Below are 57,178 nucleotides of genomic sequence, written 5' to 3' on the forward strand. Positions count from 1 at the left end.
CCAGCCCATCGTCCTGCTGACGACCGGCGCGCCGTTTGTCATTGAACGGCCGCACTGGATGGGCCACCGCGTCGGCGAATTGCGGCTGCTCACATGGACCGACAACGGCACGCGCTACGTACTGGCCGGGCGCGCCGACGCGCATGGCCTGATGAAAGCGGCCGACGCGGCGACCTTCCATTGAACCCACGCAGCGCGGCGCATGCCGTCGCGCTCGCGACGGTGGCAGCCCCGGCACAGCCCGCGCCCGGCGACATTTACGAAAGTTACATCGTGGCGGAATAAAATCGCGGCAGTATTGTTCGCAGTGTTAGATACCGTCGTGCGCCGGGATGGTGCGCGGCCCCGCGATACCTGACGGGTATAGAGAATGGACATCCGTGATGAACTGATGGAACACGTGCCGCGGCTGCGCCGCTACGCACGTGCGCTGGTCAACAACCGCGACTTATCGGACGACCTCGTGCAGGACACGCTCGAACGGGCGCTGTCGCGTACCGAGAAGTTCAAGGTGGGTAGCGATCTTCGTGCATGGCTCTTCACGATCATGCACAACGTGTTTATCAATCAGGTTCGCAAGGCGTCGACACGGGCGGTGCATGTGTCGGTCGACGACGAAAGCGTCTTTGAAAGCGAGTTCGCGGTGTCGGCGAACCAGATGCAATCGCTCGAAGTGCGCGACCTCGACTATGCACTGCAACGATTGCCGGCGGACCAGCGTGAAGTCGTGCTGCTGGTGGGCCTGGAGGAAATGAGTTATACGGAGGTCGCGCTTGCGCTGGACATTCCGGTCGGCACCGTGATGTCGCGTCTGTCGCGCGGTCGCGAGCGGCTCAGGGCATTGATGGCGGGTGCGCAACCCGGCGCGAAACTACAGGTGGTGCGATGAGCGAACAACAATCCCCGATCAGCGAAGAGGATCTCCACGCGTACGTGGACGGTGCGCTGTCCGAAGAGCGCCGCGAGCAGGTGGAGCGCGCGCTCGAACAGAATCCGGCGCTCGCGACGAAGGTGAGCGACTACTTCTCGCTCAACAGCATGTTCCACGATCGCTACGACCGCGTGCTCAGCGAGCCGGTGCCGGCGCGTTTGCGCCCGCGCAAGACGCGCAACTGGCGTGAAGCAATGAACTGGCCGCAGTTCGCGGGCATGGCGGCGGCGCTGGTGCTGGGCATTGGCATCGGCGTCGGCACGAATATGGGCAAGAGCGTGCCTGGCGGCACCTGGATCGGCGCGTCGTCGTCGGACACGCGGCCGGTCAGCGCGGACAGCACGGAAATGTTCGCGCGCAAGGCGGCGTTTGCGCATGTCGTGTACATGGCGGCCGTGACGCGGCCGCCGGAGCTGGGCAAAGGTCACGAAGAAGAGTTCGTTCAGTTGCTCGCCAACAAGCTCGGCACCGACGTGCATCCGCCGATGCTGACGAAGAGCGGCTTCATGCTTGACGGCGGCCGGATGCTGCCCGGCAAGGATGGGCCGATGGCGCAGTTCATGTACCGCAACGCGGAGGGCGAGCGGCTGACGCTCGTGATCTCGCATCGGAACACCAGCGCGAACACGACGGCGTTCCGTCTGTATCAGGATGGACCGGTCAATGTGTTTTACTGGGTCGACGGCAATTATGGCTATGCGGTGTCCGGTGGCATGGACCGCAATGTGATGCTGCAGCTTGCGCATGACGTATATGCGCAATTGACTGGATCGACTGCGGGTTGAATATCGATTCGCTTTAGCGCTGAAAGGCCGGATTCCGGGTGATGTTCTGGAATCCGGCCTTTTGTCTTTATCGAAGGACTTCGCAAAGTTCCGCGATGATAATGCAGCGCCGGCGCCGGCTCCGGCTCCGGCGCTCAGCGGCAACCGTGCCTTTTTGTTCCGGGCTCCGCGCTGCCGAATGCCGTTTAAAAAGAAACTGTCGGCTGAATAGAATAATGGGGCGATTCGCGAATCGGGAAAATATTATTGCCAGAAAAAGAAAATATTCTCACGGTACACTCGCTCGCGTTCCGCTTTATTCAATTAACCAGAATCCCCGAACACGCTTACGGATTGCCCATGGAAACCACTCAGTTCTCTGAACTCTCATTGCAAAATAGCCGTGTCGTCGTTGCCGGCGGCACGTCGGGCATCGGCCTCGCGGTTGCGAGCGCGGCGGCCCGCGCCGGCGCCGAAGTGACGATCGCGTCGAGCAGCCTGCAACGCGTGCAGGACGCGCTCGAGCAATTGCCGAAGGGCACGCGCGGCGAAGCCGTCGACTTCACCGACGAAGCCCGCGTGAGCGCGTTCTTCGAGCGCGTGGGCGCGTTCGATCATTTCGTCTATACCGCAGGCGAGTCGCTGTTTTTGCAGACGCTCGCCGAGCTCAGCATTGCTGAAGCGCGCAAGGCGTTCGATGTACGCTACTGGGGCGCGGTGACCGCGGTCAAACACGCTGCGCCGCACCTGCGTCCGGGCGGATCGATTACGCTGACGAGCGGCGTCGCGTCGTCGCGGCCGATGCCGACCTGGACGATTCCGTCGAGCCTGCTCGGCGCGATGGAGTCGCTGACGCGCGCGCTTGCAGTCGAACTGGCGCCGCTGCGCGTCAATGCGGTGAAGCCGGGCGTGGTGCGCACGAACCTGTGGAGCAACATGACCGAAGAGGATCGCAATGGGCTCTACGAAGTGGTCGGGAACAAGTTGCCGGTGCAACGGGTCGGTGAAGCGAGCGAGGTTGCGAACGCTTACCTGTATCTGATGCAGCAGGGATATAGCACCGGACAGGTGATTGTTGTCGATGGCGGTCATATGCTGGTGTAGTTCACGTTGGCCGATCGGCCGGTGGACGTCCTGCATCAGACCTTAAGCGACTGATTTATGTCGGATTCAGTCTTGGACGGGCTTAACTCATCGCCCTACACTGCGTGTCACTCACTGACAACACTGATTGGAGCAAGCCATGAGTATCAAGGACAAACTGCCGGCCGGCACGAAGCTGGGTTTTGGTACGGCGCCGCTGGGGAACATGTTCCGCGCGATTCCTGAAGAGGAAGCCGCGGCAACGGTCGAGGCGGCGTGGCAGCACGGTATCCGGTACTTCGATACCGCGCCGTTTTATGGCGCGGGCCTCGCCGAAATCCGGCTCGGCGATATTCTCGCGAAGCACAAGCGCAGCGAGTATGTGCTGAGCTCGAAGGTCGGCCGCGTGATTCTCGACGAAGTCGAAGACGTGAGCGCGCGCGATCTCGGCGAGAAGGGCGGCGTGTTCGCGCATGGGCGTCCGAACAAGATCGTCAACGATTACACGGCCGATGGCACGATGCGTTCGATCGAAGACAGCCTGAAGCGGCTGAAGACGGACCACATCGAGATCGTCTATGTGCACGATGTGGCGCAGGATTTTTACGGCGACGAATGGCTGTCGGTTTTCGAAATCGCGCGCAAGGGTGCGTTTCGCACGTTGTCGAAGCTGCGCGACGAAGGAGTGATCAAGGCGTGGGGCATTGGCGTGAACCGCGTCGAGGCTTGCGAGCTGGCGCTCGATCTGAGCGACCCGGATGGGTTTCTGCTGGCGGGGCGTTATACGCTGCTCGATCACGAGCGTGCGTTGCAGCGTTTGATGCCGGCAGCGGCGGCGCGCAATGTGGAAATCGTGGTTGGCGGGCCGTATAGCTCGGGCATTCTCGCGGGAGGCGCGCACTTTGAATATCAGAAGGCGTCGCCGGAGATTATCGCGAAGGTCGACCGCATCAAGGCGATCGCGCAGCGTCATGGTGTCAGCGTGAAGGCGGCTGCGGTGCAGTTTGCGCTCGCTAATCCGGTGGTCGCCGCGGTGATTCCGGGGGCGAGCAAGCCGGAGCGGCTCGCGGAAGATCAGGCGGCGGTGGCGGAAGTTGTTCCGGCGGATTTCTGGCGCGAGATGCGGCGCGAGAAGCTGGTGGCGCAGAATGCGCCGTTGCCGATTGATAAGCAGGGTTGAGGCGTTTTCAGGTCGGTGAGGCCGCCTGGGGCCGGCGCAACGTGGGCCGGCCCGAACTTCGGATTGGCGAGCGCAGTCGCTGCCGCACGCTGCTGCGGCTGCGCGCAGCCGCATTAATCTCCGCCAGGTTCCATCGGCCTGTTTATTGATGGCCGCACGTCGTATCGCCTTCGTCGCAATTCAACTGGCTACTGAGCAGTTTCGTTTGCGCTTGCGTGAGGTCGTCGAGACACGACGCCTGGGCCAACGTGTGGATGCTGCCGCCGCTTGAGCCCAACGTGTTGAAGTCGCACTGCGCGTCGCGCCATGTAATCCACGCGCGTTGAGCTTTTTGCAGTTTGTCTTTGCCCGGCTTGCTGACCTTCGCCTGCAATGCGTGGAAGGTCTGGTTGAGTTTCGCGTCCGACGCCTTCAGGCTGCTGTTCGCGCATTGAGTCATCGTGGCCTGGTCGGTTGCGTTTGCGCAGTCGGGTTGGGCGGCGAGCACCGAATGCGACGCAAACAGGGCCGTCGTCACTGCACAAGCAATTAAAGCGCGCATCGTTGGAGTCCTTTGCTGTTCATTGCGGAAATCACTGCGGATGAACGTTACCTGCTTTTACAACAGCGCAGCGTGATCTCAAACGCAATTGAAACTCCGCTGCGCGACACAGCGCAGCGTGTGCTGCTTCGACGTGGCAGCGCGTGTGCGCGTGCGTTCCATTGCAGAGCGACGCTGGCGCATTTCCACACCGTTGAGTGATTCGAGACATGCCGTCGATTCGGAAATTTCCGATATTTCGGGAATGAGACGAACGATAGCATCGCGCCCTTATCGAGCAACGGTGAGGGGACAATGGTTCGACGCGGAAAGTATCGATATGGATCACGAAGCGTTATTGGAATAAGCGTCTCAGCGCTGTCCATCGTGCTGCTTGCCGGATGTGGCGGTGGCGGTGACAGCGGCACCGCCAGTACCGGCAGCAGTGGCAGTGGCAGCGGCACTGCCGGTACCGGCGGCAGCGGCAGCAATCCGGTTCCGGAAAAACGCGCCAGCGTGTCCGGCAAGGTGACCTACGACTACGTGCCGACCGCCTTCGGCACCACGGCCGAAGGCGTGCGCTCCGCTCGTCTCGATTACGCCAAGACGGAGAAACGCGCGGTGCGCCGTGCACGAGTCGAAGTGGTTTCAGAAGATGGCAAATCGGTGATCGGCACCGGCATGACCGATGACGCGGGCGCTTATGCGATCGATCTGCCGGCCGGCGTGCGTGTCTATATTCGCGTGATGTCGCAGGTTTCCGACGGGCCGGCCGACACGCCCGATTATCTGGTCCGCGTGCGGGACAACACGGCGCCTGAATTCAAAACGTCACCGGCTTCCGCTCCGCTTTACGCAATGCGCGGCAGTGTGATCCTGACGAAGGCCGGCGGCACGCAAATCGACATGAATGCCGGTTCCGGATGGACGGGCAGCGGCTACGGGGCCGTGCGCGCGGCCGCGCCTTTCGCGATCCTCGATCAGATTGTGACCGCGTCGCAAAAGCTGCATCGAGCCGCGCCGGCGGTGAAGCTGCCGGCTCTCGATGTGTTCTGGAGCCCGAGAAACCGGCCGGCTCAAGGGGACGTTGCGGATGGATTGATCCAAACGAGCCACTACATGCCTGATGCCGCGAAAAAAGGTATCTACCTCCTGGGCGCGCAAAACGTCGACACCGACGAGTACGACGCGAGCGTGATCGTTCACGAGTACGGCCATTATCTGGAAGCGAACGTGTCGCGCTCAGACAGCGTAGGCGGTTTGCACAGCATTGGGAACGCGCTCGATATGCGTGTTGCGTTCGGCGAGGCATGGGGCAATGCATTTTCGTCGATGGTTCGTGACACGCCCGACTATGCCGACACGCAAGGGCCGCTACAGGCCGGTGCAGGGCTTGTGATGAAACTCGACGAGCTTGAGAAAGGCGCGACGCCGGGCTGGTTCGACGAATCGGCGGTGGGGCGTTTCCTGTATTCGCTCTATGTGTCGCCCGATATCGGCTTCCACGCGATTTACCAGACCATGATTGACGGCCAAAAGCGCACACCCGCGCTGACCAGCGTGTTTTCGTTTGCGACGGCCCTGCGTGCCGGACTGAGCGATGCGGGTAAGGCGAAGCTCGACGCGCTCCTTGATGACATGCGCGTGCAAGCCGGCCCCCAACTGGATGCATGGGGCACACAAACTCGCTTCTATGATCCCGCTTTGATAAACCCCGCGATCTTTCCTGTTTATGTGCCGATCAAGCCGGGCGCAAGCGCCACGTCGTGTACGACAACGCAACTGGGCGTGGGAAACAAGCTTGGCAACTATGGCCATTTGCGGATCACGGTGCCGACCGCGGGCAAGTATGAGATTGCCGTGACGCCGCCACCTGGCGTCGATATGAGCGATGTGGGAACGCGGGTCTTCGCTTATGGCAACGAATTACCTGATCTGCTGGGCGCGAAAGGCCGGCGGGTCACGGAATTTCCCGCCGCGGGCGACTACGTTGCCGATGTCGCGCTGAGCGCAAATCTCGACGAAGCGGGTACGCCCGGCGCCGCACCTCAATGTGTCGGCGTGTCGATGCAGGCCGTCAGCCAGTGATAAGGAGCATTCGATGAAACGGATTACATTTATGCTGGGCATTGTGATGATGCTTTCTGTGCAACCGGCTTCGGCTGACGCGATGTCGAGTTCCGGCAAGGGCTACGCGGGTGTCGAGGTGCGGGTGGCGCCGTCCGTGCGGGGAGCGCCAGGCGCGCCGATCGACGTGCAGGTCGACTACATTGCATCGCCTTCGAGCGGTGCCGTCGAGGTCTCTTATACGACGGAGGACAGCCTGATGCTGAAGAGCCCGGCACGCAAGCAACTGGTTCCGGACAGCAACGGCTTTGTGCACGATACGGTCGTTGTGCAGGCAAACTCGATTGGCGCTTATTTCCTGAATGTATTCGTCAAGACGAGCCGCGGCAGCGACGCGCTATCGATTCCGGTGACGATCGGGTCCCCCGCGCAAAAGCCTCGGGCAGCGAGTAGCGTGCTGACGCCGGGCGGGCAGCGGGTGATCGAAATGCCTGCGCGGGAGACGGTGCGCTAGCCAGGAAGCAAAAAGCCCGGTCACAAGGACCGGGCTTTTCGCTTGAATTCACTGGTGGGGCGTGAGTGACTCGAACACTCGACCTACGGATTAAGAGTCCGCTGCTCTACCAACTGAGCTAACGCCCCAACGAAGACCAAAATTATGCAGGATTTTTCTGCCCTTGCCTAGCCCGATTTACGCGCCGACGCAAAAAAATCGCGAATCGCACCCTCTACGCCCCCAAACCCCGCCCAAAGCGGGCTCAGCCCTTAAAAACGCGCGCCCGGAATCGTCCCGGTATCATTTGCCACTCGCGCCGCGACACACGCAATGCATATCTCGAGTGCCCGAACAAGGACGAAAGATGGACGAAAGCGCAGTTCAGGACTTGCTCAACCGCGTGCTCGCGCCATGGGTGCGTTCACTCGGCCTCTCTCCGGTAAAGGCCGATGACGAAAGCGCGACGCTGCGCTTGCCGTTCTCCGGCGAATTGCGTCACAGCGGCGGCGTGATCTGCGGACAGGTTTTCATGGCGGCCGCCGATACCGCGATGGTCGTCGCCATTTCAGCCGCGCTCGGCGGCTTCAAGCCGATGACCACCGTGTCGCTCAACATCAGCTTCATGCGCGCCGTTCGCAAAGGCGATGTGCTGGTCACCGCGCGGGTGCTCAGGCTCGGTCGCAATCTCGCGTTCGGTGAAGTCGAACTCGTCGACGAAGACGGCAAAATAGCGGTCCACGCAACGACGACCTACGCGTTGCTCGATTGAAATCACGCACTCATCACCACGCACAATCAAACCGATGTTCGATCAAGTCGTATTCGCAGGCGGCGGCAACCGCTGTTGGTGGCAAGCCGGATTCTGGGACATCGTTCAACCTGAACTGAACCTTCGTCCGCGTGTGATCGCGGGCATTTCCGCAGGCGCGGCCACCGCGTGCATGCTGTACACGCGCGACGCCGAATGGGTAATGCGCTACTACGAGCACGCGCTGCGCAACAACACGAAAAACGCGTACTGGGGGAATCTGCTGCGTGGCGAGTCGGTGTTCCCTCACTACCGCATCTATCGGCAAGCGCTGCTCGACATCTATGGCGACCGGTTCGGCACACTCGCGCAAGCGCCTGAGATTCGCGTCGGCGTATCGCATCTGCCGCGCTGGCTCGGTGCGCGCAGCGCGGTCGCAGCCGGACTCATCGCGTACAACATCGAAAAATACCTGCGCAAGACCCTCCATCCGACGCTCGGTCAAACGCTCGGGTTTCATCCGGAGTTCGTGCGCGTGCAAGACTGCGCGACAGTCGAAGATCTGGCTGACCTGATTCTGCAATCGTCGTGCACGCCGCCGTTCACGCCGGTTTTGCGGCGCAATGGCCGTCCGGTGCTCGATGGCGGAATGGTCGACAACGTGCCGGTCGGCGCGCTCGATGCCACGCCCGGCGATGTGCTCGTGATGGTCACGCGTCTGTATCCGCGGCCGCAAATGTTCGTCGTGCCGCACGGCAACCAGCGACGCCTCTATGTGCAACCGTCGCGCAAGGTGCCGATTTCAAGCTGGGATTACACGAGCCCGTCGCAGATGCAGCACGCGTACAACCTCGGACGCGCGGATGGCGAGCAGTTTCTGCGACGCATGCCCGAATTGTTCGCAGCGGCAGCACACGATTGACTTTGTGCGCGCGATACGCAACGCCGCGCAAACACACGCATGCTTGCTCGCTCGCCTATCAGCTCGCGAGCGAGAGCGGCAATTGCGCGTATAGCGCGTGCTAATTCAGGCTTCGCGCGTCACTTACTTGCGCCGCACCAGCTGCAACGCTTCCGGATTCGCGACACTCGACGTGTCGCCCTGATCGAACGCCAGAATGTTCTTGAACGCCGCGCTGAAGTACAGCTCATAGCTTTCGCGCTCAACATAGCCGATGTGCGGCGAGCAGATCACGTTCTCCATCCGCAGCAGGCTATAGCCCTGCAGAATCGGCTCGCTTTCGTAGACGTCGATCGCGACCATCCCCGGCCTGTTGTGCGCAAGCGCGCCGACCAGCGCGTTTTCTTCGAGCAGTTCCGAGCGGCTCGTATTGACGAGCAGCGACGTCGGCTTCATTCGCATCAGATCTTCCTGCTTGACGATGCCGCGCGTGTCGTCATGCAGACGCAGATGCAGCGACAGCACATCGCTCTGCTCGAATAGCGCTTCGCGGCTTTCCGCGACGTTGTAGCCATCCGCCTTCGCTGCGTCGCGCGTATGCTCGCGGCCCCACACCAGCACGTTCATGCCGAACGCCTTGCCGTAACCGGCGACCAGCCGCCCGATTTTTCCGTAGCCCCAGATGCCGAGCGTCTGGCCGCGCAGCACTTGCCCTAAGCCAAAGTTCGGCGGCATCGCCGATGTCTTCAGGCCGGATTGCTGCCATGCACCCTGCTTCAGATTCGCGACGTACTGCGGAATGCGCCGCTGCGCAGCCATGATCAGCGCCCATGTCAGTTCGGCCGGCGCGATCGGCGAACCGACGCCCTCGAGCACCGCGATGCCACGCTCGGTACACGCATCGACGTCGATATGATTCGACACCTTGCCGGTCTGGCTGATCATGCGCAGATTCGGCAGCTTGTCGAGCAGCTGCGAATTGATGCGCGTGCGCTCACGAATCAGCACGAGCGCGTCGACTTCCGCGAGACGGCTCGCGAGCTGGCCGAGGCCACGCACCGTGTTGTTGAAGACCTTCACATCGTGGTCCGCGAGCAATTGGAAACATTCGAGTTTGCGGACAGCGTCCTGGTAATCGTCGAGGATGGCAATCTTCATGGCGTGAGTGTTTTGCGGCGCACCATCGGGGTGCGGAACGTAAACCGGGGCTTGCGTGTCCCACATGTGATGTAGAGAACACGCCGGGCTTGATAGATGCTTTACCGTACTGGTGCCGCCTTCGCCGGAACACACAGGGTTCGCCCGCATTGGCGCAGCACACGACGGAAAAACACAACTGACCTCGTTTTTAACAGTTTGTTGCATGTCCGCGCAAGCCGCTTTACACACCGTTTCACAGCGGCGTAGCAAGCGGCGATCAACGGTTGATCACGCGCGATGCAACAGGCTGACGGCCCTTTGCGACCTGCGAGTCGCATGTCGCGCGCGCGGCGCTCTCCCTGCGCTGCTTACGCGCCGATATTGCGCACGTGATCGGACACGGTGAAATGCGGTGTCGCTGGGCTTGTACCGTTTTCAATTACTTTTCTTAAAACGGAGACAGCTCGATGAATCATCCCGCGTTCAAGGCAGACCCGCTCACCGATATCGACGTGCAAGCGCCCGCGTGGGTCAAGAACCGAAAACTGATTGATTGGGTGCAGCGCATCGCTGCGTTGACGAAGCCCTCGCGCGTCGTGTGGTGCGATGGCTCGCAGCAGGAATACGACCGGCTGTGCGCGCAGATGGTCAAAGCGGGCATGCTGCGCAAGCTCGATGAATCGAAGCGGCCGAACTCGTATCTCGCCTGGTCCGATCCGTCGGATGTCGCGCGTGTCGAAGATCGCACATTCATCTGTTCGAAGCGTCGCGAAGACGCGGGCCCCACCAACAACTGGATCGAGCCCGCCGACATGCGCACGACGCTCGATGGCCTGTTCGATGGCGCGATGCGCGGCCGCACGATGTACGTGGTGCCGTTTTCGATGGGACCGCTCGGTTCGCCGATTGCGCACATCGGTGTCGAGCTGAGCGATAGCCCGTATGTGGTCACCAACATGCGCATCATGACGCGCATGGGACGCGAGGTGTACGACGTGCTCGGCACGGACGGCGAGTTCGTGCCGTGCGTGCACTCGGTCGGCAAGCCGCTCGCGCAAGGCGAACAGGATGTGCGCTGGCCTTGTAACGATACGAAGTACATCGTCCACTTCCCCGAAACGCGCGAGATCTGGAGCTACGGCTCCGGTTACGGCGGCAATGCATTGCTCGGCAAGAAATGTTTTGCATTGCGCATCGCATCGACGATGGGCCGCGACGAAGGCTGGCTCGCCGAACATATGCTGATTCTCGGCGTGACCTCGCCGCAAGGACGCAAGCACTATGTCGCGGCGGCGTTCCCGTCGGCGTGCGGCAAGACTAACTTCGCGATGCTGATCCCACCGGAAGGACTCGGTGGCTGGAAGATCTCCACCATCGGCGATGACATCGCATGGATCAAACCGGGCCGCGACGGGCGCCTGTATGCAATCAATCCGGAAGCCGGCTATTTCGGCGTCGCACCGGGCACCAGCGAGAAAACCAACTTCAACGCAATGGCGACGCTCAAGGAGAACGTCATTTTCACGAACGTTGCGCTGACCGACGACGGCGACGTCTGGTGGGAAGGGATGACCGACACGCCGCCCGCGCATCTGATCGACTGGCGGGGCAACGACTGGACGCCGGCCATCGCGAAGGAAACCGGCCGCAAGGCGGCACACCCGAATGCCCGATTCACCGCGCCGGCTGCGCAGTGCCCGTCGGTCGATGCGGATTGGGAGAATCCGGCCGGTGTGCCGATCGACGCGTTTGTCTTCGGCGGCCGTCGTTCGACGACGGTGCCGCTCGTCACGGAAGCCCGGGACTGGGTCGAGGGCGTCTACATGGCCGCGACGATGGGTTCCGAGACGACGGCGGCGGCAGCCGGACAGCAAGGCGTCGTGCGGCGCGATCCGTTCGCGATGCTGCCGTTCTGCGGCTACAACATGAGCGACTACTTCGGCCACTGGCTGAAGACCGGTGCGCGCCTCGCGAAGATGAATACGCCGATGCCGAAGATTTTCTGCGTGAACTGGTTCCGCAAGGGGCCGGACGGCAAATTCGTGTGGCCGGGCTTCGGGGAAAACATGCGCGTGCTGCAGTGGATGGTCGGGCGCATCGATGGAAGTGCCGATGGAGTCGAACATGCGTTCGGCGTGTCACCGCGATACGAGGATCTGGACTGGAGCGGGCTCGATTTCACCCGCGAACAGTTCGAACAGGTGATCTCGGTCGACGCCGACGCGTGGAAGGCCGAGCTCGCGCTGCACGCCGATCTGTTTGACACACTGCAACACGGCTTGCCCGCGGCGTTGAAGGACGCCCGCTCCGCGCTCGAACGCAAGCTCGCCGCCTAGCGTGCCGGCCTTCGATCCTTTCGAGTGCATGTCAGTCAATAAAGCCGCCTGCGGGCGGCTTCTCTTTTTGCGCGTACCGGCCTCGTTTGTTTTCTTTTTGCTTCCGTGGAACAAACTGGCCGCTGCCGCTGTTCACCTGTATACAGCAGGTTTGGCTGCATCGCAGCACATTGTTTCGGTTTGTGGAACAATTGACCACCCTGCATTCCGCTTACGAATAAGATGGTGCAAATTTTCATGAAAAATGCTCGAACTTGGGCAACTTCTGCACGTTTTCCCTAGTCGTAGGAGAATTCCAAATGTGCTTCCGGCCTCACCTTCGGATGGAAGCGGCAACACAGCAGGAGAGTCGTCAATGGATCATTTGCAGTCGATGAGAGTATTCGTCAGAGTGGCGGATCTCGGCAGTTTCGCCCGCGCGGCTAGCGCGATGGATATTTCGAACGCAGTCGCCACCCGTCACGTCGCGGATCTCGAAGGCCGTCTAGGCACCCGGTTGCTGAACCGCACGACCCGCAGCCTGTCGCTGACCGAGTCCGGCCAGGTCTATCTGGAGCGTGCGCGCCAGATTCTGGATGAGCTGGAAGACGTCGAGCAGATGGTCGTTGCGCGGAATCACGAGCCGGTTGGCACGCTACGCATTGTCGCGCCGGTCGTGTTCGGTCTGCACAATCTCGCGCCGGTGCTGCAATCCTATGCGGAACGCTACCCGAAAGTCATTCCGGATGTGACACTGGTCGACCGTCAGGTCGACCTGGTCGAAGAGGGTTTCGACGTCGGTGTCGTGATTGCGCGGAATCTGCGTAGTGCGAGCATCGTGACGCGGCGCCTGACCACCGGCTGCATGACGGTTTGCGCGACGCCTGCGTACCTGGAAAAGCACGGCATTCCGACGCGTCCGGAGCAACTGCTCGAGCATCCGTGTCTATCGCTGCCGTCCGAGTACTGGGGCGATGAGCGCGTGTTCACCGGCCCGGACGGCGAGGTGCGCGTGCGGCCGACTAACGTGATCGTCGCGAACAATACCGAAATGCTGCGCCAGTTCGCGCTGCTCGGTATGGGCATCGCGATTCTGCCGAGCTATCTGATTGGCCGCGATACGACGCGCGGCAAGCTCGTGCGGCTGCTCAGCGACTATCGGTTGCCGCAGGTCGAGATCAACATCGCTTATCCGAGCCGGCGTCACCTGCCGGCGAAGGTGCGGACGTTTATTGATCATCTCGTCGAGCACTTCAGCCAGACGCCGAACAGCCTGCTCGGCGAGCAGTGGATCAAGGACGGGCTGGAGCCGGTGCCGCTATCGTCGATGCATGACGCGGGAGCGACGGTCGTCCCCCCGGAGGCATTTGACGGTGCCGAGCCGCTGTCCGCTCTGCTCGATAGTGAGCTGGCGCCGAAGAAGCAGCCGCCGGGCGTGCATCATCGCCGAGGTCCGTTGCCGTCACGGCTGGTGCGATAAGGCCTGCTCGCCGCTGCAAAGCGAGGCGGCGGTGGGTGGTGCGACATGTTGTCGCACCCGGCGGGCATGGGTTTTGTAGGGAATTCGTAGGAAACAAAAAGCGCAGCCGGATTGCCGGCTGCGCTTTTTTGCGCGAGTGCAGAAGAATGTCTGCACGGTACGCGCCGCAAACACGCTCGCGCGTTCACGTGGACCGATCGCGTCGAGGGCACCACCGGTACCCGTCCCGCGGTGACCTCTGTGGCCGCGCTGTTACGATCCCGTCTTCCGCGCGGTCGATTTCGTTGCCGGCTTGGTCGCAGTTTTCTTCGCCGGGGCCTTTTTCGCCGCCGCTGCCTTGACCGCCGTACCCTTCGACGCCGTCTTTGCCGGCGGTTTTTCCGCAGTCAGCACATCGGTGTCCGCGGCCTCGTCGTTCGCGGCTTCGGCTGCACTGCCTCGCGCGGCGGCCGCCTTGCCGCCAGCCGATTTCGCGGCAGCCTTCGCCGAGGGTTCCTTCTTCTCAAACTCGAAGCCGATCTTGCCGTCGCTCTGTTTGACGAGGAACGCCTTGAAGTTCCGGCCGGTACGCGACGACTTGAAGTTGGTCAGCAGGTCGGTGCGGCCTGCTTCGAGCAGCTTCGCCATCTGCTCGCGCGCGATTTCCTGCTGCAGGATCACCTTGCCGGAACGGAAGTCGCAGGTTTTCGGATTCGCGACCGAGTTCTCGCACACATAGCTCATCCCGTGCTCGTACACGCGTGCGTGACACTTCGGACAGGCCCCAACCGGCTCCTGAGCCGAGAAGTCCGGTGCTTCGCCGTCTTCGCCGCCCTGGTCCTGACCGAAGTCGAACTCGAGCTTGTAGTTCTTGATCTCGTCATCGAACGAAAGCTTCAGAATGGCGGAGAACGGGCGGCCCATCTTGCTGCGGAATCCCGACAGCGGCCCGATTTCCTTCTTCTGTAGTAATTCTTCGACTTCCGGAATTTCGAATTGCCGGCCGCCGGGAATCTTCGAGATCGAAAATTCGCACTTCGTACAGGCAAAGCGCCGGTAGTTCTCTTTCACCTGACCGCCGCAATTCGGGCATGGCGTTTCGAGCGTCGCGTAGTCGCCCGGAATCGTGTCGGAGTCGTATTCCTTCGCGCGCTTGACGATGGTTTGCGTCATGCGGGCAATTTCCTGCATGAACGCGTCGCGGGGCAGATTGCCGCGTTCCATCTGCGACAGCTTGTATTCCCATTCGCCGGTCAGCTCGGGCGCGGTCAGTTCCTTCACATCGAGCCCGCGCAGCAGCGTCATCAACTGGAATGCCTTCGCGGTCGGAATCAGCTCGCGGCCTTCGCGGACCAGATACTTTTCGCCGAGCAGACCTTCGATGATCGCGGCTCGCGTAGCCGGCGTGCCCAAACCCTTCGCGGCCATTGCCTCGCGCAACTCGTCATCTTCGACGAGCTTGCCCGCGCCTTCCATCGCCGACAGCAGCGTCGCTTCGTTGTAACGAGCCGGCGGCTTCGTCACGAGTTGCTGCGCGGCGATCTTGTCGGTTTTTACCTTTTCGTCCTTCTGCACCGGGACAAGGTTCGCATCTTCGCCAGTCGATTCGCGGCCGTACACCTGCAACCAGCCCGGCTCAACCAGCACCTTGCCTTCGGTCTTGAAGTGATGGCCGACCACCTCGGTGATACGCGTCGTGACCTTGTATTCGGCGGCCGGGAAGAACACCGCGAGGAAGCGCTTGACGACGAGGTCGTACAACTTCTGCTCCGGTTCCGACAGCGACTTCGGCGCTTGCAGCGTCGGGATGATTGCGAAGTGATCGCTGATCTTCGAATTGTCGAAGATGCGCTTGTTCGGCTTCACCCAGCCCTTGTCGAGCACCTGCTTTGCGAACGGCAGATAGTTGTTGCTCTCCTTGAGCATGTCGAGCGTGCTCTTGACCGTCTCCAGATAGTCTTCGGGCAGCGCGCGCGCATCGGTACGCGGGTAGGTCAGCACCTTGTGTCGTTCGTACAGCGCCTGCGCGAGCCCGAGCGTGTTCTTCGCCGAAAAGCCGAAGCGGCCGTTGGCCTCGCGCTGCAGGCTGGTCAGGTCGAACAAGGCCGGCGAAAGCTGCGTCGACGGTTTCGATTCCTCACTGACGGTGCCGATTTGTCCGCGACACGCGGCGACGATCGTTTCCGCCGCCGGCAGACTCCACAGCCGCGAATCGCGCTTTTCCGGATCGAACTCGTCGCGCTTGAACTTCGGGTCGTACCAGCGGCCTTCATAGAAACCGGACGCGCAGACGAACTCCGCCTTCACTTCCCAGTAATCGCGCGGCACGAAGCGGCGAATTTTCTCTTCGCGCTCGACGACAATCGACAACGTCGGCGTTTGCACCCGGCCGACCGTGGTCAGGAAGAAGCCGCCGCCCTTGCTGTTGAACGCGGTCATCGCGCGCGTGCCGTTGATGCCGACCAGCCAGTCGGCTTCCGAGCGGCAGCGCGCGGCGTCGGCGAGCGGCTGCATGTCGTGGTCGCTGCGCAGATGCGCAAAGCCATCGCGGATCGCGGCGGGTGTCATCGATTGCAGCCACAGGCGCTGCACCGGCTGCTTCGCTTTCGCGTACTGCGTGATCAGGCGGAAAATCAGCTCGCCTTCGCGTCCCGCGTCACATGCGTTGATCAGCTGGTCGATGTCCTTGCGCTTGAGCAGTTTCGTCAGAACTTTGAGCCGCGACTCGCTTTTTGCGATCGGGTTGAGGTCGAAATGCGGCGGAATGACTGGCAGATTAGCGAAGCTCCATTTGCCCCGCTTCACTTCGAATTCCTCGGGTGCGGCGATTTCGACCAGATGGCCGACCGCCGACGAGACGACGTAGTCGTCACTCTCGAAATACTCGTCATGCTTGGTAAAGCCGCCCAAAGCGCGCGCGATGTCGTTCGCGACGGAAGGCTTTTCGGCGATGATCAGTGCTTTGGACATGACTTTTGTGAGTGGTGATTTCGGGTGTCACCGGCGCGGATCGCGTCCTTACCTGACGCTCGTTCGCTTTCCGGTTGCGCACCTGAGTGCTGTACCTGGGTTACGTACCTATTAACGACCGCTTTATAGCACATGCCGCCGTAGCGGCAACCGACGCGGAAAAGCGGCCCATCTTAATTGCGTGCCCGTGCATTCAGCAAGCGTGGCACAACCGGCTCCGGATTATTTCGCAATTCGCATGCCGGTCAACAGTGTCGGCGAACTCGCCGACACGTTGGATAAATGTCACACCGCTGCGAGCGCCGGCCTTAGTTTCGGCGCACCGGTCACGCCCGGCAGCGCAGTCAAATCGACCAGCATGCGTTCGACAATCCCCGGTTGCGGCAGCACGGTGCCGAAGAAGCGGGTTGTCACTGCATCTTCGATCAGAATGGTCGGGAAATTCTCCACGTCAAGGTCGTCGAAGCGATCCGCGTGCGTTTCGATGTCGATCCATGCAAAACAGATTTCCGGATGCCGGTCTGCGATTGCGTCGAATGCCTGCTGGTATTCCCGACAGGTTCCGCACCACTGTGCGCACAGACACGCAACGAATAGCGTGTCGCGATCGTTGACGCGCTCTGCAATTCGGTCCGGGTCGGTGTCGAGATTCAGCGCGGGCATGGAAATTCCTTGAGACTCGTTTTTCGTAAGCGATTTGGCGCGAATGTAGCACGGCGCGTCACCGGCGGTGACCGGCGCGGACGTAGCGACCCCCGTGCAGCGCGGTCAGGTGGCCCGATAGTTCGAGCTGCAGCAGCGCGCCCTGGAGCGCCGTTGTGTCCATTTCGGTGCGTGCGGCGAGGATTTCAAGCGTCGCGGGCGCATGGCCGAGCGCGTCGAGCAGCCGTTGGGCGTCGGGCGGCAATGCGCCAGGGGCTGCGTCGTTCTGCGACAACAGCGGTAGCTGGGTGCCGGCTATGACGGTTTTATCGGACGGCGGTAACGCCGGTGCGCCCAGCTCCTCGAGGACGTCCTCTGGCGTTTCGATAAGCTTTGCGCCCTGCTTGATCATGCGGTGGCACCCGCGCGACAGCGGGGCGTGAATCGAGCCGGGCAGCGCGAAGACATCCCGCCCCATTTCATTTGCCAGCCGCGCGGTGATCAGCGAACCGGACCGCATTGCCGCCTCGACGATCAGTACGCCATTGACCAGCCCCGCGATCAGGCGATTGCGCTGCGGGAAGTGCGCGGGACGCGCGGGCGTGCCAAGCGGCCATTCGGACAGAATCGCACCGGTCGCGGCAATGTCCCGCGCCAGTCCGTGGTGCGTAGACGGATAGACGATATCGGCGCCCGTTCCGACGACGGCGATCGTCCCGGCCCGGCCAGCCAGCGCGCCGCGATGCGCGGCCGCATCGATGCCGAGCGCGAGTCCTGAAACGACGACCACGCCCGCCTCGGAAAACACGCGGGAAAATCGCTGCGCGTCTTCCGCGCCTTGCGGCGTCGCGTTGCGGCTGCCGACCACCGCGACGCTGCACGCGTGCAGTGGCGCAAGGCATCCTTTTACATATAGCAACGGCGGCGGATCGGACATCGTCAGCAGCATTGGCGGATAAGCCGGGTCGTCGAGCGTGAGCAAGGTGTTGCCCGGCGTGTCGCGCCACGCGAGCACCGCGTCAAGCTGCATCGCGAAATCCGCGCCGGGCGTGCCGAGTATCGCGCGGGCGGATGCTTCGCCCGTCACGAGCGCAAGCGATTCGAACGGTTGATCGAGTACCGCGTCGGGCAGGCCAAAGTGATTGAGCAACATGCGCAGTGCGGCGGGTTTCAGGCCGGGCGCCATCGTCAGCCGCAGCCATGCGGCGACTTCCCGATCGGTTTTCGCTATGGATTGCATTGAAACGTCAAACCTCCAGCGCGGCACCCGCGAGCGGTCGCCATGCTAAAATTTTCATGATCCGAAATGAATGTCGACCTAAAACACACGGTGACGCTGCGGGTTCGCGCATGAACCCGTCGATTCGGGCCGCAATGCGTCCCTCTCGCGTGCCTCTCGTGCCCTTCGTACGTTGAATCGAAAGGCTTCTGTCGCTATCTATCCTGTGCGCATGCCGCCAGGCTGACAAGCTGGCCGAACGGCCAATTGCGCGACTTTCGCGTCCGTGGCGGCGCGCTTCACTGAACCTGATGACCATGGCTTTACTGAACATCCTCAATTACCCGGACAAGCGCTTGCACAAGGTTGCGAAGCCGGTCGCGGCGGTCGACGACCGCATCCGCAAGCTGGTCGCCGACATGGCCGAAACGATGTATGCGGCGCCCGGCGTTGGCCTCGCGGCCACGCAGGTCGACGTGCACGAGCGCGTGATCGTGATCGACGTGTCGGATACCCACGACGAACTGCGCGTGTTCATCAACCCGGAAATCATCTGGTCGAGCAACGAGAAGAAGGTCTCCGAGGAAGGCTGCCTGTCGGTGCCGGGTATCTACGACAACGTCGAGCGTGCCGAAAAAGTGCGCGTACGCGCGCTCAACGAAAAGGGCGAGACCTACGAGGTCGACTGCGAAGATCTGCTTGCTGTTTGCATCCAGCACGAGATGGATCACCTGATGGGGCGCGTGTTCGTCGAATATCTGTCGTCGCTGAAGCAAACACGCATCAAGAGCAAGATGAAGAAGCTCGCGCACGCGATGTGACGTGCTGGATGAGCGTTGTTAGTTTTGCCGTTGCTTCATCACGGTTTTTGTCGCTTCGCACTAGACGTTTCTGCTCATGAGTCATTCGTTGCGCGTTATTTTTGCCGGCACGCCCGAGTTCGCGGCGGCCGCACTGGCCGCGATTCATCAGGCGGGGTTTGCGGTGCCGCTCGTGCTGACGCAACCCGACCGGCCTGCCGGACGCGGCATGAAACTGCAGGCGAGCCCGGTCAAGCGGTACGCGCAGGAGCATGGCCTCGCGGTTGCGCAGCCGCCGTCGCTGCGCCGTAATGGCAAGTTCCCCGCTGAAGCCGCGGCGGCGATCGATCTGCTGCGCGCGACACCGCACGACGTGATGGTGGTTGCGGCCTACGGGCTGTTGTTGCCGCAGGAAGTGCTCGACATCCCGCCGCGCGGCTGCATCAATATTCACGCTTCGCTTTTGCCGCGCTGGCGCGGCGCCGCGCCGATCCACCGCGCAATCGAAGCCGGCGATACGGAAACCGGCATCACGCTGATGCAGATGGACGCGGGCCTCGACACGGGCCCGATGATCGTCGACACGCGCACGCCGATTCGCGAGGACGACACCACCGCGACCTTGCATGACCGGCTTGCCGCGGCAGGCGCGCACCTGATTGTCGACGCGCTGGCGACGCTCGAGCGCGATGGCAGGCTGCCTTCTACGCCACAGCCGGCAGACGCCACGACCTACGCGGAAAAGATCGGCAAGCAGGAAGCGGTACTCGATTGGCGGCGTGCAGCCGTCGAACTCGCGCGCCAGGTGCGCGCGTTCGATCCGTTCCCGGGTGGCGCGGCGACACTCGACGGCACGCAGCTGAAGATCTGGTCCGCAAGTGCGGTTCCGGCATCGCGCGCCGCGCAGCCTGGCACGATCATCGACGTCAGCGCGGATGGCGTGGTCGTCGCGTGCGGCGACGGTGCGCTGCGCGTGACGCAACTGCAAAAGCCAGGCGGCAAGCGCTTACCCGCGCCCGAATTTCTGGCCGGTTCGACGCTCGCGGTCGGCCAGCGCTTTGAGCAACCAGGCAAACAGCCAAGCCCAGCGCGGTGAATCCGGGCGAACCGCCAGGCACGTAGCGCGGCAAACAATAACAGCCGGCGAACGCGATTGCCATCGTCCGTTCGGCCGACTCCCTTGGTCGCTTTGCCGCGCGTTAGAATCGTCGATGCAAATGCATCCACTTTCGAGACCTTCATGTTCGGCATTACCCACTTCGGATTTTTTCTCGTCGCCGTCTTTCTGCTGAATGTCACGCCGGGTCCCGATACCGCGTACATCGTCGGTCGCAGCGTCGCGCAAGGGCGCTCCGCGGGGCTGATGTCCGCGCTGGGTATTTCCGCCGGCTGCTGCGTGCATTCGCTTGCGTGTGCATTTGGCCTGACCGCTGTGCTCGCCGCATCGGCCACCGCATTCACGGTGATCAAGTTCGTTGGCGCGATCTATCTGATTTACCTCGGTGTGCGGCTGGTCTTTACTAAAACTGAGCGCAACGCGTCCGACACTGCCAGCGCGCAGCAGCAGCGCATGCCGGGCGCGCAGAAGTCGATGCGGCAGCTGTTTCTGCAAGGGTTCTGGACCAACGTGCTGAACCCGAAGGTCGTGCTGTTCTTCGTGTCGTTTTTCCCGCAGTTCGTGAGCACCGGCACCGACCATAAAGCGTTGGCGTTTCTCGCACTCGGCGTCGTATTCGTGTTGATGAGCACCGTGTGGAACGGCTTCGTCGCATGGGTCGCCGGTAGCGTCACACGCCGCTTTTCCGGCAAGCCCGGCGTGAAAAAGTGGCTCGACCGCGTGGTTGGCGGCGCGTTCGTCGGGCTAGGCCTAAAGCTGGCGACTGCGGCGCGCTGATTGAATTTTTCCGGTATGCCCATATCTAACAATTAGCTTACAATCACTCGCCGTTCCTGACGGCGTGACACAGGGTTTCCGGGCAAGGAGTACTGGATATGTTCAACTGGGTTAAAACCGCGATGTTGATGGCCGCGATCACGGGCCTTTTCATCGTGATCGGCGGCATGATCGGCGGGCAACGCGGGATGATGATCGCGTTGCTGCTCGCGCTCGGCATGAACTTCTTTTCCTATTGGTTCTCGGACAAGATGGTTCTGCGCATGTACAACGCGCACGAGGTGGACGAAACCAGCGCGCCGCAGTTCTACCGGATGGTGCGTGACCTCGCGACGCGAGCGAATCTGCCGATGCCGCGCGTCTACCTGATCGACGAAGATCAGCCCAACGCGTTTGCGACCGGGCGGAACCCCGAGCACGCGGCGGTCGCCGCGACCACCGGCATTCTGCGCGTGCTTTCGGAGCGGGAAATGCGCGGCGTCATGGCGCATGAACTGGCGCACGTGAAGCACCGCGACATTCTGATCTCGACCATCTCAGCGACGATGGCCGGCGCGATTTCCGCGCTGGCGAACTTCGCGATGTTCTTTGGCGGCCGTGACGAAAATGGCCGGCCTGCGAATCCGATCGCGAGTATCGCGGTCGCGCTGCTTGCGCCTATTGCGGGCGCGATGATCCAGATGGCAATATCACGCGCCCGTGAATTCGAAGCGGACCGCGGAGGCGCGCAGATTTCCGGCGACCCGCAAGCGCTGGCGGTGGCGCTCGACAAGATCCATCGCTACGCGAGCGGCATTCCGTTCCCGACGGCGGAGGCGCATCCGTCCACCGCACAGATGATGATCATGAATCCATTGTCGGGTGGCGGTATCGCTAGCCTGTTTTCGACCCATCCATCCACCGAGGAGCGTATTGCGCGCCTGATGGAAATGTCGCGGACGGGGCGATTCGACTAAGCGCAAATCCGCGTAGTGCGGCGGCGCTGCGATGCGGGCGTGAAAAACGGGCGAGTCTGAGCGGACTCGCCCGTTTTGTGTTTTTGTATGGGACGCGCGCGTTATCGTCACCGGCAAGAGGCAAGCGGAAAGCAGTGAGTCAGCAAGCGGTAAGCTAGAATTCAACCACGCGCACGACCCGAAACCACCACCGGAACCCGCCCACAGCGGTCAACCGGCACTGTTGCTGATCATGCACACGCTCAGCGCCGCAGGTCTGCCCAATATCCGCGCCACGCTACAATGTGCCGTTTAGATTGCACGCACTTCCTGTGCCCGCCCTGTCCCTTTTCATGACCCGAAAGCCGTCCCCACGCGCCGCCGCACCGTCGACGCGCGCTCGCGAATCCCGCCTTGCCACGCCGCAACTTGCTCCGGAGTCGCTCGGCTTCGCGCTCGATTGCGCGGCCCAGGCGGTCGGCTCGGTGCGCCTTGGCGCCGCGTTGCCCGCGGCGCTCGCTACGGTATTCGCATCGCTGCCCGAAGGCAGCGCAGCCGCGGCACACGGCGCGGTGCAGGACATCGCGTACCGGACAATGCGGCGTCTTGGCCTGGCCGAGTGGCTAGTCGCGAAGCTGATCCACAAGGCGCCGCCGCCGCACGTCGCGCATCTGCTTGCGTGCGCGTTCGCGCTGCTGATCGATGACGAATCCGCCGCCGCCTACACGCCGTTCACCGTCGTCGACCAGGCCGTCGACGCGGTTGGCGCGCGCCGCGAATTTGCATTCGCGAAGGGCTTGACCAACGCGGTGCTGCGCAACTTCCTGCGCGAGCGCGATGCGCTGATCGCCGAGTCGCAGCGTGACGAAGTGGCGCGCTGGAACTACCCGCGCTGGTGGATCGAAGCGGTGCGCCAGGCATGGCCCGACGCATGGCAGCGCATTCTCGAAGCGGGCAACACGCAAGGCCCATTGACGCTGCGCGTGAATATCCGCCGGTCAAGCGTCGACGACTATCTGCAAACGTTGCGCGATCATCAGATTGCCGCGACCCAGGTCGGCTCGCAGGCCGTTCGCCTCGACGCGCCGATGCCCGTCGACCGCATTCCCGGCTTCCGCGATGGCGTCGTCTCCGTGCAGGACGCCGGCGCGCAACTCGCCGCGCAATCGCTTGCCGTGCGCAACGGCATGCGCGTGCTCGATGCGTGCGCGGCGCCCGGCGGCAAGACCGGTCACCTGCTCGAACTGGCGGATCTCGATCTCGTCGCGCTGGAAAGCGACCGCTCACGTGCGCAACGCATCGGTGAAAACCTGCGGCGCCTGGGTCTCGACGCGGATGTTCGTATCGGCGACGCGGGCAATCCATCCGCGTGGCACGACCCAGCCGAACCGCTGTTCGACCGCATCCTCGCCGATGTGCCGTGTTCCGCATCGGGCATCGTGCGTCGCCATCCGGACATTCGCTGGCTGCGTCGCGCGGCCGATATCCCCGCGCTCGTCGCCGAGCAGCGGCGCATCCTTGCCGCATTGTGGCCGCTCGTGAAACCAGGCGGCGAATTGCTGTACGTCACCTGCTCGATCCTGCCCGATGAAGGCGAGATGCAGGCACTGTGGTTTGAAAGCAACCATCAGGATGCGGTACGATTGGACGCGCCGGGGCAGCTGCTGCCCGCAGTCGCTCGCGCGCCCGCCGATACATCGGCCGGTTCTCGTGCCGGAGGGACCACCGGCTCGAACCCAGACCACGACGGATTTTTCTACGCGCGCTTTCAGAAACGGTGATCACCCAACGCCTTTTTCCGCTACGGCTCGCGGTCGCGCTCTGGCTGGCGCTGGTCCTTTGCTTGACCGCGGCCGGCCCGGCGCGCGCAGATTCGATCTCGGTTCAGCGCGCGTCGCTGCAGTCGGACGGCAATGGGTGGAGCCTCGACGCGCGGTTCGAGTTCGAACTGAACAGCAACCTCGAGGAAGCAGTCAATAAAGGCATTCCGCTTTACTTCACGACCGACTTCGAGCTGAGCCGCCCGCGCTGGTACTGGTTCGACGAGCAGCCGGTCAGTGTGTCGCAGAGCATTCGCCTGTCGTTCCAGCCGCTCACGCGCGAATACCGCGTATCGACAGGTGGCCTGCAACTCGGTTTCAGTTCGCTGAACGAGGCGCTTTCCGTGATCAAGCACGTGACGTCATGGCATGTGATCGACCGCAACCAGGTTCGTGTGGGGGAGACCTACACCGCATCGGTGCGTATGCAGCTCGATATCGCACTGATGCCCAAGCCATTCCAGATCGACGCGGTCAATAACCGCGACTGGAATCTTGCTTCCGACTGGAAGCGTTTTACCTTCACGGTGAGCGATCGTGCTAAATAGAGTGCGCCGCGCCACCAGTGTCAGCAGCATCGTCGTGCGTTTGCTGGTGTCGACGGTGGCGGTCACGGCCGTCCTGTTGCTCGTGCTGCTTGCAGCGGCGAGCGCAAATACGGAGTTCTTCGACCGCTATTACCAGTGGCTCTATACGGCCAATATCGCGGTCGCGCTGATCTTCATGGTGATCGTCGCGGTGCTGGTCGTCGTGATCATCTCGCGCTTGCGAAAGGGCAAGTTCGGCACGCGGCTGCTCGCGAAGCTGGCGTTCTTCTTCGCGCTGGTCGGCGTCGTGCCGGGCGGCATTATCTACATCGTGTCGTATCAGTTCGTGTCGCGCAGTATCGAATCGTGGTTCGATGTGAACGTCGAGACGGCGCTGACGTCGGGCCTCGCGCTAGGACGCGGGATGCTCGACGCGTCGCTGTCCGATCTGCAGACGAAGGGCCGGCTGATGGCCGAGCAGCTTGCGAATGCCGATTCGGCCGGCACCACGCTTACGCTGTTGCGCTTGCGCGATCAGTTCGGCGTGCAGGACGCGACCATCGTCGAGCCGGTGCGCAGCATGTCGGGCGCGTCGCCTGAAATGCACGTGGTTGCGCAGGCAACGGGTAACTACGCCTCGCTGGTGCCCAGCGATCTGCCGACGCCGCTGATGATCGAACAGGCGCGCGGCCGCGGTTTCGCGGCGATCGAAGGCGAAGTGGATGGCGACCCGCATGCGCAGGGCAGCAAGGGCGTTTTGCGTTTGCGCATCGTGCAACGTATTCCGGATGCCAATGCATCGCAGCTGCAACCGGCCGACCGCTTCCTGCAGCTCACGCAACCGGTGTCGGCGTCGCTCGCGCGCAATGCGGATGCGGTGCAGCGCGCGTACCGGGAGTATCAGGAGAAGGCGCTTGGGCGTACCGGTTTGCGCAAGATGTACATCGGCACGCTGACGCTCGCGCTGTTCCTCGCGACCTTCATCGCGATGATGCTTGCGCTCGCGCTCGGCAACCAGCTCGCGCGGCCGCTGTTCCTGCTTGCGCAGGGCACGAAGGAAGTGACCGAAGGTGACTACACGCCCAAGCGCGAGATCAAGTCGCGCGACGAACTCGGCTTCCTGACGCAGTCGTTCAACGCGATGACGCGGCAGCTGTCCGAAGCACGCGCGGCGGTCGAAAACAACCGGATCGCGCTCGAACATTCGAAGACGTACCTCGAAAGCATTCTGGCGAACCTGACCGCCGGCGTGTTCGTGTTCGACCGGCAGTTCAGGCTGACCACCGCCAACCGCGGCGCCGAGCGTATCTTCCGCCAGCCGTTCCAGATGGTGCTCGGTTCGCCACTTGACCGGATCTCCGTGCTGAGCGAATTCGGCGCGATGATTCGCAAGGCCTTCGCCGATCGCGAGGCGGCAGGCGGCGATGACCAGCACGATGACGGCCACTGGCAGCAGCAGTTCTCGATCCAGGTGCCGGGCGAATCCGACCCGTTGACCTTGCTCGTGCGCGGCGCGCGTTTGTTATCCGCGACGACGTCGGGGGGGGAAGCCAACGATCCGCAAACGTCCGGCTACGTGGTCGTGTTCGACGATATCTCCGACGTGATCTCCGCGCAGCGTTCGATCGCGTGGGGCGAAGTCGCGCGGCGTCTCGCGCACGAGATCAAGAACCCGCTGACGCCCATTCAGCTATCCGCCGAGCGACTGCAAATGAAACTCGCCGACAAGCTCACACCGCACGACGCAGACGTGTTGAAGCGCGGCGCGACGACCATCGTGAACCAGGTTGCGGCGATGAAGCAGATGGTCGACGATTTCCGCGATTACGCGCGCACGCCGCCCGCGGTGTTGTCCAATTTGCAGCTTAATGAACTCGTAAGCGAAGTGCTGACGCTGTACGGCATCGAGGAAGGCAAGAGCGCGATTAGCGTCGAAATGGCCGACTTGCCGGTGATCCGTGGCGATGCAACGCAGCTTCGCCAGGTGATCCACAACCTGCTGCAGAATGCGCAGGACGCGGTGTCGGAAGTCGAGCATCCGCGTGTAGCGCTCGAGACGCGGACAGTAGAATATGGCGACGCCGACGCGGACGGCAAAACCCGAATCGCGGTACGACTCACGATATCGGACAATGGCCCGGGCTTCCCCGCGCGCATCCTGACGCGCGCGTTCGAACCTTATGTGACGACCAAAGCCAAAGGTACTGGGCTGGGACTGGCGATGGTCAAGAAGATCGTCGACGAACACGGCGCGCGCATCGACATCCGCAATCGTCTAAGGGCAGGCGACGTGATCGAAGGCGCGCAGATCTCGATTCTTTTTCTTCAACTCGCAGACAATGCGGCGCCTGGTGATGGACCTCATGCAGGAGCATCGACCGGGTCGCAGACGGCGCGCCACGGCGCGTCGCAGGGAACGACAAAAGCAACAGTGCAGACAAGGGCAGCGTAAATGGCAACCATCCTGGTGGTAGATGATGAAATGGGCATCCGGGAACTGCTCTCGGAGATCCTCAGCGACGAAGGGCATCTGGTCGAAGTCGCGGAAAACGCGCAGGACGCGCGCGAATTCCGGCAGCGCGCGGCGCCCGATCTGGTGCTGCTCGACATCTGGATGCCTGACACCGATGGCGTCACATTGCTGAAAGAATGGGCGGCGCAAGGGCAACTGACGATGCCGGTCATCATGATGTCGGGCCATGCGACGATCGACACCGCTGTCGAAGCGACGAAGATCGGCGCACTGAACTTCCTCGAAAAGCCGATTGCATTGCAGAAGCTGCTGAAGGCCGTCGAACAAGGGCTCGCCCGCGGCAGTTCGACACCCGCGGCGGGCGGTGCAGCGGCAAAGCCGGCGTTGCCGGCGAATGCATCGACGGTCGCATCGGCTGCCGCATTGCCGATGCTTGCGGCCGATAACGTGGGCGTGGGCACATTGCCTGCGCAGACCACGTCGATTTCATTCGACATTCCGTTGCGCGACGCGCGCGATGCGTTCGAGCGCGCGTACTTCGAATATCACCTCGCGCGTGAGGGCGGCAGCATGACGCGGGTCGCTGAAAAGACCGGGCTCGAGCGCACGCACCTGTACCGCAAGCTCAAGCAGCTGGGTGTGGATCTCGGCAAGAACAAGAGCGAATGAGCGCTGTGTCGCCGCGGTTCACACGAGCGGATGTCTCGCCGTTTCTCACGCAGCACGTTACGCCACCCTCCGCGCACCGTACGTGGTCCGACAATTTTCACGGAGGGGCTTGAGGCAGGCGGCATGCTTTGCTATACTCTCGCTTCTTCGTTGGCCCGGTAGCTCAGTTGGTAGAGCAGCGGATTGAAAATCCGCGTGTCGGTGGTTCGATTCCGCCCCAGGCCACCAGGATTCGGCCCCAGGACATCGCAAGATTCCTGGGGCTTTTTCCTATCTTGCGGCCGAGTTGCAGCGCGATCGGGTCCGCGAGCCATGCAGGCGCCATCGGCAGAGCCCGGTACCGCATGATAAAATCTCAAGAATTCAAGGGCTTGCACTGTCCGGTCGCAAGCCCTTTTGTGTTTCGGGGCCGTGATTCCAGGTCGTGTTTCCGGGCTGCTGTATTTCGGGCCGCCGGTCAGCGGCATCGGTCACGCCCGCTTGGCGTCGCGACATGCATGCCTATACTGCATGAGCCGGTCATCAGCGCCGGCGCGATCATAACCCTATGAGTGACCCTTTGAGCCTTCACGGAGTATCACGGTGACTCGCAAAGATGCGAAGCGCAGCGCGCTGGTGCTGTTTTCCGGCGGCCAGGACTCGGCCACGTGTGTCGCATGGGCGCTCGATCGGTATGAAACGGTCGAAACGCTCGGCTTCGATTACGGGCAGCGGCACCGTGTCGAACTCGAGTGTCGCGGCAGCTTTCGCAGCGCAATTGCCGGTGCGTTTCCCGAATGGGCCGCGCGACTCGGTGAAGACCATCTGATCGATCTGTCGGTGCTCGGCTCGATTAGCGACACTGCGATGACGCGCGAAATCGAAATCGAGACCGCGGCGAGCGGTCTGCCGAACACGTTCGTGCCGGGCCGCAACCTGATGTTTATGACGATCGCCGCGGCGATCGCTTATCGGCGCGGTTTGCAGGTGCTGGTCGGCGGCATGTGTGAGACGGACTTCTCCGGCTATCCCGATTGCCGCGACGATACGTTGAAGGCGCTGCAGGTTGCATTGAATCTCGGCATGGATAGCCGCTTTGTCGTCGAAACACCGTTGATGTGGCTCGACAAGGCCGATACGTGGCGTCTTGCGCATCAGCTTGGTGGCGACGCGCTGGTCGATCTGGTGCGCGTCGAGACGCACACGTGCTACGTCGGCGAGCGTGCTGAACTGCACGACTGGGGCTACGGTTGCGGCGAATGTCCTGCGTGCCGTTTGCGCAAGCGCGGCTACGAAGCGTATCTGACCGGCGAGCAGGTCAGCGAGCCGGTGTAAGACCGCGACGAGTCGCCGACTCGCGCGGCAACAGACCGGGCTAAGCGGCGCCCGCGGCAAGCAAACCGGCCGGCATGTCGGCCACTACGGTCAACCAGGCATCACGCGAAAACATCGTTCATCACAGTGCATCGGGCAGAACCAGCATGACGTACGCGGTCAAGGAAATCTTCTATACGCTGCAAGGCGAAGGCGCGAACGCCGGACGCCCGGCCGTGTTTTGCCGGTTTGCCGGCTGCAACCTGTGGTCCGGCCGTGAAGAAGACCGCGCGGACGCGGTCTGCCGTTTTTGCGACACCGACTTCGTCGGCACCGATGGCGAAAACGGCGGCAAATTCCGCAGCGCCGACGAACTCGTCGCGAAGATCGCATCGCTATGGCCACAAGGCGAAGGCGAGCGCTTCGTGGTCTGCACGGGCGGCGAACCGATGCTGCAAATCGATCCGCCGTTCGTCGATGCATTACATGCGGCGGGTTTCGAGATCGCGATCGAAACGAACGGCTCGCTGCCGGTACTCGAGACGATCGACTGGATCTGCGTGAGTCCGAAGGCCGATGCGCCGCTTGTCGTAACGAAGGGCAATGAGCTAAAAGTTGTGGTCCCGCAGGATAATCAGCGGCTGTCCGACTACGAAAAGCTCGACTTCGAATACTTCCTCGTCCAGCCGATGGACGGCCCGTCGCGCGATATCAATACGAAGCTCGCGATCGACTGGTGCAAGCGCCACCCGCGTTGGCGTCTGTCGATGCAAACCCACAAGTACCTGAACATCCCCTGATCGCCGTGCTGACCATTACCCGAAAACTCGAATTCGACGCGGGCCACCGCATTCCCGACCACCGCAGCCAGTGCCGCAATCTGCATGGGCATCGCTACGTGCTCGAGATCACGCTGCAGGGCGACCTGGTGGAAACGGAAGGTGCGCCCGATCGCGGCATGGTGATGGATTTCGCCGACGTGAAGTCGCTCGCGATGGAGCACCTCGTCAACCAGTGGGACCACGCGTTCATCGTCTATGAAGGCGACACGCAACTGTGCCGCTTTCTCGAATCGATGCCCGGCCACAAGACGGTTGTGCTCGATCGCATTCCAACCGTTGAAAATCTCGCGGCGGTTGCGTTCGGCATTCTCGCCAATGTCTATGACGCGCACTATGGCGTGAATCTGCGGCTGCAGCGTGTGCGTCTGTACGAAACGCCGAACTGCTGGGCGGATTTCGTCCGCGAATAACGCACGTTCGGTCGCCAGCCGATAGCGGCGTTATTGTCACGGTATGATCGTTCCGATAACCACCCGGAGCGAGACCATGCCGGCCATCACCCGATCCCTTGCTGGGTCCGTCGCGCCGTTCATCACGGCGCAGCAGAACGCGTGTCATATGCACGGCGCGCGCCATATCGGCGTGCCTTCCCAGCCATCTTGCGGCGCAACGTGCGATGCGGAGGCGCGGCGATGAGCACGTTCACCAATCCGCTGAAGCTGCGTCTGAAGGAACCGCCCGATCCGCTGTATGGGTTGTGGCTGTCGACGGGCAGCGCAAATGTCGCGGAAGCGCTCGCGCATGCCGGTTTCGACTGGCTGCTGATCGACATGGAGCATTCGCCGAACGATAGCGTCGACGTGACCGAGCAGCTGCGCGCGATTGCCGCCGCGCACCTGCCGAGCGAGCCGGTCGTGCGCTTGCCGGTGGCCGAGCCGTGGGTGGTGAAGCGCGTACTGGATGCGGGTGCACGCACCCTGATGTTCCCGAATATCGAATCCGCCGACGAAGCGGCGTTCGCGGTTCGCCTCACGCAATACCCGGGCGTGGAAACGCCGGATGGACTACGCGGTGTCGCCGGCGCGGTACGCGCCGCGGCGTACGGCATGCGCCGCGATTACCTGCAGAATGCGAACGCGCAGATCGCAACGATCGTACAGATCGAATCGGCGCGCGCGCTTGCGCAGGTCGAGCAGATTGCGGCGACGCCCGGCATCGATTGCCTGTTCGTCGGGCCCGCGGACCTCGCGGCAAGTCTCGGACACCTCGGTGATTCAAAGCATCCGGAGGTGCAGCAGGCGATGGCACATATTGTGCAAGTTGCAAAGGATGCGCATATCGCGTCGGGAATCTTTGCGATGGATGTCGTGAGTGCGCGGCAATATCGTGATGCGGGTTTTCGCTTCATCTCGCTCGCTGCCGACGTGATGTGGCTGTTACGTGTGACGCGGCAGTCGTTGCAGGAGGTCAGGTCATGAATAAGATTTCGCGGCAGTGGGCGCGTGTGGCCGCGCGCACTGGGGGCGTGGTTGCGCTGAGCGCATCGGTGGTGCTGATTGCCGCTAGCGTGCAGGCTGCTGACGCGCAAGCGTTCAACCCGAAGCCGGCGGACGCCGAAACGCAAACTGCCGTCGCCGATTACAACGCTGGCAATCTGACGTCGGCGCTCGCGGAATTCCGCAAGGCCGCGCAGCGCGGCAACCGTCTCGCCGAATTCAACTACGCGATGATGCTGCTGAACGGTGAGGGCGGTCCGGCGAACGTCGACGAAGGCAAGAAATGGCTGCGCAAGGCCGCGGATGCGAACATGTCGCACGCGCAGTACGTGTACGGCAAGATGTACGACGACGGCGAGTTCGTCGGCCGCGACCCGACGGAAGCGCACCAGTGGTTCCTGAAGGCCGCGAAGCAAGGGCATATTCAGGCGGAGCTCGCGCTCGCGAACCAGTTTCTCGACGGGCGCGGCACGACGCGCGACAACCAGCAAGCGTTCGTGTGGTACAAGAAGGCCGCTGAAGGCGGCGACATGACCGCGCAATATGTGACGGGCTCGTTCTATGAACGCGGCGGCGACGGCGTTCCGCAGAATCTGAACGTCGCGCGCGCGTACTATGCGGCCGCGGCGGCGCAGGGCGATCCGGCGGCGCGGCTCAAGTATCAGCAGTTGAGCGCGCAGTTGCGCGAAGCGAAGCCGCAATAGCCTTTCCGTTCGACGGCGGTGCGATCGTGCAGTCATGCCTTGCAAGCCCGCGCAGCGTGTTAACGCGCTTGCCGTGTTAAAGCAAACCCACAAAGCAAAGAGAGACGCACATGCACGCGTCTCTCTTTGCTTTTGGCCCCGCCGGACTTGCAGCTCGCCCGCTAGCTTTGCATCAACCGCTTTTGCCGCGACACGCTCATGATGAGTCCGATCGCGACACCGAGCGTCGTCAGCGCAGTGCCGCCGTAACTCATAAACGGCAGCGGCACGCCGACCACCGGCAGAATCCCGCTCACCATCCCGATGTTCACGAAGGCATAGGTGAAAAACGCCATCGTCAGCGAGCCGGCCAGCAGGCGCCCGAACAGCGTCGCGCCGTTCGCCGCGATATAGAGGCCGCGTGCGATCAGCGCCATATAAAGCGTAAGCAGCACGAGCCCGCCGGCAAGACCGAATTCCTCCGAGAACACCGCAAAGATAAAGTCGGTGTGCTTCTCCGGAATGAACTCGAGGTGCGCCTGCGTTCCCTTCAGCCAGCCTTTGCCGAGCGGTCCGCCCGAACCGATCGCAATCACCGCCTGAATGGTGTGGAAGCCTTTGCCGAGCGGGTCCGAGGTCGGGTCGAGCAGCGTACAGATCCGGTGTTTCTGATAGTCGTGCATCAGCGGCCATTGCACGTCGGGCTGGCAGATCTTGTCCTGGAACGTCGCAATCGATGCCACCGCAATCACCCCGGCAATCAGCACCGGCACGATCAGCTTGAAGCTCAAGCCCGCGAAGTAGATCACGAAGAGCCCGGCGGCAAACACCAGCACCGCGGTGCCGAGGTCAGGCTGCTTTGCGATCAGTCCAACGGGAATTGCCAGAATGACAAGCCCGACCAGGTAGTCGTACCAGCGCATCACCCCTTCACGGCGCTGGTAATACCACGCGAGCATCAGCGGTGTGGCGATCTTCAGAATCTCGGAAGGCTGGATCACGACGCCGACATTGATCCAGCGTTTCGCGCCCTTGCGTGTGAGCCCGAATAGCGCGACCGCAATCAGTAGCGCGACGCCGAATGTATAGGCGGGCACCGCGAAGCGCATCAGCGTATTCGGCGGCACGTTTGCGAGAATCCACATCAGCACGAACGTCAGCATGATGTTGCGCAACTGGTCCTCGACGCGTCCCGGCATATCGAGGCTCGCGCTGTACAGCGTGACAATGCCCACGCACAGCAGCAGAAACACGATCAGCGCGAGCGGCTTGTCGAAGCCCGCGAACATCCGCTTGATGCGGTCGAGCCAGGCGCGCTTGTCGAATTGCATGCCTCTCTCCTTATTCGTCGATGCCACCGGTCGCGGGCGTGACACGTGGCGCGGGTTGCGCGCTTTCGTCACGCTGCGGAATCGCGGCAGTGGGGGCGGCGTCGCTGGCCGGACGTCGCGGGTGCGGTGCGGACGGACGCGGTTGCGGTTTGACGGGCGCCGACGCCGGTGCCGTGGCCGCCGTGGCGCCGCTTGCCGCCTCCGCGCCCGATGCCGCTTGCGGCACAGCCGGCCGCGCGGCGCCTGGCGGCGGCGGCAACGGCGTGTAGCCGGCTGCGACCGCCACCGGCTGCACGGTCGTCGCAGCGTTCGGTGCGACCGGCGACGGCGGCGGCGCGCTACCGATCACCGGCGCAGACGCGTCCTCGGTGGCGGACGCGGCCGCGCTCACCGCGGCCTGTTCGACACCAGGCTTCAACCGGTCGATCAGGTAGTAATCGATCACGCGCCGTGCGATCGGCCCCGCGGCCTGCGCGCCCCAGCCGCCGTTTTCGACGACCAGCGCGACCGCGATCTTCGGATTGTCCGCGGGCGCGAACGCGATAAACAGCGCGTGGTCACGCAGATGCTCGGCGAGCGCATGCCCGTGGTACTTCTGGCCTTGCAGCGAAAACACCTGCGCGGTGCCGGTCTTGCCCGCGACCACGAATTGCTCGTTGCGGAACACCTGATACGCGGTGCCCGACGGGTTCGTCGTGACGTTTTCCATGCCGCGTTTGACGACGTCGATATCCGACTGCGACACATTGATGCGGCCTTCGTCGCTGGGTACGGTCAGGCGCGTCTGATGCGAGATCGGGTTCTCGATTTCCTTCACGAGGTGAGGCTTCATCAGCACGCCGTTGTTCGCGAGCGTCGCGGTTGCGTGCGCGAGCTGCAGGATCGTGAACGAGTTATAGCCCTGGCCGATACCGAGGCTGATCGTCTCGCCCTCGTACCACTTTTGCTGCTCGGGCTTGCGGTACGCCTTGCGTTTCCATTCGGTCGACGGCAGGATGCCGCGCGCCTCGCCGGCGATATCGATGCCGGTAATCTGGCCGAAGCCCCACGGCTTCATGAAGTTCGCGATCGCGTTCACGCCGAGATCGTGCGCGAGCATATAGAAATAGGTGTCGTTCGACACCATGATCGCGCGGTTCATGTCGATCCAGCCCTGACCCTGCGGCACGTCGTTGCGGAACGTGTGGCCGCCGAACGTGTACGAGCCCGGGTCCTGAAAGCCCCATTGCGGCGTGCGTTTGTGCAGCGTCAGCGCGGCCAGCGCCATAAACGGCTTGTACGTCGAACCCGGCGGATAGGTGCCGTGTAGCGGCCGGTTCAACAGCGGGTGATCCGGCGAGTTGTTGAGCTCATCCCACGTCGGCTGATCGATGCCATCGACGAACGCGTTCGGATCGAAGCTCGGTGCGGACACGAACGCGAGCACGTCGCCGGTCGACGGTTCGATCGCGACCAGTGCGCCGCGTTTGCCCGCGAATGCTTGCTCCGCGACCTGCTGCAAGCCGATATCGATCGACAGCACGAGGTTGTTGCCGGGCGTCGCCTGCGTGCGCGATAACGTGCGCACCGGCCGGCCGCCCGCCGTCACTTCGACTTCCTCGAAGCCGGTCAGGCCATGCAGCTCGGTTTCGTAGCTCTGTTCGACGCCGATCTTGCCGATGTAGTCGGTGCCTTTGTAGTTGTTCGCGTCCAGACGCGGATCGTAATGATCGGGGTCGCTATCGTTCTGGTCGCTGATATCGTCAATGCGTTCCTGATCGCGCTGCGAAATCCGGCCGATATAGCCGATCACATGCGCGGCGGTCGGACCGAGCGGGTACTGGCGGAACAGCCGCGCGCGCACTTCGACGCCGGGAAAACGGAAGCGCTGGGCGGTGAAGCGCGCGACTTCGTCGTCGGTCAGGCGCGTGCGGATCGGCAAACTCTCGAAGTTCTTCGAGTCTTCCTGAAGCTTCTTGAAGCGGCGCCGGTCGCGCGCATCGATCGTGATCACCGTCGACAGCTTGTCGATCACGTTTTCCAATGTGTCATTCAGCTTCGACGGCGTAATTTCAAGCGTGTACGCCGAGTAGTTTTTCGCGAGCACCACGCCGTTGCGATCGGTGATGATGCCGCGGTTCGGCACGATCGGTGCGACCGAGATGCGGTTCTCGTCCGCCTGGAGTGAGTACTTGCTGTAGTGCCACACCTGCAGGAACAGGAAGCGGAACGCGAGCAGCCCGAAGCACACGAACACGAACAGCCCGGCTGCGGCGACGCGCAAGCGGAACTTGTTGAGTTGCTGCTGGGTGTCTTTGAATTCGGTCATGCGGTTTCGCGTCGGCCCTGCGATCGGGTTCTGTCTGGTCCTGGGTTGGGGTCCGGGTTTGCGTAAAAGGCAGGTCCGTTAATCGACGAGGGGCCGTAACAATCAGATGGGCCGGGTGTCGTCCGGATCGGCCGGACGGCGCTGCGGCATCAGCAGCAGCACGCTCGCGAGCGGCCACAGCGCGGCTTCGACGAAGCCGTCGATCAGATAGCTCCAGCCGGGGAATGCGGCGCCGGTCAGCAACCGGATCACGAACGGCACAACCTGCGCGACGACCAGCAGCGGCATTACCGCGAAGATCTGCACGGGCAGCGTCATCCACAGCACGCGTCGGTGGATCGTGATCGCGCCGTACGACAGCAGCGTATAAGCCAGTGCATGCTCGCCGAGCAGACTCGCGTTGTGCACATCCATCAGCAGGCCGAGCATGAACGCGATCCCCATGCCGACCTTGCGCGGCTGGTGCACGTTCCAGAACAGCAGCACCAGCGCGACGAAGTCCGGCACGCCGGCCAGCCGCCCCCACGGCATCATGTTCAGCAGGAACGCGGCTGCAAGGCTAAACGCAATGAAATACGGATTGACCGGCTGCAGGATGTATTGCGGGCGGTTCACTGTTGAATCCCCTGAGCCGCCGGTCCTGGCTTTGCGGTCGGCTTTGTGGTCGGTCTTGTAGTGGATGTGGTCGCCGGCTTTGTCGTGCCTTCGGCAGCCGGTTTCTTATCGGCCGCTTTCTTTTCCGCAGCGTTCTTTTCCGCCGGGTTCTTTTCCGATGAAGCCTGCTTCGCGGCAGCCGCGTTCGCGGGCGCCGCCGGTTTGACACCGGATGCGGCCGCGGGGTTCTTGTCGTCGGCTTTCGTGTCCTTTTCCGACGCGGCTTTCTCGGTCGTCTTTGCGCCCTTCTTCTTTGCCTCTTTAGCGGCGCTTGCCGGATTGGGTTCGTCGGCGGGCCGTGGCGGCACTTCGTTCTGATAGTGCAGCACCAGCAGTTGACGCGCGCCGCGCACCTGGGCGATCGGCAGGCAGATCACACGCGCGAATGCGGTATCCGCCTGCTTGTCGACGCGCGCCACCTTCGCGACCGGCAGCCCCGGCGGATAGACACCGTCGAGCCCGCTTGTCACGAGTTCGTCGCCAGCCATCACATCGGCACTGATCGGCACAAAGCGCAAGTCCAGCGAATCGCCCTTCGGCGTACCGTAGATCACGCTGCGCAAACCGGTGCGGACGATCTGCACGGGCACCGCCTGATCCTTGTCGGTGAGCAGCGTGACTTCGGCCTGCATCGGGAATACGCGTGTGATCTGGCCGATCACGCCGTCTTCGTTGACGACCGGTGAGCCGTCCTGGATGCCCTGCTGCGAACCACGCCCGATCACAACCTTTTGCGTGAACGGATCGCGCGTGTCGTACTGGATTTCGGCCGGTATCGATTGAATCGTCGAGCGTTGCGACAGTTGCAGCAGCGCGCGCAGGTGCGCGTTCTCCGCGCCGAGCTGCGCGGATTCGTTCGCCTGCTGCGAAAGCCGCAAGTTGCGCGCGCGCAGTTGCGCGTTTTCGTTGCGCAGCGTCGCGCTCGTCACAGCGAGATCGGCGGCGCCCATAAACATATCGCGCGGCACAAGGGCCGCGCGCTGCAGCGGATAGAGCCCTGCGCCAAGCACGCCGCGAACGATTTCAAGCGTCCTGAAGCGCGCATCGGAAATCAGCAGGGCCAGCGCGAGCACGACAAAGAAGATCAGCCGTGCAAGTGCCGACGGGCCTTGCTTGAACAGGGGCGGCGGACTGTATTCCATGGTCGGCGCCGTGGGCGTGAGCGGTTAGATGAGACTTTGACGCGCGAAGGGGCGCGCGGTGCTACGGGAAAACGGGCGGCCGGCGATGCGGCGGCCGGCGGTCTGGCGGCTGGCGAAAACGTGCCTCGCGACCGCGTGGCTCGCAACCGCGTGCCTCGCAACGGCACGGATCGCAACGGCACGGATCGCAACGGCACGGATCGCAACGGCACGGATCGCGATCCGACCGTCAGGCACCGTGCTACCGGCGCCGCGATCAATCCGCCCGCAAGCCGACCCGTAACGAGCCAACGAGCAACAAGCCGAAGCACATCGATTCATGCGAGCGCAAGCCAGGCGGCGCGCCCAGCACGCAGCGGCTGGTGAGGCCAGCCGTACGATCCGCGCCGCTGACATGGAGTTGACCCGCTTACTCGTAGGAGAAGATGCTACCGAGCTTGTCCATGCGCTCGAGCGCCATACCCGACCCGCGCACGACGCAGGTGAGCGGGTCTTCGGCGACGAGCACCGGCAAGCCGGTTTCTTCCGCGAGCAGGCGATCGAGGTCGCGCAGCAGCGCGCCACCGCCTGTCAGCATCATCCCGCGTTCGGCGATGTCGGCGCCGAGTTCCGGCGGCGTCTGCTCCAGCGCGATCTTCACCGACGACACGATCTGGTTCAACGGATCGGTGAGCGCTTCGAGGATTTCATTGCTGGAGATCGTGAAGCTGCGCGGAATCCCTTCCGACAGGTTGCGGCCCTTCACTTCCATTTCCTTGACTTCGGAGCCCGGGAACGCGGAGCCGATTTCTTTCTTGATCGCTTCGGCGGTTTGCTCGCCGATCAGCATGCCGTAGTTGCGGCGGATATAGTTGACGATCGCCTCATCGAACTTGTCGCCGCCGACGCGCACCGAGCCCTTGTACACGATGCCGCCGAGCGAGATCACGCCGACTTCGGTCGTGCCGCCGCCGATATCGACGACCATCGAGCCCGTGGCTTCCGACACCGGCAAGCCGGCGCCGATTGCAGCGGCCATCGGTTCTTCGATCAGGTACACCTGCGACGCGCCCGCGCCATGCGCGGCTTCCTTGATCGCGCGGCGCTCGACCTGCGTCGAGCCGCACGGCACGCAGATGATGATGCGCGGCGACGGAGAAAACATCCGCGATTCGTGTGCAGTCTTGATGAACTGCTTGATCATCTGCTCGGTGACGGTGAAGTCGGCGATCACGCCGTCCTTCATCGGGCGGATCGCTTCGATGTTGCCCGGCACCTTGCCGAGCATCTGCTTTGCTTCGCGGCCGACGGCCTGGATGGTTTTCTTGCCGTTCGGACCGCCTTCCTGGCGGATCGAGACGACGGAGGGTTCATCGAGAACGATGCCCTTGCCACGCATGTAGATCAGCGTGTTGGCAGTGCCGAGGTCAATGGCAAGATCGTTGGAGAAATAGCTGCGCAAAAAACCAAACATTCAAAATCCTGTCTCGCTTGGGGCCGGCTTCGCGTTATGCGCAAAGCGGCAGCGGAAAAATTAACAGCTTCAGAGTCTGGGCGACACAATCGGGCTTCACGCGGGTTTCACGTTGACGCCGGCAGACTGATGCCGACGGACTCATGCCGACACACCGACGTACGGAAACCACCTGAAAACACGCGGAAAACCTGAAGCTGCTGGGGAATCTACCGGGAGACTGATCGCAAGGCCGCTCAATGGTCGCGACGTGTGCAACGGCGTTTTGCCGCGAGCGTGCCCAGAAAGGCCTTGGTAAGTCGGTCCGGGTTTGGGTCGAACGCGTAATGATACCTTATAATTTTGCTGTATTTGAAGGAAACGAGCGGCACTTTTTGCTGCCGCGCGCCCCTTTTTCGAGGGGCCGCTCCCATGACTTAACTTGCTGTCGCAGCATCGTTTTTCCTCGTTGCGGCAGTTCGCGTCCATTTCCGGTGAAACGCATGGCTTTGACCCTGACCGATGTGAAACGCATCGCCCATCTTGCACGGCTCGAATTACCCGACGCCGATGCCGAGCACACGCTCGCGCAGCTCAATGAATTTTTCGGTCTTGTCGAGCAGATGCAAGCAGTCGACACGACGGGCGTCGCCCCGCTCGCGCATCCGATCGAGCAGATCGAAGATGTCGCGTTGCGCTTGCGCGAAGACGCGGTGACGGAAACGGTACGCCGCGAAGACTTCCAGCGTCCCGCGCCGGCGGTGCAGGACGGCCTGTATCTGGTGCCGAAAGTTATCGAGTAATTGTCCGTACAGGAACACCGCAATGCATGAGAAAAGCCTGACTGAACTGCGTGCCGCACTGACCGCAAAGGAAATTTCCGCGGTCGAACTCGCGGACCTGTACCTGAAGCGGATCGCGAAGCACGAAGCGCTGAACGCGTTTGTGCACGTCGACGAAGCGCGCACGCTGAGCGAAGCGAAAGCCGCCGACGCGCGTCTCGCAAGCGGCGATGCCGGTCCGCTGACGGGCCTGCCGGTTGCGCACAAGGACGTGTTCGTCACGCGCGGCTGGCGTTCGACGGCCGGCTCGAAGATGCTCGAGAACTACACCAGTCCGTTCGATGCGACGGTGGTCGACCGTTTGTCGCGCGCGGGCATGGTGTGCGTCGGCAAGACAAATATGGACGAGTTCGCGATGGGTTCGTCCAACGAGAACTCCCATTTCGGTCCGGTGCACAACCCGTGGGATACCACGGCGGTGCCCGGCGGTTCGTCGGGCGGCTCGGCGGCGGCGATCGCCGCACGTCTTGCGCCGGCCGCGACCGGCACAGATACCGGCGGCTCGATCCGGCAGCCGGCATCGTTTTCCGGTGTCACCGGCATCAAGCCGACCTACGGCCGCGTATCGCGCTACGGGATGATCGCGTTCGCTTCTTCGCTCGACCAGGGCGGTCCGTTTGCGCAAAGCGCGGCGGATTGCGCGCTATTGCTCAATGCAATGGCCGGTTTCGACGAACGCGATTCGACGAGTCTCACGCGCGACGACGAAGACTTCACGCGTTATCTCGGGCAAACGTGGCAAGGTGACGCACCCGCTGCGGACAAGCCGCTCTCCGGTCTGCGCATCGGGTTGCCGAAGGAATACTTCGGCGCGGGTCTGGCCGCCGACGTGCGCGCGGCGATCGACGCCGCGCTCAAACAATACGAAGCACTCGGCGCGACGCTCGTCGACGTGTCGCTGCCGAAAACCGAACTGTCGATTCCGGTCTATTACGTGATCGCGCCGGCTGAAGCGTCATCGAACCTGTCGCGTTTCGACGGTGTGCGCTACGGACATCGCGCGTCGGATTACCGCGATCTGCTCGACATGTACAAGAAATCGCGCGCCGAAGGCTTCGGACCTGAAGTGAAGCGCCGCATTCTGGTCGGCACCTATGTGCTGTCGCACGGCTATTACGACGCGTACTACCTGCAGGCGCAGAAAATTCGCCGCATCATCGCGCAAGACTTCCAGGAAGCGTTCAAACAGTGCGACGTGATCATGGGGCCGGTTTCGCCGTCGGTCGCGTGGGATATCGGCGCGAAGGGCGACGATCCGGTGCAGATGTATCTGGCTGATATCTACACGTTGTCGGTGAGCCTCGCGGGCCTGCCCGGCATGAGCGTGCCGTGCGGGTTTGGCACGGACGCGAATGCGAAGCGGCCGGTCGGCTTGCAGATCGTCGGCAACTATTTCAACGAAGCACGCATGCTGCAGGTTGCGGACGCGTTTCAGCGCGTGACCGACTGGCATCGCAAGTCGCCAGCGGGAGTCTGAGTATGAGCAAAGATTGGGAAGTCGTGATCGGTCTCGAGACGCACGCACAACTGTCGACGGTCTCGAAAATCTTTTCCGGCGCTGCGACGCGGTTCGGCGCCGAACCGAACACCCAGGCCTGTCCGGTCGATCTCGCATTGCCCGGCGCGCTGCCGGTTGCGAACCGCGGCGCAGTCGAGCGTGCGATCCGCTTTGGCCTTGCGATTGGCGCGACGATCGCGCCGCGCAGCATCTTCGCGCGCAAGAACTACTTCTATCCGGATCTGCCGAAGGGCTACCAGATCAGCCAGTACGAGATTCCGGTCGTGCAGGGCGGCAAGGTGACGATTCAGGTCCCCGCCAACGAAAAGGCCGGCGGCGAGGCGTACGAAAAGACCATCAACCTGACGCGCGCGCACCTCGAAGAAGATGCCGGTAAATCGCTGCACGAAGATTTCGCGGGCATGACCGGCATCGATCTGAACCGCGCGGGCACGCCGCTGCTCGAAATCGTCACCGAACCGGAAATGCGCAGCGCCGCCGAAGCGGTTGCGTACGCGAAGACGCTGCATGGGCTGGTTGTATGGCTCGGTATCTGCGACGGCAACATGCAGGAAGGTTCGTTTCGCTGCGACGCGAACGTATCGGTGCGGCCGGTCGGGCAGAAGGAATTCGGCACGCGCGCCGAGATCAAGAACCTGAACTCGTTCCGCTTTCTCGAAGAGGCGATCCAGTACGAAGTGCGCCGCCAGATCGAACTGATCGAAGACGGCGGCACGGTCGTGCAGGAAACGCGTCTGTACGATCCGGACAAGCGCGAAACGCGCTCGATGCGCAGCAAGGAAGACGCGCATGATTACCGCTATTTCCCGGACCCGGACCTGATGCCGCTCGTCATCGAGCCGTCGTGGGTCGAGCGCGTGAAAGGCGAGATGCCGGAACTGCCGGAAGCGATGCAGCAGCGTTTCGCCGAGCAGTACGGGCTCACGCGCTACGACGCGGGCGTGGTCGCGTCGAGCAAGGCGATGGCCGTGTACTACGAAGCGGTGGTCGCGAAGGCGGGCGCCGCGCAGGCGAAGGTTGCCGCGAACTGGCTGATGGGCGAAGTATCGTCGCAATTGAACCGCGAAGACCTCGAAATCGACGCGAGCCCGGTGAGCGCCGCGCAGCTCGCGCTGATCCTGCAACGCATTGCCGATGGCACGATCTCGAACAAGATTGCCAAGGAAATCTTCCAGGCCATCTGGGATGAAAAGGCCACCGACGAAGCGGCCGCGGATCGCATCATCGAAGCGAAGGGCCTGAAGCAGATCTCGGACACCGGCGCGCTGGAAGCGATCATCGACGAAGTGCTCGCGGCCAACCAGAAATCGGTCGAAGAGTATCGCGCTGGCAAGGAGAAGGCGTTCAATGCGCTGATCGGCCAGGCGATGAAGGCGACCAAGGGCAAGGCGAATCCGCAGCAGGTCAACGAATTGCTGAAGAAGAAGCTGGCCTGAAGGGCGTGAAGTTCGTGCGCTGCATCGATGCGGCGCTGCGGTGATAATGGGCTGTTGCCGGATCGAACGAACCAGGCAACAGCCCTTTTCGTTGGTGCACGCTGCAGCGTCGGCGTCGTTCGAGCGCGATGTTTCAGGCCAGGTATACGCAGTCAATATCAAAAGGAGACGGACACGATGGCAAAGAAGCCGGAACTCGACGATTTCCGCGTACCGTTCTTCGACCAGGGCAGGAAGGGCGCGTCGTTCAAGCTATCCGATTTCGACGCGGGCGCGAAGCCTTTCTCGAGCGGCTCGAAGGAGTCGGATCGCGAGCGTCTGCTCGAACTCGGCACCAAGCTCGACGCGCAGCAGGAACGGTTGCACGCGCAACGGCTGCAACGCGTGCTGCTCGTGCTGCAAGGAATGGATACGAGCGGCAAGGACGGTACGATTCGCGCGGTGTTTCACGAGGTCGACCCGCTTGGGCTGCGCATCGTGCCGTTCAAGGCGCCGACGCCGGTCGAAGCCGCACACGATTTTCTGTGGCGCGTGCATGCGCAGGCGCCGGCTGCGGGCGAATTGACCATCTTCAACCGCAGCCACTACGAAGATGTGCTGGTGCCGGTTGTGCTCGGTCAGTTGAGCAAGGCACAACGCGAGCGTCGCTACCGGCATATCCGCGATTTCGAAGCGATGCTGGCCGACAACGGCACGACGATCATCAAATGCATGCTGCACATCTCAAACGACGAGCAGCGCGAGCGGTTGCAGGCGCGCATCGACGATCCGACGAAGCACTGGAAGTTCGATCTGTCCGATCTCGACGCGCGCAAGCTGTGGGACAAATATCAGGACGCGTACAGCGATGCGCTTGCCGCGACATCGACCGACTACGCGCCGTGGTATGTGATTCCCGCTAATTCGAAAAGCCATCGCAACGTGATGATCGCTGAGCTGCTGGTGCGCAAGATGGAATCGCTGAAACTCGAATTCCCGCCGCCGAAGGAATCGTTGCAGGGCGTGATCGTCGAGTGATCGCGCCGCTCGCCTGCGGCATTAAAAGCACATACTGATCGAATCGACAATAAAGGAACGACATGTTGCGCGTGATCACCGCCAATCTGAATGGCATCCGCTCGGCGGCAAGTAAAGGATTTTTCAACTGGTTCGGCGAGCAGAAGGCTGACGTGCTGTGCGTGCAGGAAATCAAATGCTCGCAGGACGATATGACACCGGAGTTCCTTGCGCCGCACGATTTCACCGGCTATTTCCAGCATGCGGTGAAGAAGGGCTATAGCGGCGCGGGCGTGTACACGCGGCATGAGCCTGACGACGTCGTGATCGGCTTCGGTAGCGAGGAGTTCGACGCGGAAGGGCGCTATGTCGAACTGCGCTTCGGCAAACTGTCGGTGGTGTCGGTCTATGTGCCGTCGGGTTCGAGCGGCGAAGACCGGCAGCAGGCGAAGTACCGCTTTATGGACCTGTTCATGCCGCATCTCGCCGAACTGCGCAAGAAGCGTGAAGTGATCCTGTGCGGCGACGTGAACATCGTGCACAAAGAGATCGACATCAAGAACTGGAAGAGCAATCAGAAAAACTCCGGTTGCCTGCCGGAAGAGCGCGCGTGGCTCACGAAGCTGTTCGACGAAGTCGGTTACGTCGATGTGTTTCGCACGATCGACCAGAGGCCCGAGCAATATACGTGGTGGAGCAATCGCGGGCAGGCGTATGCGAAGAACGTCGGGTGGCGGATCGATTATCAGATCGCGACGCCGGACATCGCGGGCAAGGCGAAGCGGGTCGATATCTTCCGCGATATCAAGTTCAGCGATCACGCGCCGCTGACGATCGACTACGATCACTCACTCGCGAGTTGATGGGCGGTGGGCACGCGGCCTACCGCGATAAGTCCGACGGTCAGCGCCGTCCGGTTATTCGCGCGCCGACGTGGAGCGGCGCGAGCGCCCCGCTCCCTGATACTCCGGCAACGTATCGACCGTTTTGCCGGTCGCCTTCGCGTAGAGCGGCAACATGTCGGACAGGCGTTTCATGATGTCCTGGCGGCGCGCGGTCGTGTACGGGTGCACGTAGATAAAGCCCTGATCGCGATTGCCGCGCGTCGCGACCGCGAGCTTGTCCCATAACGTGATCGCCGCGCGCGGATCGTACCCGCCGCGTGACGCGACTTCGCTGCCGATTACGTCCGCTTCGGTTTCATCGGCGGCTTCGTACTTCATATCTTCAAGTTGCGAGCCGATGCCAAGCGGCGACGCGCCGAGGTCGGCCAGGCCGAATAGCTGCGGAATCTGGCCCGAACCCAGTTGCACCGCCTGCTGCTCGCCCAGACGTTCGCGTGCATGCTCGCGCAGCGCGTGTGCGATTTCATGGCCGATCAGCATGCCGAGTTCGTTGTCGTTCAGTTTGACGCGATCGAGCATCCCGCTGTAGACGATGATCTTCCCGCCCGGTAGACAGTACATGCGGATATCCGGCGAACGAATTACCGCGACATCCCATTTCCAATGCTTCGTGCGATCGCTCCACTTCAGCGAATACGGGATCAGCTTGTCGGTAATCGTGCGAACGCGGATCACGCGCGCGTCGGTCGGCGGATACAGACGATGCGCGTGCGCCGCGCCGCGCACGATCTGATCGAACTCTTCGGCCGCCTGGCTTTCGAGCATCGACGATGGAATCAGATTGCGGAATACACCGAGGCCGCCGTAGCGCACTTGCGGGGTCGGCTGGAAAGGTGTTGAGGTCGCGCTTGCGCTGGATGGCGCGGACGCCGGGCCGGCATTAACCGCCGACGCGCTGGAAGCCGCGGCGGTTTCGGGCTTAGGCACCGCGGGTGCGCTTGCGCCGCTTGCGCCGCTTGCGCCACCCCCCGGCGCGTTCGCTGCTGCCGGAGGAGCATTCGGCGCGCTGCCAGTCACGCTGCTGGCAGCGCTGTTGGCCGCACCGGGCGCCTTCGCCGCAGGAGTGGAGGTTGCGTTTGCTGCTGGGCCAGCGGCTGCGGTCGGTGCTGCGGTCGGTGCCGCGTTTGCTGCCGGATTGGCGCCGGCACTCGCAGCCGACCCTGCGGACGCATCCGCCGCAAGCGCCCCCTGCGATGCGGCGTATGCGCCACCGCCGCAGACCAGCACCATCATCAAATGCATCAGACGAAAACGCCTTTTGCGCGCATCAGTTCGCAACCCGACGGGCAAGTACGACCCATCCAGCCCAACCAGCCTGCCTTTCGCGCATCGCCGAACACACTTCGTCACGAGCGCCTCCTCCACGGAGCAATCCGGAACAAAAGTAGCATACCGGGCACGGCGAGGAGGGTGCAGGCAATGAAGTAATGGGCCCAACCGAACTGCGCGACGACAAAGCCGCTCGCGGCCGACGCCAGCGTGCGCGGCACCGACGCGAGACTGGTGAACAGCGCGAACTGCGTCGCCGTGTAACGCGGGTCCGTCGTGCTGGCGATATACGCGGTGAACGCGGCCAGCGTGAGGCCCGTGGTGAAGGTCTCGAACCCGTAGACGATCGCGAGTGCCAGCAGCTTTGGATCGAGTTGCACCGTTTTGCCGATACCGAGCGAGGCCATCAGCTCAGTCAGGTTCTGGCCAAGCGATACGATGAAGTGATAGGCCGGTGCGAGTTCCGGCGTGCCTTGGCCGATCTGCGCGAGCCACGCAAAGCCGAGCGTCGACATCATTTGCAGGAATCCGAAGATCCACAGCCCGCGGCCGATGCCGATCTTCATCAGCCAGATGCCGCCGATAATGCCGCCCGCGAGGCTCGCGCCGAATGCGGTGGTTTTAGCGATCACGCCAATGTCGGTGCGCGAGAAGCCGATGTCCAGAAAGAACGACGTCGATAGCGTGGTGGCCATCACGTCGCCGAGTTTGTACAGGAAGATAAAGCTCAGCACCAACAGCGCACCGAGCCAGCCGTCGCGCTGGATAAACTCGCGAAACGGCTCGACCACCGCCTCACGCAGATTCTTCGGCGGTGCGCCGTGCACTTCGGGCTCGCGCACGACGAGCGTCATGATCATGCCCGGCAACATGAACGCGGCGGTGAACGCAAACACAGTCGCCCACGGCAGGTGATCGGACAGAATCAACGCGAGCGACCCCGGTATGAGCGCCGCGATCTTGTACGCGTTCACATGCACTGCGTTGCCGAGTCCTTGCTCGGTATCGCGCAGCAGTTCGCGCCGGTACGCGTCGATTACGATGTCCTGACTCGCGCCGAAGAACGCAACGAGCGCGGTGAGCGCGGCCACCGTCCAGATCGATTCGCGCGGCGAAACGATGCCAAGCGAAGCGATTGCACCGGCCACCAGAATTTGCGTGACGAGCATCCAGCCGCGCCGTCGTCCTGGTCTCCAGCCGGGCAGACGTGGAACGAAGCGGTCCATCAACGGCGCCCAGATGAATTTCCACGTATACGGGAACTGGATCAGCGCGAACAGGCCGATTTCCTTCAGATTGACGCCTTCGGAACGCAGCCACGCCTGCACGAGATAGACAAGCGTGAACAGCGGCAGGCCCGACGTAAAACCGAGAAAGACGCAGATCAGCATGCGCGCGTTCAGAAACGCGCGCCAGCCGGCATGTTCTACGTGAGCGTCAAGTGCGGGTGCCTCGTGTGGCGGGTTCGACATGGGCAGTTGGCGTTAGATTTTCTTGACGCGATAGACCGCAAGACTACCACGCCAGTTCACGCCCCAACGCACGGTCTGGCCATCGTGCAGCACGACCCGGTCGAGAATTTCGATGCCCACTTCGGGCGCGAGCGCTTCGAAATCTTTAATCGTCAGCACGCGCACGTTCGGTGTGTTGTGCCATTGATAAGGCAGCGACTTCGATACCGGCATCCGACCCTGCATCACCTTAAGCCGATGCGGCCAGTAGCCGAAGTTCGGGAATGACACGATGCATTGCTTGCCGACGCGTACCGTTTCGCGCAGGATCGCGGCGGTCTGGTGAATCGTCTGCAGCGTTTGCGACAGGATCGCGAAATCGAAGCTGCCGTCTTCGAACAGACGCAGTCCGTCTTCGAGATTCTGCTGGATCACGTTGACGCCGTTCTTCGTCGCGGCCAGCACCCCCGCGTCGTTGATCTCGATGCCGTAGCCCTGCACTTCGAGCTCTTCGGTCAGCAACGACAGCAGCGAGCCGTCGCCGCAGCCGAGGTCCAGCACCGTCGCGCGCGGCTCGACCCAGCGCGCGATCGCGCGGAAGTCCACGCGAGTCGAGAGAATGTCGAAGGCTTGCTGGTTCATGCGTTCACCTCGAGCGCGATGCGTTCATAGTAGGCGCGCATCAGGTTGTGATAGCGCGCATCGTCGAGCAGGAACGCGTCGTGGCCGTGCGGCGCGTCGATTTCACCGTACGTCACATGGCGCTTGTGATCGAGCAGCGCCTTGACAAGCTCTCGCGAGCGCGCGGGCGCGAAACGCCAGTCCGTCGTGAAGCTGGCAATCAGATACTTCGCTTTGGTGTGCGCAAGTGCTGCGGTCAGGTCGCCATCGAACGCTTTGGCCGGGTCGAAGTAGTCGAGCGCGCGGGTAATCAGCAAATACGTGTTCGCGTCGAAGTAGTCCGCGAACTTGTCGCCCTGATAACGCAGGTAGGACTCCACTTCGAATTCGACATCGAAGCTGAAGTTGTACGCGTCGAGTGCGCCTTCCGCACGACGCAGCGCACGGCCGAATTTTGCGGCCATGTCGTCATCGGACAGATACGTAATGTGGCCGATCATGCGCGCGACGCGCAGGCCCCGTTTGGGCTTCACGCCGTGCGCGTAGTAGTCGCCGCCGTGAAAGTCCGGGTCCGACAGGATCGCCGAGCGCGCGACTTCGTTGAACGCAATATTCTGCGCGGACAGTTTCGGTGTGGACGCAACCACGATGCAGTGCGCGACGCGCTCCGGGTACATCGTGCTCCACGCGAGCGCCTGCATGCCGCCGAGGCTGCCGCCCATCACCGCGGCGAAGCGCTCGATGCCGAACGCGTCCGCGACGCGCGCCTGCGCATTCACCCAGTCTTCGACGGTGACGACCGGAAAGCTCGCGCCATACGGCCGCCCGGTCGACGGGTCGATGCTCATCGGTCCGGTCGAGCCGAAGCACGAGCCGAGATTGTTCACGCCGATCACGAAGAAGCGGTTCGTATCGAGCGGCTTGCCGGGGCCGACCATGTTGTCCCACCAGCCGACATCCTTCGGATTGTCCGCGTACACGCCCGCCACATGATGCGATGCGTTCAGCGCGTGGCAGACGAGCACCGCATTGCTGCGTGCGCTGTTGAGCGTGCCGTAGGTTTCGACCATCAGGTCGTAGCCGGCGAGCGAACTGCCGTTCTGCATCTGCAGCGGCTCGGGGAAATGCATTTTCTGTGGAGCGACGATCCCGATCGATTCCATTTATTCCGCCTGTGGCAACGACTGGACGGCTAAACGGTGTCGGCGATGCGCAAAAGAGGCGATGTGTGCGCGCTGACGACCTCTTTAGCCGCATTTATGTGAACCGCGGACAGTGTTGTCCGCGAGGTTCGCGCGCCCGCAATCGAGTCAGCAAATCGGCGCGTTGTTGCAACGTTAAAGCGTCATTCGTTGCAACGATCAGACGAAGAGTATAGCGGAAAATCCGCTGCGGCTGCGTCGGCAGGCGCATCAGTGCCGCTGCGTCATTGCAGGATCAGCAGCAGTTGTGCATCCGCGTGCTCGCCCGGTGCGCGCGCGAAGCCGCTTCGCACATAGCGATGCCAGCGCCCAATAATGTAGCTAAGCAGCAGATTCGCGCGCACGGCAGGATCGTAGCCAGCCGGCAGCGGCACCGCGATGTCGTCCGTTCCTGTGCCCGGACTCGCCGTCGGCCGGTTCGGCGCGGCGTCCTGACCATCGGCTGCGTCATCATCATCGCCGACGCGTACCGCGCTCGCCGCTGGCACCGCATTGGCGAGGTTGCCGTTCTGCCCGTTCGCCTCCATGATGCCTACCCGCAGGCATTGCTTCAGCGATGTCTCGATGCGTTCCAGTATCTGGTTCACCCGCTCGGTCAGCCGCTCATGCTCGCCGACCAGCGCTTCGCAGGTCAGTACGCGGGTCATGCCGGGGTTTTTTGCCGAGAAATTCAGCAAGGTCAGCGCGATCGCGCGCGCCTGCAGTACGCCGTTCGGCTCCTTCGTCACGATCTGGTTGATCAGGCCGAACAGCGTCTGCTCGATAAACTCGATCAGCCCCTCGAACATTTGCGCCTTGCTCGCAAAGTGCCGGTACAACGCGGCTTCGGAGACGCCGAGACGCGCGGCCAACGCCGCTGTCGTGATCTTTTCGTTTTTCGGCGCTTCGAGCATTGCCGCGAGCGTTTGCAGAATATGCACCCGGCGCTCGCCCGGCTTCAGGCGCGTCGCGCGGGCGCCGTTGCCGTTCGTATCGGCGGCGCTGTGCGGTTCTCCAGGTTGGTCCGGCTGGTCTTCGGTTACGGCCTCGTCATGCTTGCGGATCGGCTGCATGTCTGTCGTCCCTTCAGTCGCGCCGAGCGGTTGCCCAGTCGTAGCGATTTTAACGAACGAATGCGCAGGTCGACATAATGCGGGCGCCCCGTGCCCGGCAACCGCGCCGGACCGCCGTCCGTGCGCGTCCGGCGCGGCAGATGACCGACGATCCACACCGTGCGCAAGCCGAGCCGCTTGTAGCTTTTCAGGTGCCCACGCGTGTCTTCGACGAGGATCGCATCTGCAAGGCGCACGTTCGCCTCGCGCATTGCTTTGCGCAGCATCGCCGGGTCGGGCTTCGCACGCCAGCCGCGGCGATCGCGCATATGCTCGACCGCGATCACGCGCTCGAACAGCCGCTCGATGCGCAATTCCGCCAGCACCGCGCGAGCGTAGGCCTGCGGGCCGTTGGTCAGCACGATCTTGCGGCCCGGCAGCGCGGCGATCAGACGCGCGAGGCCGCGTTCGCTGCGCAGCATCGTGCGCAGATCGGGGAATGTGTGCACGACTTTCAGGAAATCGTGAGGGTCGACCGGGTGATGGCGCGTCAGACCCAGCAGCGTCGCGCCGTAACGTTGCGTATAGCCGACGCGCAGTCGGTCGGCTTCCTCATGTTCGACTTGCAGCGCATCGATGATGTACTGCGTCATCGCGGTGTTGATCGCGGGGAAGATTGCGTGGGATGCGCGGTGCAGCGTGTTGTCGAGATCGAACAGCCAGACCGGGTGGCCGGCCTCGATGCGCGGGCGGCGTTTTTCGTGGGCAGGGCGCATGGTTTGAATAGGTGTACCGGGCGGTCGGCGCTGGCCCGGCGCAGCGGTATGCGATGCTTCGAGCCGCCGGTTTGCGCGGCAGGTGAACACGCGAACGACTGCGCCGTTGCGCGAAGGCATCAGTATGACGCGTATCTTGCGTGTTGCGGCGTCGGGCCGGGTGTCTGGACTTGCGCTTTGGGCTTGGGGCGACGCGGGACACGGGCGTGATGAATGCGTCGAAGGCGGCGCGGGAAGCCGCGTGGACAGCGGCCTCGCATACCAGCGGATGAGGCCGGCGCGCGGATCAGAAGGTCCGCATGCTGGCCAGGCTCGCGGCGAACTGGATACCGAAGTGCGCAAGCATGCGGCTCAATGCGAGGCTTAGTGCGCGGCCCGATGCGCAGGCCGCCATGCATACCGAATGCGCCGCTCAGTGTGAGCGGATCATCGTGCCGAACGGCTGCTCGGTCAGAATTTCGAGCAGTACCGAATGCTCGATGCGCCCGTCGATGATGTGCACCGAGCGCACGCCGCTCTTCGCCGCGTCGAGCGCCGACGAGATTTTCGGCAGCATGCCGCCCGAGATGGTGCCGTCGGCGAACAGCGCGTCGATTTCGCGCGCGGACAGATCGGTCAGCAGTGTGCCTTCCTTGTCCATCACGCCGGGGATGTTGGTCATCATCACGAGCTTCTCGGCATTCAGCACGACGGCCAGCTTGCCCGCGACGAGGTCCGCATTGATGTTGTACGACAGGCCGTCCTCACCGAAACCGATCGGCGAGATGACCGGAATGAAAGCGTCGTCCTGCAACGCCTTGACGACCGCCGGATTGATCGATTCCACTTCGCCGACCTGGCCGATATCGACGTACTGGCCCGGGTTGTCGCGATCCGGCATCATCAGCTTGCGCGCGTGGATCAGTCCGCCGTCCTTGCCGGTCAGGCCCACCGCGTGGCCGCCGAAGTGATTGATCAGCGTGACGATGTCCTGCTGCACTTCGCCGCCCAGCACCCATTCGACGACTTCCATCGTTTCTTCGTCGGTGACGCGCATGCCCTGGATGAACGTGCCCTGCTTGCCGATTTTCTTCAACGCCTGGTCGATCTGCGGGCCGCCGCCGTGCACGATCACCGGGTTGATGCCGACCAGCTTCAGCAGAATCACGTCGCGCGCGAAGCCCTGCTTCAGACGTTCTTCAGTCATCGCGTTGCCGCCGTATTTGATGACCACGGTCTTGCCGTGGTACTGGCGGATATACGGCAATGCTTCGGCCAGAATTTCGGCCTTCAGCGTGGGCGCGATCTGGGACAGGTCGGAAAGCTCGGACATGGCGGCGGCTCGGCGGGGACAAGTGAAAACAAGGGCGAATTGTACAGGACTGGCGCGCTGCAACAGCGATTTTGGCGTGCCCGGTCGCGGCGCGCGCAGCGCCGATTGCGCAGTGCGCAATCGCGGTTTTTCGACATGCGGCTGACGGTTGCGCCCGTTCTGTCCGGCGCGCGGACGTGGCATCATTTTGTCTTCCCCCGACCGGTTTCATCGTGCCTACATGAATCCGACTGCTACCCGATCGGCCGCCACGTCCGAGGGACCCCAATCGCCACAATCGCGCGAGCCGAAAAGCGGGCGGTGTCCGCGTTGCGGCCGCTCGTTCGACTGCGGGAAAGACGCGCACGCCACCGACTGCTGGTGTCGCGCGATGCCGCCGCTGCCCGCCGACCGGCTGAAGCCGGGCAGCCGCTGCCTGTGCCCGGAGTGCCTCGCGGAGGAAATCGCGCGTGCACAGGATGATCCGGCGGCGGCCGCTGCGACCGGCGATTGACGTTTCGGCATGACGCGCGCGGTGGACTGGCTTCATCTGTTGCGTCAGTGACACAATGACGCGGCGCATTTTCAGGGGCCCGAACCGGCCCTTTCAGCGGTTAAACTGACACGATGCAACGCATCACGGTCACCGGCCGGGTCAATCTCGGACATCTTTTCTGGCTGCGCAGCCTCGCCATCATCGGCCAGCTGCTGACCATCGCGTTCGTCCAGATTTTCGTCGGCGTGACCTTACCGCTGCCCGCGATGCTGCTCGTAATCGGCCTCGAGGTGGTTTTCAACGGCTTTACATGGATTCGCGTCGCGCAGCAGCGGCCCGAGTCGAACCTCGAACTGTTCGGGCAGATCTGGGTCGATCTGGGCGCGCTGTCGGCGCTGCTGTTTCTGTCCGGTGGCACCACCAACCCATTCGTCTCGCTGTACCTGCCATCGCTCGCGATCGCCGCGGCCGTGCTGCCGTGGCACCTGATGATCTGGCTCGCCGCGTTCGCGGTCGCATGCTACGCAGTGCTCGGTTTCGAGTCCGTGCCGCTGAATCTGGACAATCCCGCGAACCTGTTCGACTACTACCGCGCCGGCATGTGGGTGAACTTTACGGTCAGCGTAGGGTTGATCGCGTGGTTCGTCGCGCGTATGTCGCAAGCGCTGCGTCAGCGCGACGCGGCGCTCGGCGATGCGCAACAGCGGCTGCTGCGCGACGAGCGCGCGGTCGCGCTCGGCGTGCAGGCGGCGACGGTCGCGCACGAAATCGGCACACCGCTTTCGACGATTGCGATGCTCACCGAAGAGTTGCGCGACGCGGCGCGTACCGACGCGGCACTGAAACCCTATGCAGCCGATTTCGATCTGCTCGAACAGCAAATGTCGATGTGCACGTCCGCGCTCGCACGGCTGCGCAGCCGCGCATCGACGCCGGGCAGCCGCCAGACGGTCGGCGAGTGGCTCGATTCGTTTATCCAGCAATGGCGGCTGCGCCATCCGCATGTCGAGCTCGACACGCTCGCCGCGGCGCCAGCCGGCGCGGTACTCGACGACACGGTCGCGGTCGGCCAGATCCTGACCATTCTGCTCGACAACGCCGCGCGTGCAAGCCGCGATCACGTCACATTGAAAGCGTCGCTGGTGCAGCCCGAAGGCGTGATCGAATTCGAAGTGTGTGATGCCGGGCCCGGCATCCCTTCATCGCTGCGCGGTTCGCTCGGCTCCGCGCCGGTGGATAGCACACAGGGTGGGCACGGCGTGGGCCTCTATCTCGCGTTTTCAGCGGCGGCGCGGCTAGGCGGCCTGATCGAACTAACTGACGTGCAGGAAAAGCGGCCGCGCGGCACCCGCGCGGTGCTGCGGCTGCCAGTGGCGGCATTCGATTTATCCGGCGCGGGCGCCGCGCCGTCCAACAAGGAGAAGCAGGCATGAGCGACATGAATTTCCTCGTGGTCGACGATGACGAGGTGTTCTCCGGCATTCTCGCGCGCGGTCTCACGCGGCGCGGCTATACGGTGGCTGAGGCGCACAACGCCGACGACGCGATTCGCCTTGCGAACCAGCAGAAGTTCGGCCAGATCACGGTGGACCTGCATCTGGGCAAGGATTCCGGGCTCAATCTGGTGGCGCCGCTGCGCGAATTGCAGCCGAATGCGCGGATGCTGGTGCTGACCGGCTACGCGAGTATCGCGACCGCGGTGCAGGCGGTGAAGGACGGTGCGGATAACTATCTGGCCAAGCCCGCTAATGTCGAGACGATTCTCGCGGCGCTGCAGAGCGAAGCGAGCGCGGTGCAAGCGGAGGAAGCGATCGAGCATCCGACACCGCTGTCGGTCGCGCGGCTTGAATGGGAGCATATCCAGCGGGTGCTAGCGGAGAACGGCGGCAATATCTCGGCGACCGCCCGCGCGTTGAACATGCATCGGCGCACGTTGCAGCGCAAGCTCGCCAAGCGACCGGTCAAGCAGTAGGAAAGCGGGGAGGAAGCGGTCGAAGCCGCTGAAGCGGATGAAGCAGCGGCGGGAGCCGAAGCACCACACCGCAACGAAAAACGGGCGGCTTCTTATGAAGCCGCCCGTCGTGTTCTCAACCAGCGCTCGTTCATGACGGTACTCATGATCGAGCGCACGCCCGGCGCAATCCGCCGGAGCGTGCGAATTACAGCACGTAGCGCGAAAGATCTTCGTCGTCGGCGACTTCGTTCAGCGCGCGATCGACATATGCGGCATCGATCCGCACGCTCTTGCCCGCATGATTGCCCGCCGAGAACGACACTTCCTCGAGCAGCTTTTCGATCACCGTATAAAGCCGCCGCGCACCGATATTCTCAGTCTTCTCATTGACCGAGAACGCGATTTCAGCGAGGCGCCGGATGCCGTCATCGGCGAAATCGAGGTGCACGTCCTCGGTTTCGAGCAATGCCTGGTATTGCTTGACGAGGCTGGCATCGGTGGCGACCAGAATCGCTTCGAAGTCCTTCACCGACAGCGAGTCGAGTTCGACGCGAATTGGGAAGCGCCCTTGCAGTTCCGGAATCAGATCGCTCGGCTTGGCCAGATGGAACGCGCCGCTCGCGATAAACAGGATGTGATCGGTCTTCACCATCCCGTACTTCGTGTTGATCGTCGTGCCTTCGACAAGCGGCAACAGGTCGCGCTGCACACCCTGCCGCGATACCTCGCCGCCGCCGGCTTCGTTGCGCGATGCAATCTTGTCGATTTCGTCGAGGAATACGATACCGTTCTGCTCGACGTTCTGCACCGAGCGCGTTTTGACTTCCTCGTCGTTCAGCATCTTCGACGCTTCTTCGTCGGTCAGCACCTTCAGCGCTTCTTTCACCTTCAGCTTGCGTCGTGTCTTCTTGCCGCCGCCCAGATTCGCGAACATCGAGCGAATCTGTTCAGTCATGTCTTCCATGCCAGGCGGGCCCATGATGTCCATGCCGGAGGCAGGCGTCTCGACGTCCAGTTCGATTTCCTTATCGTCGAGCTGACCTTCGCGCAGACGCTTGCGGAACGTCTGACGCGTTGAACTCGGCTCGTCGTGGTGCTCGGTCGAGCCCGACCCGAAGCCGACCGGACGCGCGCCCGGCAGCAAGATATCGAGGATGCGGTCTTCGGCCTGATCCTGCGCCTTCGAGCGCACCTTGCGCATTTCGGTCTCGCGCGTCTGCTTGACCGAAATCTCCATCAGGTCGCGCACGATGCTGTCGACATCGCGACCCACGTAACCCACTTCGGTGAACTTGGTCGCTTCGATCTTGATAAACGGCGCATCGGCGAGCTTCGCCAGACGGCGTGCGATTTCGGTTTTACCGACGCCGGTCGGTCCGATCATCAGAATATTCTTGGGCGTAATTTCCTGCCGCAGCGGCTCGGCAACTTGCTGACGCCGCCAGCGATTGCGCAGCGCGACCGCGACGGCTTTTTTTGCGCGGTCCTGGCCGATGATGTGCTTGTCGAGTTCCGAGACGATCTCGGCGGGAGTCATGGTGCTCATCGTGGGTCCTTACTCGATCGTCTCGATGACGCGGTTGTGGTTCGTGTAGATGCACATGTCGCCGGCAATTTCCAGCGACTTTTCGACAATTTCGCGCGGCGACAACGGCGTGTTGTCCACCAGCGCCTTCGCCGCGGCCTGCGCGTACGCGCCGCCGGAGCCGATCGCGCAGATGCCGCCTTCCGGGTCGAGCACATCGCCGTTGCCGGTGATCACAAGCGTCGATTGCGCGTCGGCTGCGATCAACATCGCCTCGAGCCGGCGCAGCATGCGGTCGGTGCGCCAGTCTTTCGCGAGTTCGACAGCGGCACGGGTGAGGTTGCCCTGGTGTTTTTCCAGCTTTGCTTCGAAGCGATCGAGCAGTGAAAAGGCGTCGGCCGTGCCGCCCGCGAAACCCACCAGCACCTTGCCGTTATAGATGCGCCGGACCTTGCGCGCGCCGCCCTTCATAACGATGTTGCCGAGCGTCACCTGGCCGTCGCCGCCTAGCGCGACCTGGTCGCCGCGGCGCACTGAGACGATCGTCGTGCCGTGAAATTGCTCCATATGCGTTCCTTTTGCAAACAGGTAAGACGCGATGCCGACATGGCGTCACCGCGAAAATCCGTGACAGCGGACGGCGCGCGACCGTTCTACGACGCGCGCGCGTACAGCGCATTCGGTTTATTTTAGGGCTTGCGAGCCCATATCAAGGGCTGCTTCGACAGGCGCTCAGGAAACTCTGTGCGCAATATCCGAGAATTTCGACAGAAGAAACGGGATTGCCCGGTAATTCATGCGTCATATCGCTAACGGGCACCGGTGAAGCTTACCGTTTGTCGCACGCTCACGCTTCGCTGCGAACACGGCCACCCAGGGACTCAACTGAGGACCATTGCAGGACCACCAAACAAAAGAGGCGCACGAACCCGTGCGCCTCTCAAAAGAAGCAGTGAGAAGGACGCGGACCCCGTGGCCGCGCCTTGCAGATGTTTAGTCGCCGAACAGCTTCTGGCGCAGCTCGCGGCGCTCCTGCGCTTCGAGCGACAGCGTCGCGGTCGGCCGCGCAATCAGGCGCGGGATACCAATCGGCTCGCCGGTTTCTTCGCACCAGCCGTATTCACCGGACTCGATTCGCGCAAGCGATTGCTGCACTTTCTTCAGCAGCTTGCGCTCGCGGTCGCGCGTGC

At 62.7% G+C, this 57,178-nt stretch carries 53 protein-coding genes and 2 tRNA genes (2 of these 55 only partly in view); 34 read left to right on the plus strand and 21 right to left on the minus strand.

The window, feature by feature from the left end; all coding sequences use genetic code 11:
• The 5 genes from BX592_RS14710 to BX592_RS14730 form a co-directional block, all read left to right on the plus strand.
• Positions 1–184, plus strand: the 3' portion of a protein-coding gene (locus BX592_RS14710; protein WP_134192550.1) for an anti-sigma factor family protein. Its footprint begins 563 nt before the window's first position; the window shows 184 of its 747 coding nt (coding positions 564–747); the start codon falls outside the window, past its left edge; it ends in the stop codon at positions 182–184.
• Positions 185–370: 186 nt separating this feature from the next.
• Positions 371–889 carry an RNA polymerase sigma factor gene (locus BX592_RS14715; protein ID WP_134192551.1) on the plus strand — a complete coding sequence of 173 codons (519 nt, stop codon included), beginning with the start codon at positions 371–373 and terminating at the stop codon, positions 887–889.
• A complete protein-coding gene (locus tag BX592_RS14720; RefSeq protein ID WP_134192553.1) occupies positions 886–1,716 on the plus strand; it encodes an anti-sigma factor family protein in 831 nt (276 codons plus the stop codon). The genes BX592_RS14715 and BX592_RS14720 overlap by 4 nt, the downstream gene beginning before the upstream one ends.
• 339 nt (positions 1,717–2,055) lie before the next feature.
• Positions 2,056–2,799, plus strand: a complete 744-nt coding sequence (locus BX592_RS14725; RefSeq protein WP_134192555.1) for an SDR family oxidoreductase — start codon at positions 2,056–2,058, stop codon at positions 2,797–2,799.
• A gap of 139 nt (positions 2,800–2,938) precedes the next feature.
• Positions 2,939–3,958, plus strand: coding sequence for an aldo/keto reductase (locus tag BX592_RS14730; RefSeq protein ID WP_134192557.1), 1,020 nt, complete (start codon positions 2,939–2,941; stop codon positions 3,956–3,958).
• A 142-nt stretch (positions 3,959–4,100) separates the two neighbouring features.
• Here BX592_RS14730 and BX592_RS14735 read toward each other — a convergent pair whose 3' ends face one another.
• Positions 4,101–4,499, minus strand: coding sequence for a lysozyme inhibitor LprI family protein (locus BX592_RS14735; RefSeq protein WP_134192558.1), 399 nt, complete (start codon positions 4,497–4,499; stop codon positions 4,101–4,103).
• A 12-nt stretch (positions 4,500–4,511) separates the two neighbouring features.
• On the opposite strand from BX592_RS14735, the gene BX592_RS14740 reads away from it, so the two are divergent.
• The 3 genes from BX592_RS14740 to BX592_RS14750 all read left to right on the plus strand — a co-directional run bounded on the left by BX592_RS14740 (position 4,512) and on the right by BX592_RS14750 (position 7,059).
• Positions 4,512–4,700 (plus strand): hypothetical protein, encoded by a 189-nt coding sequence (locus tag BX592_RS14740; RefSeq protein ID WP_134192560.1) that lies wholly within the window; start codon positions 4,512–4,514, stop codon positions 4,698–4,700.
• A gap of 165 nt (positions 4,701–4,865) precedes the next feature.
• The gene (locus tag BX592_RS14745; RefSeq protein ID WP_134192561.1) at positions 4,866–6,566 is read left to right on the plus strand and encodes a hypothetical protein; all 1,701 of its coding nucleotides are present in this window, start codon (positions 4,866–4,868) and stop codon (positions 6,564–6,566) included.
• 13 nt (positions 6,567–6,579) lie between these two features.
• A complete protein-coding gene (locus tag BX592_RS14750; protein WP_134192563.1) occupies positions 6,580–7,059 on the plus strand; it encodes a hypothetical protein in 480 nt (159 codons plus the stop codon).
• Positions 7,060–7,111: 52 nt separating this feature from the next.
• Here BX592_RS14750 and BX592_RS14755 read toward each other — a convergent pair.
• Positions 7,112–7,187 (minus strand) — tRNA-Lys (locus tag BX592_RS14755).
• A gap of 218 nt (positions 7,188–7,405) precedes the next feature.
• Between BX592_RS14755 and BX592_RS14760 the strand changes: the two genes are divergently transcribed.
• Both BX592_RS14760 and BX592_RS14765 read left to right on the plus strand, forming a co-directional pair.
• Entirely contained in the window at positions 7,406–7,810 is a 405-nt protein-coding gene (locus tag BX592_RS14760; protein ID WP_134192565.1) for a PaaI family thioesterase, read from the plus strand.
• Positions 7,811–7,844: 34 nt separating this feature from the next.
• Positions 7,845–8,711 (plus strand): patatin-like phospholipase family protein, encoded by an 867-nt coding sequence (locus BX592_RS14765; RefSeq protein WP_134192567.1) that lies wholly within the window; start codon positions 7,845–7,847, stop codon positions 8,709–8,711.
• A 123-nt stretch (positions 8,712–8,834) separates the two neighbouring features.
• Here BX592_RS14765 and BX592_RS14770 read toward each other — a convergent pair whose 3' ends face one another.
• The gene (locus BX592_RS14770) at positions 8,835–9,848 is read right to left on the minus strand and encodes a D-2-hydroxyacid dehydrogenase family protein (RefSeq protein ID WP_134192569.1); all 1,014 of its coding nucleotides are present in this window, start codon (positions 9,846–9,848) and stop codon (positions 8,835–8,837) included.
• Between the two features lie 449 nt (positions 9,849–10,297).
• Between BX592_RS14770 and BX592_RS14775 the strand changes: the two genes are divergently transcribed.
• A complete protein-coding gene (locus BX592_RS14775) occupies positions 10,298–12,166 on the plus strand; it encodes a phosphoenolpyruvate carboxykinase (GTP) (RefSeq protein ID WP_134192571.1) in 1,869 nt (622 codons plus the stop codon).
• Positions 12,167–12,521: 355 nt separating this feature from the next.
• Positions 12,522–13,625, plus strand: coding sequence for a LysR family transcriptional regulator (locus tag BX592_RS14780; protein WP_134192573.1), 1,104 nt, complete (start codon positions 12,522–12,524; stop codon positions 13,623–13,625).
• A 252-nt stretch (positions 13,626–13,877) separates the two neighbouring features.
• On the opposite strand, the gene BX592_RS14785 is transcribed toward BX592_RS14780, so the two are convergent.
• From BX592_RS14785 to dprA, 3 genes are all read right to left on the minus strand, one after another.
• Entirely contained in the window at positions 13,878–16,574 is a 2,697-nt protein-coding gene (locus tag BX592_RS14785) for a DNA topoisomerase III (protein ID WP_134192575.1), read from the minus strand.
• 285 nt (positions 16,575–16,859) lie between these two features.
• Entirely contained in the window at positions 16,860–17,237 is a 378-nt protein-coding gene (locus tag BX592_RS14790; RefSeq protein ID WP_134192577.1) for a thioredoxin family protein, read from the minus strand.
• Between the two features lie 58 nt (positions 17,238–17,295).
• Positions 17,296–18,456, minus strand: a complete 1,161-nt coding sequence (gene dprA / locus BX592_RS14795; protein WP_134192579.1) for a DNA-processing protein DprA — start codon at positions 18,454–18,456, stop codon at positions 17,296–17,298.
• 296 nt (positions 18,457–18,752) lie between these two features.
• Between dprA and def the strand changes: the two genes are divergently transcribed.
• From def to BX592_RS14865, 14 genes are all read left to right on the plus strand, one after another.
• Positions 18,753–19,256, plus strand: coding sequence for a peptide deformylase (gene def, locus BX592_RS14800; protein WP_134192581.1), 504 nt, complete (start codon positions 18,753–18,755; stop codon positions 19,254–19,256).
• A gap of 76 nt (positions 19,257–19,332) precedes the next feature.
• Complete coding sequence (fmt, locus tag BX592_RS14805; protein ID WP_134192582.1) at positions 19,333–20,331, plus strand: methionyl-tRNA formyltransferase; 999 nt, start codon at positions 19,333–19,335, stop codon at positions 20,329–20,331.
• Positions 20,332–20,475: 144 nt separating this feature from the next.
• Positions 20,476–21,129 carry a LysE family translocator gene (locus BX592_RS14810; RefSeq protein ID WP_134192583.1) on the plus strand — a complete coding sequence of 218 codons (654 nt, stop codon included), beginning with the start codon at positions 20,476–20,478 and terminating at the stop codon, positions 21,127–21,129.
• Between the two features lie 98 nt (positions 21,130–21,227).
• Positions 21,228–22,085 (plus strand): zinc metalloprotease HtpX, encoded by an 858-nt coding sequence (gene htpX / locus BX592_RS14815; RefSeq protein WP_134192584.1) that lies wholly within the window; start codon positions 21,228–21,230, stop codon positions 22,083–22,085.
• A 332-nt stretch (positions 22,086–22,417) separates the two neighbouring features.
• Positions 22,418–23,845 (plus strand): 16S rRNA (cytosine(967)-C(5))-methyltransferase RsmB, encoded by a 1,428-nt coding sequence (rsmB, locus tag BX592_RS14820; protein ID WP_134192585.1) that lies wholly within the window; start codon positions 22,418–22,420, stop codon positions 23,843–23,845.
• Positions 23,842–24,432 (plus strand): DUF4390 domain-containing protein, encoded by a 591-nt coding sequence (locus BX592_RS14825; RefSeq protein ID WP_134192586.1) that lies wholly within the window; start codon positions 23,842–23,844, stop codon positions 24,430–24,432. Before rsmB ends, BX592_RS14825 begins: the two co-directional genes overlap by 4 nt.
• Entirely contained in the window at positions 24,422–26,863 is a 2,442-nt protein-coding gene (locus tag BX592_RS14830) for a sensor histidine kinase (protein ID WP_134192587.1), read from the plus strand. The genes BX592_RS14825 and BX592_RS14830 overlap by 11 nt, the downstream gene beginning before the upstream one ends.
• The gene (gene esaR, locus BX592_RS14835; protein ID WP_134192588.1) at positions 26,864–27,553 is read left to right on the plus strand and encodes a response regulator transcription factor EsaR; all 690 of its coding nucleotides are present in this window, start codon (positions 26,864–26,866) and stop codon (positions 27,551–27,553) included.
• 152 nt (positions 27,554–27,705) lie between these two features.
• Positions 27,706–27,781 (plus strand) — tRNA-Phe (locus BX592_RS14840).
• A gap of 354 nt (positions 27,782–28,135) precedes the next feature.
• Positions 28,136–28,867, plus strand: a complete 732-nt coding sequence (gene queC / locus BX592_RS14845; protein ID WP_134192589.1) for a 7-cyano-7-deazaguanine synthase QueC — start codon at positions 28,136–28,138, stop codon at positions 28,865–28,867.
• A gap of 146 nt (positions 28,868–29,013) precedes the next feature.
• Complete coding sequence (gene queE, locus BX592_RS14850; protein ID WP_134192711.1) at positions 29,014–29,646, plus strand: 7-carboxy-7-deazaguanine synthase; 633 nt, start codon at positions 29,014–29,016, stop codon at positions 29,644–29,646.
• A 5-nt stretch (positions 29,647–29,651) separates the two neighbouring features.
• A complete protein-coding gene (gene queD, locus BX592_RS14855; RefSeq protein ID WP_134192590.1) occupies positions 29,652–30,098 on the plus strand; it encodes a 6-carboxytetrahydropterin synthase QueD in 447 nt (148 codons plus the stop codon).
• Positions 30,099–30,320: 222 nt separating this feature from the next.
• A complete protein-coding gene (locus BX592_RS14860) occupies positions 30,321–31,106 on the plus strand; it encodes an HpcH/HpaI aldolase family protein (RefSeq protein ID WP_134192591.1) in 786 nt (261 codons plus the stop codon).
• Positions 31,103–31,828, plus strand: a complete 726-nt coding sequence (locus BX592_RS14865; protein WP_134192592.1) for a tetratricopeptide repeat protein — start codon at positions 31,103–31,105, stop codon at positions 31,826–31,828. Before BX592_RS14860 ends, BX592_RS14865 begins: the two co-directional genes overlap by 4 nt.
• Positions 31,829–31,989: 161 nt before the next feature.
• Here BX592_RS14865 and rodA read toward each other — a convergent pair whose 3' ends face one another.
• The 5 genes from rodA to BX592_RS14890 form a co-directional block, all read right to left on the minus strand.
• On the minus strand, positions 31,990–33,138 hold the full coding sequence (rodA, locus tag BX592_RS14870) for a rod shape-determining protein RodA (RefSeq protein WP_134192593.1): 1,149 nt from the start codon (positions 33,136–33,138) through the stop codon (positions 31,990–31,992).
• A 10-nt stretch (positions 33,139–33,148) separates the two neighbouring features.
• A complete protein-coding gene (gene mrdA / locus BX592_RS14875) occupies positions 33,149–35,446 on the minus strand; it encodes a penicillin-binding protein 2 (RefSeq protein WP_134192594.1) in 2,298 nt (765 codons plus the stop codon).
• A 102-nt stretch (positions 35,447–35,548) separates the two neighbouring features.
• Positions 35,549–36,061: a rod shape-determining protein MreD gene (gene mreD / locus BX592_RS14880; protein WP_134192595.1), complete on the minus strand. Its 513-nt coding sequence runs from the start codon at positions 36,059–36,061 to the stop codon at positions 35,549–35,551.
• Positions 36,058–37,242, minus strand: coding sequence for a rod shape-determining protein MreC (gene mreC / locus BX592_RS14885; RefSeq protein WP_134192596.1), 1,185 nt, complete (start codon positions 37,240–37,242; stop codon positions 36,058–36,060). Before mreC ends, mreD begins: the two co-directional genes overlap by 4 nt.
• Positions 37,243–37,651: 409 nt before the next feature.
• The gene (locus tag BX592_RS14890; RefSeq protein ID WP_017772379.1) at positions 37,652–38,695 is read right to left on the minus strand and encodes a rod shape-determining protein; all 1,044 of its coding nucleotides are present in this window, start codon (positions 38,693–38,695) and stop codon (positions 37,652–37,654) included.
• Between the two features lie 482 nt (positions 38,696–39,177).
• Here BX592_RS14890 and gatC point away from each other — a divergent pair, with 482 nt between their 5' ends.
• From gatC to BX592_RS14915, 5 genes are all read left to right on the plus strand, one after another.
• Positions 39,178–39,477, plus strand: coding sequence for an Asp-tRNA(Asn)/Glu-tRNA(Gln) amidotransferase subunit GatC (gene gatC / locus BX592_RS14895; RefSeq protein ID WP_134192597.1), 300 nt, complete (start codon positions 39,178–39,180; stop codon positions 39,475–39,477).
• A gap of 22 nt (positions 39,478–39,499) precedes the next feature.
• Positions 39,500–40,993: an Asp-tRNA(Asn)/Glu-tRNA(Gln) amidotransferase subunit GatA gene (gene gatA / locus BX592_RS14900; protein ID WP_134192598.1), complete on the plus strand. Its 1,494-nt coding sequence runs from the start codon at positions 39,500–39,502 to the stop codon at positions 40,991–40,993.
• Between the two features lie 2 nt (positions 40,994–40,995).
• A complete protein-coding gene (gene gatB, locus BX592_RS14905) occupies positions 40,996–42,471 on the plus strand; it encodes an Asp-tRNA(Asn)/Glu-tRNA(Gln) amidotransferase subunit GatB (RefSeq protein WP_134192599.1) in 1,476 nt (491 codons plus the stop codon).
• Positions 42,472–42,648: 177 nt separating this feature from the next.
• Positions 42,649–43,488: a PPK2 family polyphosphate kinase gene (locus BX592_RS14910; protein ID WP_134192600.1), complete on the plus strand. Its 840-nt coding sequence runs from the start codon at positions 42,649–42,651 to the stop codon at positions 43,486–43,488.
• Between the two features lie 62 nt (positions 43,489–43,550).
• On the plus strand, positions 43,551–44,330 hold the full coding sequence (locus BX592_RS14915; RefSeq protein WP_134192601.1) for an exodeoxyribonuclease III: 780 nt from the start codon (positions 43,551–43,553) through the stop codon (positions 44,328–44,330).
• A 54-nt stretch (positions 44,331–44,384) separates the two neighbouring features.
• Here BX592_RS14915 and BX592_RS14920 read toward each other — a convergent pair whose 3' ends face one another.
• The 7 genes from BX592_RS14920 to argB form a co-directional block, all read right to left on the minus strand.
• The gene (locus BX592_RS14920; protein WP_134192712.1) at positions 44,385–45,605 is read right to left on the minus strand and encodes a M48 family metallopeptidase; all 1,221 of its coding nucleotides are present in this window, start codon (positions 45,603–45,605) and stop codon (positions 44,385–44,387) included.
• Between the two features lie 113 nt (positions 45,606–45,718).
• Complete coding sequence (locus BX592_RS14925; protein WP_134192602.1) at positions 45,719–47,113, minus strand: AmpG family muropeptide MFS transporter; 1,395 nt, start codon at positions 47,111–47,113, stop codon at positions 45,719–45,721.
• A gap of 12 nt (positions 47,114–47,125) precedes the next feature.
• Positions 47,126–47,734, minus strand: coding sequence for a methionine biosynthesis protein MetW (gene metW / locus BX592_RS14930; protein WP_134192603.1), 609 nt, complete (start codon positions 47,732–47,734; stop codon positions 47,126–47,128).
• Positions 47,731–48,876, minus strand: coding sequence for a homoserine O-succinyltransferase MetX (gene metX, locus BX592_RS14935; protein ID WP_134192604.1), 1,146 nt, complete (start codon positions 48,874–48,876; stop codon positions 47,731–47,733). Before metX ends, metW begins: the two co-directional genes overlap by 4 nt.
• A gap of 263 nt (positions 48,877–49,139) precedes the next feature.
• Positions 49,140–49,967 (minus strand): nucleoid occlusion factor SlmA, encoded by an 828-nt coding sequence (slmA, locus tag BX592_RS14945; protein WP_134192606.1) that lies wholly within the window; start codon positions 49,965–49,967, stop codon positions 49,140–49,142.
• On the minus strand, positions 49,934–50,722 hold the full coding sequence (locus BX592_RS14950; protein ID WP_166676360.1) for a pyrimidine 5'-nucleotidase: 789 nt from the start codon (positions 50,720–50,722) through the stop codon (positions 49,934–49,936). The genes slmA and BX592_RS14950 overlap by 34 nt, the downstream gene beginning before the upstream one ends.
• 412 nt (positions 50,723–51,134) lie before the next feature.
• Entirely contained in the window at positions 51,135–52,034 is a 900-nt protein-coding gene (gene argB, locus BX592_RS14955) for an acetylglutamate kinase (RefSeq protein ID WP_134192607.1), read from the minus strand.
• 220 nt (positions 52,035–52,254) lie between these two features.
• On the opposite strand from argB, the gene BX592_RS14960 reads away from it, so the two are divergent.
• The 3 genes from BX592_RS14960 to BX592_RS14970 all read left to right on the plus strand — a co-directional run bounded on the left by BX592_RS14960 (position 52,255) and on the right by BX592_RS14970 (position 54,481).
• On the plus strand, positions 52,255–52,527 hold the full coding sequence (locus BX592_RS14960) for a cysteine-rich CWC family protein (RefSeq protein ID WP_134192608.1): 273 nt from the start codon (positions 52,255–52,257) through the stop codon (positions 52,525–52,527).
• Positions 52,528–52,640: 113 nt separating this feature from the next.
• A complete protein-coding gene (locus tag BX592_RS14965; RefSeq protein WP_134192609.1) occupies positions 52,641–53,942 on the plus strand; it encodes an ATP-binding protein in 1,302 nt (433 codons plus the stop codon).
• Positions 53,939–54,481, plus strand: a complete 543-nt coding sequence (locus BX592_RS14970) for a response regulator transcription factor (protein WP_134192610.1) — start codon at positions 53,939–53,941, stop codon at positions 54,479–54,481. The genes BX592_RS14965 and BX592_RS14970 overlap by 4 nt, the downstream gene beginning before the upstream one ends.
• 187 nt (positions 54,482–54,668) lie before the next feature.
• On the opposite strand, the gene hslU is transcribed toward BX592_RS14970, so the two are convergent.
• From hslU to dksA, 3 genes are all read right to left on the minus strand, one after another.
• On the minus strand, positions 54,669–56,009 hold the full coding sequence (hslU, locus tag BX592_RS14975; RefSeq protein ID WP_134192611.1) for an ATP-dependent protease ATPase subunit HslU: 1,341 nt from the start codon (positions 56,007–56,009) through the stop codon (positions 54,669–54,671).
• A 9-nt stretch (positions 56,010–56,018) separates the two neighbouring features.
• On the minus strand, positions 56,019–56,555 hold the full coding sequence (gene hslV / locus BX592_RS14980; protein WP_134192612.1) for an ATP-dependent protease subunit HslV: 537 nt from the start codon (positions 56,553–56,555) through the stop codon (positions 56,019–56,021).
• A gap of 426 nt (positions 56,556–56,981) precedes the next feature.
• Positions 56,982–57,178, minus strand: partial view of an RNA polymerase-binding protein DksA gene (dksA, locus tag BX592_RS14985; RefSeq protein ID WP_134192613.1) — the final stretch only. It continues 223 nt past the right edge of the window; 197 of the gene's 420 nt are visible here — the last part of the coding sequence; its start codon lies beyond the right edge, outside the window; the stop codon is at positions 56,982–56,984.

Source organism: Paraburkholderia rhizosphaerae (assembly GCF_004366595.1).
Classification (GTDB): Bacteria; Pseudomonadota; Gammaproteobacteria; order Burkholderiales; family Burkholderiaceae; genus Paraburkholderia; species Paraburkholderia rhizosphaerae.

Excerpts from the sequence above, each read along its gene's own strand:
- BX592_RS14715 (WP_134192551.1), top strand. The coding sequence starts at position 371 with ATGGACATCCGTGATGAACTGATGGAACACGTGCCGCGGCTGCGCCGC.
- BX592_RS14720 (WP_134192553.1), top strand. The coding sequence starts at position 886 with ATGAGCGAACAACAATCCCCGATCAGCGAAGAGGATCTCCACGCGTAC.
- BX592_RS14725 (WP_134192555.1), top strand. The coding sequence starts at position 2,056 with ATGGAAACCACTCAGTTCTCTGAACTCTCATTGCAAAATAGCCGTGTC.
- BX592_RS14730 (WP_134192557.1), top strand. The coding sequence starts at position 2,939 with ATGAGTATCAAGGACAAACTGCCGGCCGGCACGAAGCTGGGTTTTGGT.
- BX592_RS14735 (WP_134192558.1), bottom strand. The coding sequence starts at position 4,499 with ATGCGCGCTTTAATTGCTTGTGCAGTGACGACGGCCCTGTTTGCGTCG.
- BX592_RS14750 (WP_134192563.1), top strand. The coding sequence starts at position 6,580 with ATGAAACGGATTACATTTATGCTGGGCATTGTGATGATGCTTTCTGTG.
- BX592_RS14760 (WP_134192565.1), top strand. The coding sequence starts at position 7,406 with ATGGACGAAAGCGCAGTTCAGGACTTGCTCAACCGCGTGCTCGCGCCA.
- BX592_RS14765 (WP_134192567.1), top strand. The coding sequence starts at position 7,845 with ATGTTCGATCAAGTCGTATTCGCAGGCGGCGGCAACCGCTGTTGGTGG.
- BX592_RS14770 (WP_134192569.1), bottom strand. The coding sequence starts at position 9,848 with ATGAAGATTGCCATCCTCGACGATTACCAGGACGCTGTCCGCAAACTC.
- BX592_RS14775 (WP_134192571.1), top strand. The coding sequence starts at position 10,298 with ATGAATCATCCCGCGTTCAAGGCAGACCCGCTCACCGATATCGACGTG.
- BX592_RS14780 (WP_134192573.1), top strand. The coding sequence starts at position 12,522 with ATGGATCATTTGCAGTCGATGAGAGTATTCGTCAGAGTGGCGGATCTC.
- BX592_RS14785 (WP_134192575.1), bottom strand. The coding sequence starts at position 16,574 with ATGTCCAAAGCACTGATCATCGCCGAAAAGCCTTCCGTCGCGAACGAC.
- BX592_RS14790 (WP_134192577.1), bottom strand. The coding sequence starts at position 17,237 with ATGCCCGCGCTGAATCTCGACACCGACCCGGACCGAATTGCAGAGCGC.
- dprA (WP_134192579.1), bottom strand. The coding sequence starts at position 18,456 with ATGCAATCCATAGCGAAAACCGATCGGGAAGTCGCCGCATGGCTGCGG.
- def (WP_134192581.1), top strand. The coding sequence starts at position 18,753 with ATGGCTTTACTGAACATCCTCAATTACCCGGACAAGCGCTTGCACAAG.
- fmt (WP_134192582.1), top strand. The coding sequence starts at position 19,333 with ATGAGTCATTCGTTGCGCGTTATTTTTGCCGGCACGCCCGAGTTCGCG.
- BX592_RS14810 (WP_134192583.1), top strand. The coding sequence starts at position 20,476 with ATGTTCGGCATTACCCACTTCGGATTTTTTCTCGTCGCCGTCTTTCTG.
- htpX (WP_134192584.1), top strand. The coding sequence starts at position 21,228 with ATGTTCAACTGGGTTAAAACCGCGATGTTGATGGCCGCGATCACGGGC.
- rsmB (WP_134192585.1), top strand. The coding sequence starts at position 22,418 with ATGACCCGAAAGCCGTCCCCACGCGCCGCCGCACCGTCGACGCGCGCT.
- esaR (WP_134192588.1), top strand. The coding sequence starts at position 26,864 with ATGGCAACCATCCTGGTGGTAGATGATGAAATGGGCATCCGGGAACTG.
- queE (WP_134192711.1), top strand. The coding sequence starts at position 29,014 with ATGACGTACGCGGTCAAGGAAATCTTCTATACGCTGCAAGGCGAAGGC.
- BX592_RS14860 (WP_134192591.1), top strand. The coding sequence starts at position 30,321 with ATGAGCACGTTCACCAATCCGCTGAAGCTGCGTCTGAAGGAACCGCCC.
- BX592_RS14865 (WP_134192592.1), top strand. The coding sequence starts at position 31,103 with ATGAATAAGATTTCGCGGCAGTGGGCGCGTGTGGCCGCGCGCACTGGG.
- rodA (WP_134192593.1), bottom strand. The coding sequence starts at position 33,138 with ATGCAATTCGACAAGCGCGCCTGGCTCGACCGCATCAAGCGGATGTTC.
- mrdA (WP_134192594.1), bottom strand. The coding sequence starts at position 35,446 with ATGACCGAATTCAAAGACACCCAGCAGCAACTCAACAAGTTCCGCTTG.
- mreC (WP_134192596.1), bottom strand. The coding sequence starts at position 37,242 with ATGGAATACAGTCCGCCGCCCCTGTTCAAGCAAGGCCCGTCGGCACTT.
- BX592_RS14890 (WP_017772379.1), bottom strand. The coding sequence starts at position 38,695 with ATGTTTGGTTTTTTGCGCAGCTATTTCTCCAACGATCTTGCCATTGAC.
- gatC (WP_134192597.1), top strand. The coding sequence starts at position 39,178 with ATGGCTTTGACCCTGACCGATGTGAAACGCATCGCCCATCTTGCACGG.
- gatA (WP_134192598.1), top strand. The coding sequence starts at position 39,500 with ATGCATGAGAAAAGCCTGACTGAACTGCGTGCCGCACTGACCGCAAAG.
- gatB (WP_134192599.1), top strand. The coding sequence starts at position 40,996 with ATGAGCAAAGATTGGGAAGTCGTGATCGGTCTCGAGACGCACGCACAA.
- BX592_RS14910 (WP_134192600.1), top strand. The coding sequence starts at position 42,649 with ATGGCAAAGAAGCCGGAACTCGACGATTTCCGCGTACCGTTCTTCGAC.
- BX592_RS14915 (WP_134192601.1), top strand. The coding sequence starts at position 43,551 with ATGTTGCGCGTGATCACCGCCAATCTGAATGGCATCCGCTCGGCGGCA.
- BX592_RS14920 (WP_134192712.1), bottom strand. The coding sequence starts at position 45,605 with ATGATGGTGCTGGTCTGCGGCGGTGGCGCATACGCCGCATCGCAGGGG.
- BX592_RS14925 (WP_134192602.1), bottom strand. The coding sequence starts at position 47,113 with ATGTCGAACCCGCCACACGAGGCACCCGCACTTGACGCTCACGTAGAA.
- metW (WP_134192603.1), bottom strand. The coding sequence starts at position 47,734 with ATGAACCAGCAAGCCTTCGACATTCTCTCGACTCGCGTGGACTTCCGC.
- metX (WP_134192604.1), bottom strand. The coding sequence starts at position 48,876 with ATGGAATCGATCGGGATCGTCGCTCCACAGAAAATGCATTTCCCCGAG.
- slmA (WP_134192606.1), bottom strand. The coding sequence starts at position 49,967 with ATGCAGCCGATCCGCAAGCATGACGAGGCCGTAACCGAAGACCAGCCG.
- BX592_RS14950 (WP_166676360.1), bottom strand. The coding sequence starts at position 50,722 with ATGCGCCCTGCCCACGAAAAACGCCGCCCGCGCATCGAGGCCGGCCAC.
- argB (WP_134192607.1), bottom strand. The coding sequence starts at position 52,034 with ATGTCCGAGCTTTCCGACCTGTCCCAGATCGCGCCCACGCTGAAGGCC.
- BX592_RS14960 (WP_134192608.1), top strand. The coding sequence starts at position 52,255 with ATGAATCCGACTGCTACCCGATCGGCCGCCACGTCCGAGGGACCCCAA.
- BX592_RS14965 (WP_134192609.1), top strand. The coding sequence starts at position 52,641 with ATGCAACGCATCACGGTCACCGGCCGGGTCAATCTCGGACATCTTTTC.
- BX592_RS14970 (WP_134192610.1), top strand. The coding sequence starts at position 53,939 with ATGAGCGACATGAATTTCCTCGTGGTCGACGATGACGAGGTGTTCTCC.
- hslU (WP_134192611.1), bottom strand. The coding sequence starts at position 56,009 with ATGAGCACCATGACTCCCGCCGAGATCGTCTCGGAACTCGACAAGCAC.
- hslV (WP_134192612.1), bottom strand. The coding sequence starts at position 56,555 with ATGGAGCAATTTCACGGCACGACGATCGTCTCAGTGCGCCGCGGCGAC.